Origin of the sequence: Shewanella decolorationis (assembly GCF_004354305.1) — a bacterium.
GTDB classification, from domain to species: Bacteria; Pseudomonadota; Gammaproteobacteria; order Enterobacterales; family Shewanellaceae; genus Shewanella; species Shewanella decolorationis.
In genome coordinates, this window is record NZ_CP037898.1 from 1,848,185 (window position 1) to 1,905,855 (window position 57,671).

The 57,671-nt window shown below is 47.9% G+C and carries 51 protein-coding genes (1 of these 51 cut by a window edge); 26 read left to right on the forward strand and 25 right to left on the reverse strand.

Annotated features, from left to right (window positions below; all coding sequences use genetic code 11):
• From EYR25_RS08495 to EYR25_RS08505, 3 genes are all read left to right on the forward strand, one after another.
• Positions 1-3, forward strand: partial view of an EAL domain-containing protein gene (locus EYR25_RS08495; protein ID WP_133179321.1) — the end only. It extends 4,470 nt beyond the left edge of the window; only the last 3 of its 4,473 coding nucleotides appear in the window; its start codon lies beyond the left edge, outside the window; its stop codon occupies positions 1-3.
• Positions 4-213: 210 nt separating this feature from the next.
• The gene (locus EYR25_RS08500) at positions 214-2,430 is read left to right on the forward strand and encodes a patatin-like phospholipase family protein (RefSeq protein ID WP_165953481.1); all 2,217 of its coding nucleotides are present in this window, start codon (positions 214-216) and stop codon (positions 2,428-2,430) included.
• Positions 2,431-2,641: 211 nt separating this feature from the next.
• The gene (locus EYR25_RS08505; RefSeq protein WP_133179323.1) at positions 2,642-4,684 is read left to right on the forward strand and encodes a M13 family metallopeptidase; all 2,043 of its coding nucleotides are present in this window, start codon (positions 2,642-2,644) and stop codon (positions 4,682-4,684) included.
• 53 nt (positions 4,685-4,737) lie between these two features.
• Here EYR25_RS08505 and EYR25_RS08510 read toward each other — a convergent pair whose 3' ends face one another.
• On the reverse strand, positions 4,738-5,064 hold the full coding sequence (locus EYR25_RS08510) for a DUF2845 domain-containing protein (protein WP_133179326.1): 327 nt from the start codon (positions 5,062-5,064) through the stop codon (positions 4,738-4,740).
• Between the two features lie 52 nt (positions 5,065-5,116).
• Complete coding sequence (gene hxpB / locus EYR25_RS08515; protein ID WP_133179328.1) at positions 5,117-5,770, reverse strand: hexitol phosphatase HxpB; 654 nt, start codon at positions 5,768-5,770, stop codon at positions 5,117-5,119.
• A 435-nt stretch (positions 5,771-6,205) separates the two neighbouring features.
• Between hxpB and acnB the strand changes: the two genes are divergently transcribed.
• Positions 6,206-8,803 carry a bifunctional aconitate hydratase 2/2-methylisocitrate dehydratase gene (acnB, locus tag EYR25_RS08520; RefSeq protein ID WP_037426323.1) on the forward strand — a complete coding sequence of 866 codons (2,598 nt, stop codon included), beginning with the start codon at positions 6,206-6,208 and terminating at the stop codon, positions 8,801-8,803.
• A 192-nt stretch (positions 8,804-8,995) separates the two neighbouring features.
• Here the strand turns inward: acnB and rsd are convergent, their stop codons facing one another.
• Complete coding sequence (gene rsd, locus EYR25_RS08525; protein ID WP_133179330.1) at positions 8,996-9,484, reverse strand: sigma D regulator; 489 nt, start codon at positions 9,482-9,484, stop codon at positions 8,996-8,998.
• Positions 9,485-9,943: 459 nt separating this feature from the next.
• Here rsd and hemE point away from each other — a divergent pair, with 459 nt between their 5' ends.
• From hemE to EYR25_RS08545, 3 genes are all read left to right on the forward strand, one after another.
• Positions 9,944-11,008 (forward strand): uroporphyrinogen decarboxylase, encoded by a 1,065-nt coding sequence (gene hemE, locus EYR25_RS08535; RefSeq protein WP_023268929.1) that lies wholly within the window; start codon positions 9,944-9,946, stop codon positions 11,006-11,008.
• Positions 11,009-11,386: 378 nt separating this feature from the next.
• Positions 11,387-13,957 carry a putative bifunctional diguanylate cyclase/phosphodiesterase gene (locus EYR25_RS08540; RefSeq protein WP_133179332.1) on the forward strand — a complete coding sequence of 857 codons (2,571 nt, stop codon included), beginning with the start codon at positions 11,387-11,389 and terminating at the stop codon, positions 13,955-13,957.
• Positions 13,958-14,032: 75 nt separating this feature from the next.
• Positions 14,033-14,836 (forward strand): SDR family oxidoreductase, encoded by an 804-nt coding sequence (locus tag EYR25_RS08545; RefSeq protein ID WP_126512329.1) that lies wholly within the window; start codon positions 14,033-14,035, stop codon positions 14,834-14,836.
• Positions 14,837-14,839: 3 nt separating this feature from the next.
• On the opposite strand, the gene EYR25_RS08550 is transcribed toward EYR25_RS08545, so the two are convergent.
• From EYR25_RS08550 to purH, 4 genes are all read right to left on the reverse strand, one after another.
• The gene (locus EYR25_RS08550; RefSeq protein WP_039978858.1) at positions 14,840-15,064 is read right to left on the reverse strand and encodes a hypothetical protein; all 225 of its coding nucleotides are present in this window, start codon (positions 15,062-15,064) and stop codon (positions 14,840-14,842) included.
• Positions 15,065-15,231: 167 nt separating this feature from the next.
• Positions 15,232-18,444: an ImpA family metalloprotease gene (locus EYR25_RS08555; protein WP_133179334.1), complete on the reverse strand. Its 3,213-nt coding sequence runs from the start codon at positions 18,442-18,444 to the stop codon at positions 15,232-15,234.
• Between the two features lie 179 nt (positions 18,445-18,623).
• Positions 18,624-19,922: a phosphoribosylamine--glycine ligase gene (purD, locus tag EYR25_RS08560; protein ID WP_133179336.1), complete on the reverse strand. Its 1,299-nt coding sequence runs from the start codon at positions 19,920-19,922 to the stop codon at positions 18,624-18,626.
• 105 nt (positions 19,923-20,027) lie between these two features.
• The gene (gene purH, locus EYR25_RS08565; protein ID WP_133179338.1) at positions 20,028-21,644 is read right to left on the reverse strand and encodes a bifunctional phosphoribosylaminoimidazolecarboxamide formyltransferase/IMP cyclohydrolase; all 1,617 of its coding nucleotides are present in this window, start codon (positions 21,642-21,644) and stop codon (positions 20,028-20,030) included.
• Between the two features lie 336 nt (positions 21,645-21,980).
• On the opposite strand from purH, the gene zntR reads away from it, so the two are divergent.
• Both zntR and EYR25_RS08575 read left to right on the forward strand, forming a co-directional pair.
• Entirely contained in the window at positions 21,981-22,454 is a 474-nt protein-coding gene (zntR, locus tag EYR25_RS08570) for a Zn(2+)-responsive transcriptional regulator (protein WP_133179341.1), read from the forward strand.
• A 2-nt stretch (positions 22,455-22,456) separates the two neighbouring features.
• Positions 22,457-23,935 (forward strand): permease, encoded by a 1,479-nt coding sequence (locus tag EYR25_RS08575; RefSeq protein ID WP_165953483.1) that lies wholly within the window; start codon positions 22,457-22,459, stop codon positions 23,933-23,935.
• 106 nt (positions 23,936-24,041) lie between these two features.
• Here EYR25_RS08575 and EYR25_RS08580 read toward each other — a convergent pair whose 3' ends face one another.
• Positions 24,042-24,929 carry a prohibitin family protein gene (locus tag EYR25_RS08580; RefSeq protein WP_133179345.1) on the reverse strand — a complete coding sequence of 296 codons (888 nt, stop codon included), beginning with the start codon at positions 24,927-24,929 and terminating at the stop codon, positions 24,042-24,044.
• Between the two features lie 328 nt (positions 24,930-25,257).
• Between EYR25_RS08580 and EYR25_RS08585 the strand changes: the two genes are divergently transcribed.
• The 3 genes from EYR25_RS08585 to EYR25_RS08595 are packed head-to-tail and all read left to right on the forward strand — an operon-like array spanning position 25,258 to position 27,432.
• Positions 25,258-25,512: a hypothetical protein gene (locus tag EYR25_RS08585; protein ID WP_133179347.1), complete on the forward strand. Its 255-nt coding sequence runs from the start codon at positions 25,258-25,260 to the stop codon at positions 25,510-25,512.
• A gap of 3 nt (positions 25,513-25,515) precedes the next feature.
• The gene (locus EYR25_RS08590) at positions 25,516-25,806 is read left to right on the forward strand and encodes a hypothetical protein (RefSeq protein WP_133179349.1); all 291 of its coding nucleotides are present in this window, start codon (positions 25,516-25,518) and stop codon (positions 25,804-25,806) included.
• 6 nt (positions 25,807-25,812) lie between these two features.
• Positions 25,813-27,432: a PepSY-associated TM helix domain-containing protein gene (locus tag EYR25_RS08595; protein ID WP_133179351.1), complete on the forward strand. Its 1,620-nt coding sequence runs from the start codon at positions 25,813-25,815 to the stop codon at positions 27,430-27,432.
• A 51-nt stretch (positions 27,433-27,483) separates the two neighbouring features.
• Here EYR25_RS08595 and EYR25_RS08600 read toward each other — a convergent pair whose 3' ends face one another.
• Positions 27,484-28,656, reverse strand: a complete 1,173-nt coding sequence (locus EYR25_RS08600; protein WP_133179353.1) for an MFS transporter — start codon at positions 28,654-28,656, stop codon at positions 27,484-27,486.
• Positions 28,657-29,223: 567 nt separating this feature from the next.
• On the opposite strand from EYR25_RS08600, the gene EYR25_RS08605 reads away from it, so the two are divergent.
• Complete coding sequence (locus EYR25_RS08605) at positions 29,224-30,624, forward strand: DASS family sodium-coupled anion symporter (RefSeq protein ID WP_133179355.1); 1,401 nt, start codon at positions 29,224-29,226, stop codon at positions 30,622-30,624.
• A 63-nt stretch (positions 30,625-30,687) separates the two neighbouring features.
• Here the strand turns inward: EYR25_RS08605 and trxC are convergent, their stop codons facing one another.
• The gene (trxC, locus tag EYR25_RS08610; protein WP_023268914.1) at positions 30,688-31,110 is read right to left on the reverse strand and encodes a thioredoxin TrxC; all 423 of its coding nucleotides are present in this window, start codon (positions 31,108-31,110) and stop codon (positions 30,688-30,690) included.
• 189 nt (positions 31,111-31,299) lie between these two features.
• Between trxC and EYR25_RS08615 the strand changes: the two genes are divergently transcribed.
• Complete coding sequence (locus tag EYR25_RS08615) at positions 31,300-31,635, forward strand: FKBP-type peptidyl-prolyl cis-trans isomerase (protein WP_023268913.1); 336 nt, start codon at positions 31,300-31,302, stop codon at positions 31,633-31,635.
• Here the strand turns inward: EYR25_RS08615 and EYR25_RS08620 are convergent.
• The 5 genes from EYR25_RS08620 to EYR25_RS08640 form a co-directional block, all read right to left on the reverse strand.
• Positions 31,632-32,054 carry a DUF1850 domain-containing protein gene (locus EYR25_RS08620; RefSeq protein WP_023268912.1) on the reverse strand — a complete coding sequence of 141 codons (423 nt, stop codon included), beginning with the start codon at positions 32,052-32,054 and terminating at the stop codon, positions 31,632-31,634. The two genes, EYR25_RS08615 and EYR25_RS08620, sit on opposite strands and share 4 nt — an antisense overlap.
• A gap of 33 nt (positions 32,055-32,087) precedes the next feature.
• A complete protein-coding gene (locus tag EYR25_RS08625; protein WP_133179358.1) occupies positions 32,088-34,121 on the reverse strand; it encodes a TRAP transporter permease in 2,034 nt (677 codons plus the stop codon).
• Positions 34,122-34,228: 107 nt separating this feature from the next.
• A complete protein-coding gene (locus tag EYR25_RS08630; protein ID WP_133179361.1) occupies positions 34,229-35,185 on the reverse strand; it encodes a TAXI family TRAP transporter solute-binding subunit in 957 nt (318 codons plus the stop codon).
• A 500-nt stretch (positions 35,186-35,685) separates the two neighbouring features.
• Entirely contained in the window at positions 35,686-35,808 is a 123-nt protein-coding gene (locus EYR25_RS21490) for a hypothetical protein (RefSeq protein WP_039978852.1), read from the reverse strand.
• Between the two features lie 311 nt (positions 35,809-36,119).
• A complete protein-coding gene (locus EYR25_RS08640; RefSeq protein WP_133179363.1) occupies positions 36,120-37,613 on the reverse strand; it encodes a helicase HerA-like domain-containing protein in 1,494 nt (497 codons plus the stop codon).
• Positions 37,614-37,813: 200 nt separating this feature from the next.
• On the opposite strand from EYR25_RS08640, the gene EYR25_RS08645 reads away from it, so the two are divergent.
• Genes EYR25_RS08645 through EYR25_RS08660 form a run of 4 tightly spaced genes read left to right on the forward strand, consistent with a single transcriptional unit; the run spans position 37,814 to position 39,848 of the window.
• On the forward strand, positions 37,814-38,047 hold the full coding sequence (locus EYR25_RS08645) for a hypothetical protein (RefSeq protein WP_133179365.1): 234 nt from the start codon (positions 37,814-37,816) through the stop codon (positions 38,045-38,047).
• Between the two features lie 11 nt (positions 38,048-38,058).
• Positions 38,059-38,484 (forward strand): NfeD family protein, encoded by a 426-nt coding sequence (locus EYR25_RS08650; RefSeq protein ID WP_011621267.1) that lies wholly within the window; start codon positions 38,059-38,061, stop codon positions 38,482-38,484.
• 47 nt (positions 38,485-38,531) lie between these two features.
• Positions 38,532-39,410 carry a KPN_02809 family neutral zinc metallopeptidase gene (ypfJ, locus tag EYR25_RS08655; protein WP_133179367.1) on the forward strand — a complete coding sequence of 293 codons (879 nt, stop codon included), beginning with the start codon at positions 38,532-38,534 and terminating at the stop codon, positions 39,408-39,410.
• A gap of 30 nt (positions 39,411-39,440) precedes the next feature.
• Positions 39,441-39,848, forward strand: coding sequence for an NUDIX hydrolase (locus EYR25_RS08660; RefSeq protein WP_133179370.1), 408 nt, complete (start codon positions 39,441-39,443; stop codon positions 39,846-39,848).
• A gap of 520 nt (positions 39,849-40,368) precedes the next feature.
• Here EYR25_RS08660 and EYR25_RS08665 read toward each other — a convergent pair.
• Positions 40,369-40,794 (reverse strand): hypothetical protein, encoded by a 426-nt coding sequence (locus EYR25_RS08665; RefSeq protein ID WP_133179372.1) that lies wholly within the window; start codon positions 40,792-40,794, stop codon positions 40,369-40,371.
• Between the two features lie 396 nt (positions 40,795-41,190).
• On the opposite strand from EYR25_RS08665, the gene EYR25_RS08670 reads away from it, so the two are divergent.
• Together EYR25_RS08670 and EYR25_RS08675 are read left to right on the forward strand one after the other, a co-directional pair.
• Positions 41,191-41,676, forward strand: coding sequence for a Panacea domain-containing protein (locus tag EYR25_RS08670; RefSeq protein WP_133179374.1), 486 nt, complete (start codon positions 41,191-41,193; stop codon positions 41,674-41,676).
• Entirely contained in the window at positions 41,667-42,029 is a 363-nt protein-coding gene (locus EYR25_RS08675; protein WP_133179376.1) for a hypothetical protein, read from the forward strand. Before EYR25_RS08670 ends, EYR25_RS08675 begins: the two co-directional genes overlap by 10 nt.
• A gap of 471 nt (positions 42,030-42,500) precedes the next feature.
• Here EYR25_RS08675 and EYR25_RS08680 read toward each other — a convergent pair whose 3' ends face one another.
• Positions 42,501-44,471, reverse strand: coding sequence for a hypothetical protein (locus EYR25_RS08680; RefSeq protein ID WP_133179378.1), 1,971 nt, complete (start codon positions 44,469-44,471; stop codon positions 42,501-42,503).
• 242 nt (positions 44,472-44,713) lie between these two features.
• The gene (locus tag EYR25_RS08685) at positions 44,714-45,634 is read right to left on the reverse strand and encodes a response regulator (protein ID WP_133179380.1); all 921 of its coding nucleotides are present in this window, start codon (positions 45,632-45,634) and stop codon (positions 44,714-44,716) included.
• Between the two features lie 171 nt (positions 45,635-45,805).
• Between EYR25_RS08685 and uvrD the strand changes: the two genes are divergently transcribed.
• Entirely contained in the window at positions 45,806-47,974 is a 2,169-nt protein-coding gene (uvrD, locus tag EYR25_RS08690) for a DNA helicase II (protein ID WP_133179382.1), read from the forward strand.
• 125 nt (positions 47,975-48,099) lie between these two features.
• The gene (gene ubiA / locus EYR25_RS08695; RefSeq protein WP_023268898.1) at positions 48,100-48,960 is read left to right on the forward strand and encodes a 4-hydroxybenzoate octaprenyltransferase; all 861 of its coding nucleotides are present in this window, start codon (positions 48,100-48,102) and stop codon (positions 48,958-48,960) included.
• A gap of 86 nt (positions 48,961-49,046) precedes the next feature.
• Here the strand turns inward: ubiA and EYR25_RS08700 are convergent, their stop codons facing one another.
• Entirely contained in the window at positions 49,047-49,457 is a 411-nt protein-coding gene (locus tag EYR25_RS08700) for a DUF4156 domain-containing protein (RefSeq protein ID WP_133179384.1), read from the reverse strand.
• A 56-nt stretch (positions 49,458-49,513) separates the two neighbouring features.
• On the reverse strand, positions 49,514-49,930 hold the full coding sequence (locus tag EYR25_RS08705) for a DUF2541 family protein (RefSeq protein WP_133179391.1): 417 nt from the start codon (positions 49,928-49,930) through the stop codon (positions 49,514-49,516).
• A gap of 374 nt (positions 49,931-50,304) precedes the next feature.
• On the opposite strand from EYR25_RS08705, the gene EYR25_RS08710 reads away from it, so the two are divergent.
• On the forward strand, positions 50,305-51,354 hold the full coding sequence (locus EYR25_RS08710; protein ID WP_133179395.1) for an NAD(P)H-dependent flavin oxidoreductase: 1,050 nt from the start codon (positions 50,305-50,307) through the stop codon (positions 51,352-51,354).
• Positions 51,355-51,638: 284 nt separating this feature from the next.
• Positions 51,639-52,751 (forward strand): AI-2E family transporter, encoded by a 1,113-nt coding sequence (locus tag EYR25_RS08715; protein ID WP_133179397.1) that lies wholly within the window; start codon positions 51,639-51,641, stop codon positions 52,749-52,751.
• Here EYR25_RS08715 and EYR25_RS08720 read toward each other — a convergent pair.
• The gene (locus EYR25_RS08720; RefSeq protein ID WP_133179399.1) at positions 52,748-53,038 is read right to left on the reverse strand and encodes a helix-hairpin-helix domain-containing protein; all 291 of its coding nucleotides are present in this window, start codon (positions 53,036-53,038) and stop codon (positions 52,748-52,750) included. The two genes, EYR25_RS08715 and EYR25_RS08720, sit on opposite strands and share 4 nt — an antisense overlap.
• 150 nt (positions 53,039-53,188) lie before the next feature.
• Positions 53,189-55,249: a S9 family peptidase gene (locus EYR25_RS08725; protein WP_133179401.1), complete on the reverse strand. Its 2,061-nt coding sequence runs from the start codon at positions 55,247-55,249 to the stop codon at positions 53,189-53,191.
• Between the two features lie 157 nt (positions 55,250-55,406).
• Between EYR25_RS08725 and EYR25_RS08730 the strand changes: the two genes are divergently transcribed.
• Positions 55,407-55,925 (forward strand): DUF2975 domain-containing protein, encoded by a 519-nt coding sequence (locus tag EYR25_RS08730; protein WP_133179404.1) that lies wholly within the window; start codon positions 55,407-55,409, stop codon positions 55,923-55,925.
• A 2-nt stretch (positions 55,926-55,927) separates the two neighbouring features.
• Complete coding sequence (locus EYR25_RS08735; protein WP_133182796.1) at positions 55,928-56,155, forward strand: helix-turn-helix domain-containing protein; 228 nt, start codon at positions 55,928-55,930, stop codon at positions 56,153-56,155.
• A 44-nt stretch (positions 56,156-56,199) separates the two neighbouring features.
• Here the strand turns inward: EYR25_RS08735 and EYR25_RS08740 are convergent, their stop codons facing one another.
• The 3 genes from EYR25_RS08740 to EYR25_RS08745 are packed head-to-tail and all read right to left on the reverse strand — an operon-like array spanning position 56,200 to position 57,624.
• Positions 56,200-56,778 carry a nucleoside triphosphate pyrophosphohydrolase family protein gene (locus tag EYR25_RS08740; protein ID WP_023268889.1) on the reverse strand — a complete coding sequence of 193 codons (579 nt, stop codon included), beginning with the start codon at positions 56,776-56,778 and terminating at the stop codon, positions 56,200-56,202.
• Between the two features lie 29 nt (positions 56,779-56,807).
• Positions 56,808-56,981, reverse strand: a complete 174-nt coding sequence (locus tag EYR25_RS21195) for a hypothetical protein (protein ID WP_165953484.1) — start codon at positions 56,979-56,981, stop codon at positions 56,808-56,810.
• A gap of 58 nt (positions 56,982-57,039) precedes the next feature.
• On the reverse strand, positions 57,040-57,624 hold the full coding sequence (locus EYR25_RS08745) for a TlpA family protein disulfide reductase (protein WP_133179406.1): 585 nt from the start codon (positions 57,622-57,624) through the stop codon (positions 57,040-57,042).
• Positions 57,625-57,671 lie beyond the last annotated feature (47 nt).

Consider the following 57,671-nt stretch of genomic DNA (forward strand, 5'->3'; position numbering starts at 1 on the left):
TGATACTGAATGCTAACACCTCAATAGCGCCATAATTTTGCAAGCAAGTTTGCGCAGCCATTTTTGGTTTGTTGCATTTACCTGATATCGAATTAAGTATTAATGCGTTGTTTAATTCTTAACTCATCGGTTCAGATAAAATATGACTGACGGTTAAATAGATAAATTTGTTAATATTAACTCGAAATTTTGATCCCATAAAAAGTACTCATTATGATGCGCCAAATATTAGCTACTCTAATTTTATGTGTGTTGCTAACTCCCTTGTATGCGGCCGAACGGCCAAAAGTGGGGCTAGTGTTAAGCGGTGGCGGTGCTAAAGGTGCTGCCCATGTGGGTGTGCTTAAAATCTTAGAGGAACATCATATTCCCGTGGACTACATCGCAGGCACCAGCATAGGTGCCTATGTTGCAGGCATGTATTCTTTGGGCTACAGCGCTAGTGAAGTCGAAGCCATTATGATGGGGGTCGATTGGGATAGTGGCTATTCGGATACCATCCCGCGTAATGTATTGAGTTATCGAGATAAGCAGTTACGTGATCGCTACAATATTCCCCTTAATATCGGTTATACCGAGGGTGAGGTTAGGGCGCCGAGCGGTTTGTTACGCGGGCAAACTATGTCGCAGTTATTGCGCCAGTCAACTGATTTAGTTCAACAATTTGGTGATTTTGATACTTTAGCTATACCCTATCGTGCGGTTGCGACGGATTTAGAAACTAGTTTACCCGTTGTGATTAACCATGGCAGTTTAGTCAAAGCCATGCAGGCCTCTGCAACAGTACCCGGCGCACTACAACCCACTCAGATTGATGGCAAGTTGTTAGTCGATGGTGGTATTGCCAACAACATGCCCGTGGATGTGGTTAAGGCTATGGGCGCGGATATCATCATTGCCGTGGATATCGGTTCACCCTTGGTAAAAAAAGATAAGCTCGATAGCACGATAGCGGTGCTTGACCAGTTATCAAATTTTTTGACCAATGCCAGTACCGAAAAGCAAAAACAATTACTAACCGATAAAGACGTACTAATTCGTCCCGCCATTGATGCTTTAAGTACCACAGATTTTACCATCATGCCTTTGGCGCTAACGCTAGGAAAAGAAGCTGCGAATGGGCAGTTAGATAAATTGCAAAACATGAGTGTCAGTGCTGAAGAATATGCCGCCTATGTCGAGGCTAAGAAGGCCAAGGGTAAGCTTTTAATTGCAAATGTGGCCCATCCCATTAAAGAAATCGTATTCGATAACCAGTCTAAGGTTAGCCTTAACCTATTGAAGGAAACCTTGAACCTTGAGGCAGGCCAAGCCGTTACTAAGGATGAGTTAAACGATGCGTTAAAACGGATTTATGCCTTAAACAAATTTGAGCGTGTGGATGCTGAGTTTGTGGAAGGTGAGGAAGGTCGAGTACTTACTGTGACCACCCGTGCTAAATCTTGGGGGCCGAATTATTTCCAACTCGGGTTTAATTGGGAAGATGATTTTAGTTCCGACTCGGCGATTAGTTTTGATATGGCTTACACCATGACTGACCTAACTTTTAACGGTGGAGAGTGGCGTAATGAGGTCAAGCTAGGGTTCGAAAAGCTATTTGCAACCGAGTTTTATCAACCGCTAGATAGAGATCAAGAGTTTTATAGTCGAGCCCGATATCAATTCGATGTTCATAATTGGGATCTCTACGATAACAATAACCGTGTTTTTGTCTTTGACAAGAAAACCCACACTATTGAATTAGGAATTGGTTATAACTATGTTTTACAAGGGTTTATTGAATTTGGCTTAGTGGGGGAGAAGGGCGTTATCGTCAATGATGCCTGGTTGCTGAAGGATTTTGATTTTAACTCCTACGGTGCTTACTTGAGAGTTGGTTATGACAGCTTAGACAGTATCAGTTTCCCTACATCGGGTAACCGCATCACCTTAAATGTGTATGTGCGTAATGAAGATTTTGACGATGTCGTTGATAACAATAAAAACGAATTTAGTGTTCAGGTTGAAGCCGATTGGAAAGGCGCGCTTAGTGTAGGCAATCATGCCTTTGTGGGTAAAGCATCGCTTGCGACAAATAATAATGACGGACTCAATACCTTACACTTGTCCGATTTGGGCGGTTTCTTAAACCTTTCTGGTTATCACAAGGACTCGCTCACAGGGGCGCATAAGCTGTTTGGTGCCTTTGTTTATCAATATGATTTGGGCCGAGATGCCTTAGGTATGAGAGATTACCCGCTCTATTTAGGGCTAAGTTTAGAGGCGGGAAATGTATGGTATGAACGCTCAGAGGTATCCCTCTCAGACCTTATCTATGCTTCTAGCCTTTACATAGGCACAGATACTTCTATGGGACCGGCAGCACTGGGCTTTGGTATTACAGATATGGGTGATAAATCCTTGTATTTATTTGTCGGTAAAGCCTTCTAAATCGATCGAAGGGCATAACTAAGGTTATGCCCTTCGTTTTTCCTGCTGAACACTATTCCCGCATAATCTAAAAATCGCGTTTATACTGGTTTGCGCAAATATCACTAAGTGTCATAACCTTTTACAAAATCTTGCTACAGCCAAACTAGGCAAAATGCTAAGGTTTTGCAGGAAAAAATAACAACACTCTCAACGGAAGCTGGGGAAAACAATGAAGAAGATTAGCACACTGGCGCTGGGGATTGCCCTGAGCCTAGGTTTAGCCGCTTGCAGCAGCGAGCCTAAAACTGAAGTCGCCGCGGTTTCTGGCATTGAATTACAAAACTTTGATGCCTCAGTTCGCCATCAAGACGATTTTTATTACAGCGTGAACGGTAAATGGTTAGCGAATACGCCTATCCCTGCCGACAAGTCTAACTACGGTGCATTCTCTGTGCTGTACGATCAAAGCCAAGATGCGTTGAAAAAAATCATCGATGCCGCCGCAGCGCAAAAAGATGCAGCTCCTGGCTCTAATAATCAAAAAATCGGTGACTTTAACGCCAGCTTTATGAATACCGATTTGCTCGAAACCTTAGGTGTGACGCCGCTCAATCCTTTGATGGCGGATATCGCGGCGGTGAAAACCCACAGCGAATTACCCGCTGTGATGGGTAAATTACTGACCAGCGGCTCAGGCATTCCCTTTGGTTTTTACGTCAATAACGACGCGAAAAACTCTACCCAATATGCGGTGTATATCAGTCAGTCTGGCTTAACCCTGCCAGACCGTGATTACTACCTCAAAGATGACGTTAAGTTTGCAGCAACCCGCGAAGCGATGGCGAAGTATGTGACTGATATTCTTACCGAAGCAGGCTACAAGAATGCCAAACGTGCGGCGAAAAACGTGGCCGACATCGAGATGATGATCGCTAAGAGCCAGTGGAGCCGTGTTGAATCTCGCGATGCTAACAAGTCTTACAACAAGCTGAGCCGTGCTGAGCTGCAAAAGCTGACCGGCAAGTTTGATATCAATGCCTTTGCGGCTAGCGCAGGCCTTGGCGATAAAGTGACTGAAGTCATCGTGCGTCAGCCATCATACTTAGAAAAGTTAGGCGCTAATTTTGATGCCTTCCCCGTTTCAGCTTGGCAGGATTACTTAACGTTCCACTTAGTGGATAGCTATGCTGAGCTGTTAAGCAAAAACTTCGTTGACCTTAACTTTGCCTTTAAAGGCAAAACCTTAATGGGTATTGAAGAGCAACAACCACGCTGGAAAAAGGCGGTAGATGGCGCCGACCAAGTGATTGGTGAGTTAGTTGGTGAGGAGTACGTTAAGCAATACTTCAAACCAGAAGCAAAAGCCCGCATGGAAACTATGATCAAAAACTTGATCAAAGCTTTTGAAGTCAGCATCAACGAACTTGAGTGGATGACGCCTGAAACGAAAGTCGCGGCTCAAGAAAAATTGTCTAAGTTTACCTACAAGATTGGTTATCCAGATAAATGGAAAGACTACTCTGCACTAGAGATCAAGCCTGATGAGTTGGTGGGCAACTATATGCGTTATGCCAACTTCGAATATCAAGACATGATCAACAAGTTAGGTAAGCCAATCGATCGTACCGAGTGGCATATGACACCACAAACGGTGAACGCTTATTACAGCCCTGTTGGCAATGAAATCGTATTCCCAGCGGCGATTCTGCAACCGCCATTCTTCAATATGGAAGCCGATGATGCGGTTAACTACGGTGGTATCGGTGCGGTAATTGGCCACGAAATCAGCCATGGTTTCGACGACCAAGGTGCTAAGTACGATGGTGACGGCAACCTGCGTGATTGGTGGTCGGATAAAGACCGTGAAGAGTTCCAAAAACGCGGTAAGCAACTGTCGGCGCAGTATTCTGGCTATGAAGCGTTGCCCGGTAAGTTTGTGAACGGTGATTTAACCTTAGGTGAGAACATCGGTGACTTAGGCGGGTTAACCGTAGCGGCGCGTGCCTATGCGATGAGCTTAAACGGTAAACCTGCTCCCGTGCTCGATGGCTTAACGGGTGAGCAGCGTTTCTTCGTCGGTTGGTCACAAGTGTGGCGCCGCAACTACCGTGATGAAGAGTTAGGTCGTCGTTTACTGACGGATCCACATTCACCTAGCCACTACCGTGCTATGGGGACACCTCGCAATATCGAAGCCTTCTATAAAGCCTTTGAGCTGAAAGAAAGCGACAAGATGTATTTAAAACCAGAAGAGCGCGTAAAAATCTGGTAATCCATAGGATGAAAATGAAAAAGCCAGACTGATGTCTGGCTTTTTACTTGGGATTAATGCCCATATCCTAAAGTTTCAATTTTTTCGATTTTTTGATCGGTTGCATAAACCCGCCGCATCAATCGTGTCGGGCCAAAATCATAGGTCCACTCAACATACTCTATCGGCAACTTGCTTGGATCAATCACGATATCGCCTGCGGAATTCCTGTAGGTTGCAGGTTGGCTGTATTCTTTGGCTTCATTTGGCGGACCGCACTTTTCTAACACTGCGTCTAAGGGATCGCCTACGTTGATGACGAATTGCTTACAGCGCATAGAATCTGTCGCTAAGGCTGGCAAGCTCGCCGCCCACAGTATTAACAACACATAATACTTCATCGGTTTGTCCTAGCAGTGATTAACCTTTCTCAAATTGATTCGGTGAATTGATTTAGAACACCTTATCAAGCTCCAATAAACTCTCTAATTGATGATGGGCAATGATCCATTTTGCTTCGCCGCGTTGTTCTGGCGCAGGAATCGCAACGGTTTGCATATTGGCAGCGCGGGCTGCGATCAGACCATTAAAAGAGTCTTCAATCGTGAGGCAATAACGCGGGTCGACTTCTAAGGCGGCCGCACAATTTAAGTAAACCTCAGGATGCGGCTTGCCATAGGTGAGTCCTTCAGCGGATTGTACCGCCATAAACTTATCGCTCAGGCCGAGTTTACTAAGTACGGCTTCGATAATGGTGTAAAAAGAGGAGGTCGCTAAGCCTATCTTTAAGCCTTTGGTTTGGCAGTATTCAATGGCCTGCTGAACCCCTTGCATGGCTTCGCCCGTTTTCAGGATCTCCTCTGCGACTCTATCAACAATGGCTTTGCTGACCTTAGCATTGTCGTAATCGGCCCAAGGGGCTTTGTGATACCAATAGTCGACACACTGGTCGATACGTAGCCCCGTGGTTTGTTGAATCGTTTCAATAGTGACTGGCACGCCAAGCGCCGATAACACTTCATATTCAACCCTTTGCCAAAGGGGTTCTGAATCAATTAACACGCCATCCATATCAAAAATAACGGCTTGAATACTGAGGGATGTCATTACTACTCCAAGGGATGGGAAGGATAACTAAGCGTTATGCTCTGGGAGCTTGAGTGTATGTTTAAGGCTCGCCATCTTCAAAGCCTAAATGCACAAAGTTTAAAAATATTTACCCTGAATAGGATTTTGTGAGTAAAAAAATAATCGTTCGATTTTAAATGGATTAACTTATGTTAACTATTTGTCAATTATGGTTTTTTGTCTGTTTTCAAACTATTGTCTAATTTCCCTTGTTTTATTCTTGCCGTAAGTTGAGTTGCACCTCCGGATTTAGCCCTTATTTCGTCTTTCGCCGAGTGTGACCTGATTCATACTTTTGCAAAGCTGTAGTATACTGCTGGCCGGAAATACGGGTCGATCATGTCGGACTGTCAGCTTCAATTGAGAAGACGTGCAGTTTCGTTGTTAGAGCGCCAAACAAAGAGGAATGTTGCCGTGCTAGAAGCATATCGTAAACACGTCGCAGAACGTGCTGCAGAGGGCGTAGTCCCTAAGCCATTAGATGCACATCAAGTGGCTGAACTGGTTAAATTGGTTCAAAATCCCCCCGCTGGTGAAGAAGCGTTTGTTCTTGACCTGCTCGAAAATCGAATTCCCCCCGGTGTTGACGAAGCCGCTTACGTAAAAGCCGCTTTTTTAGATGCGGTCGCTAAAGGCACTGCAACTTCACCCATCCTGTCTGCCGAACGTGCGACTGAGTTATTAGGCACTATGCAAGGTGGCTATAACATCGAGCCGCTGATCGCTCAGCTAGATAACCCAGCTCTTGCTCCAATAGCTGTTAAAGCACTGGCTCATACGCTGCTGATGTTTGATTCTTTCCACGATGTGGTTGAGAAGATGGAAGCGGGCAATGAGTTTGCTAAGCAAGTGGTTGAAGCTTGGGCAAATGCAGACTGGTACTTAAGCCGTCCAAAATTAGCGGACAAAGTCACCCTGACCGTATTTAAAGTCTCTGGTGAAACCAACACCGACGACTTGTCACCAGCACCTGATGCTTGGTCACGTCCCGATATTCCATTGCACGCCTTAGCGATGTTGAAAAACGCGCGTGATGGTATCGAGCCTGATGTACCTGGCAGCGTAGGTCCAATCAAGAAATTAGAAGAACTGAAAACCAAAGGTTTCCCATTAGTTTACGTGGGTGACGTTGTGGGTACAGGTTCATCACGTAAGTCTGCGACTAACTCAGTACTGTGGTTCATGGGCGATGATATCCCATTCGTTCCTAACAAACGTGCTGGTGGTTTCTGCTTAGGTGGCAAAATTGCGCCGATTTTCTTCAACACTATGGAAGATGCCGGCGCACTACCAATCGAACTTGATGTTAGCAAAATGGAAATGGGCGATGTGATCGACATTTACCCATACGCTGGTGTTGTTAAGCGTCATGGCTCAGATGAAGTGATTTCTGAGTTCAGCCTGAAAACCGACGTGTTGTTAGACGAAGTGCGTGCGGGTGGCCGTATTCCATTGATCATCGGCCGTGGTTTAACTGACAAAGCGCGTGCAGTATTAGGTTTACCAGCCTCTGACGTATTCGTACGTCCTCAAGACGTCGCTGATAATGGCAAAGGTTATACTCTTGCACAGAAGATGGTCGGTAAAGCCTGTGGTGTTGCTGGCGTGCGTCCAGGCCAATACTGCGAACCTAAGATGACGTCTGTGGGTTCTCAGGACACTACCGGTCCTATGACCCGTGACGAGCTGAAAGACTTAGCCTGTTTAGGCTTCAGTGCTGACCTGACTATGCAGTCATTCTGCCACACTGCTGCTTATCCAAAACCAGTAGACGTTAATACTCACCACACGCTGCCAGACTTCATTATGAACCGTGGCGGTGTGTCGCTGCGCCCTGGTGACGGTGTTATCCACTCTTGGTTAAACCGTATGTTATTACCAGACACAGTAGGTACTGGTGGTGACTCACATACGCGTTTCCCAATTGGTATTTCATTCCCTGCAGGTTCTGGTCTCGTTGCTTTCGCTGCCGCGACCGGTGTGATGCCTCTGGACATGCCAGAATCTGTATTAGTGCGCTTCAAGGGCAAGATGCAACCTGGCATCACCCTACGTGACCTAGTACATGCAATCCCATTAAAAGCGATTGAAATGGGTCTGCTGACCGTTGAGAAGAAAGGTAAGATCAACATCTTCTCTGGTCGCGTACTGGAAATCGAAGGCTTAGAAACCCTGAAAGTGGAACAGGCATTCGAACTTTCTGACGCTTCTGCAGAACGCTCTGCAGCGGGTTGTACTATCAAGTTAGACAAAGAGCCAATCATCGAGTACCTGAACTCTAACATCACTATGCTGAAGTGGATGATTGCCGAAGGTTACGGTGACCGTCGTACTATCGAGCGTCGTATCAAAGGCATGGAAGAGTGGTTAGCAAATCCTGAGCTGATGAGTGCTGATGCCGATGCTGAGTACGCTGCAGTAATCGAAATCGATCTGAACGAGATCAAAGAGCCAATCCTGTGTGCGCCTAACGATCCAGATGATGCAGTATTACTGTCATCCGTTGCGCAAACTAAGATTGACGAAGTGTTCGTCGGTTCTTGTATGACTAACATCGGTCACTTCCGTGCGACCGGTAAGATGTTAGACAAGTTCGCTAAAACGCTGCCAACACGTTTGTGGATCGCGCCACCGACTAAGATGGACAAAGACCAGCTGACCGAAGAAGGTTACTACGGTATTTTCGGTCGCGTGGGTGCGCGTATCGAGATCCCTGGCTGTTCACTGTGTATGGGTAACCAAGCACGTGTGGCTGAAGGTGCAACTGTAGTATCGACTTCTACCCGTAACTTCCCGAACCGTTTAGGTACAGGCGCTAACGTTTACTTAGCCTCTGCGGAATTAGCGGCAGTAGCAGCCCTGTTAGGTCGTCTACCAACGGTTGAAGAATACCAAGAATACGCTAAAGAGTTAGATGCAACTGCAGCTGACACTTACCGTTATTTGAACTTCGATCAAATCGATTCTTACACTAAGAAAGCATCACAAGTGATCTTTCAATCAGCTGTATAATCGATTGATATAAAAATGAAAAAGCCAGCGAAAGCTGGCTTTTTTGTTTGTGGATGCTATTGCTAAGCTAAGCGCTTGGTTAAGAGGTTGCTACCAATCTTAAAACGCCATTCTACAAGGATTGCGGCTTATCTCCCAGTTTGTCTTCGACTAGCAATGGCGCGAATCGCTGCGGATAACTGTTCGCATGAATTACGCTTGTTGGGCTGCATGCTCAGAATATTTGCTATGTAATACCTCAAGCAGTTTATCTTCTAACTCGAAACGGGTTTCCATGGTGTGGGCCAGTTCGGAGAGATCCTTATCGAGCTGGTATAACACTTGGTCATCCTGCGCTTCGGCGTACTTATCATTAAAGTCTAATGCCGCATGGGTTGTCGGGGTAATTTGAGGTAATACCTGCTGAATTGTCGCTTTACAAGATGCTCCAAATTTTTCACAGGCATTAATCACTTGATCGTAAACTTCAAAATGGCCTTCGGAGACGTAATCGACTAATAGGTCGCAGAAGGATTTTACGTGGTCAAATGAAGGAAGAGATTTTTCAGCATTGGTGTAAGGAGGAAGCCCTGCAATTTGGCAGTAATGCACCAAGAGTTTACGACGATTTTCTAGCCATTGATCTATAAGCTTATTTGAACCGCCCCACTTTTGTTCTGCTTTTTCGAGTTCTCTCAGCATGATGCATTCCATTTTAGTGCTAGGACATGACTCTAATGTAGGGGAGAAATAGCTATTCGATCAACCCTTTTTATCGGGATTTGCGAGAATAGGCAGATGGACAAACCAGCTGTTTTGTATAAAAAAATGCGGAAATAAAAAGCCCAACGATAGAAACCTATCGTTGGGCGAGTAATGTATATAGCAGGCTCGATGCGACGAGCTTCTTGATTGTTCTTGCTAGCGCAAACTTTTTATACCAAAGGCAGGAAACCAGCGCAACTTTTTTCTGTCTTAGTGTGACTTCGAGTTTGATTAGTAAACAGTATGTTATCTGGGTAGCATTTTAAGGATAAGTGCTTAAATGGACAGCAATGATGGGGATTAGCTCACATTAATTAGCTCATATTGGTTACATTATTCGCGTAAATGCTAAACTACCGCCCCAGCGGATCTCAATAAGTCTAGGAATCAAGCCAAATGGCAGAATTAAAGAATGATCGTTATTTACGCGCCCTACTAAAACAGCCTGTTGATATGACTCCGGTATGGATGATGCGTCAAGCTGGCCGTTATCTTCCTGAATACAAAGCGACTCGCGCTCAAGCGGGTGACTTCATGTCTTTATGCAAAAACCATGAATTGGCCTGTGAAGTGACACTACAGCCACTGCGTCGTTACGAGCTGGATGCGGCGATTCTGTTTTCCGATATTCTGACTGTTCCCGATGCCATGGGGTTAGGTCTGTATTTTGAGGCGGGCGAAGGCCCACGTTTTGAACGCCCAACAGACACTATCGATGCCATCAAAAAATTAGCGGTTCCCGATCCAGAAGATGAGCTGGGTTATGTGATGAAAGCGGTTAGCACCATTCGCCGCGAATTAAACGGCCAGGTGCCATTGATTGGTTTCTCTGGCTCGCCTTGGACACTTGCGACTTACATGGTTGAAGGTGGCTCAAGCAAAACCTTCGAAAAAATTAAGAAGATGGCCTACGCAGAGCCAGCAGCACTGCATATGCTACTCGACAAATTAGCGGATTCAGTGACTTTATACCTGAATGCGCAGGTTGCTAACGGCGCTCAATCGCTGATGATCTTCGACTCATGGGGTGGTGCATTATCGCACACGGCTTACCGTGAATTCTCACTGCGTTATATGCAGAAGATTGTTGATGGTTTGACTCGCTTTGCCGATGGTCGCCAAGTGCCTGTGACCTTATTCACCAAGGGTGGTGGCTTATGGTTAGAAGCTATGGCTGAAACGGGTTGTGACGCATTAGGTTTAGACTGGACAGTCGATATTGCCGACGCCCGTCGCCGTGTAGGCCATAAAGTGGCACTACAAGGTAATATGGATCCTTCTATGCTGTATGCGCCAATTCCACGCATTGAAGAAGAAGTGAGCCAAATTTTGGCGGGATACGGTGAAGGCTCTGGCCATGTGTTTAATTTAGGCCATGGTATCCATCAGCACGTTGACCCAGAGCATGCAGGAGCCTTTATCAAGGCGGTTCATGCTCAATCTAAGCAGTACCATAAGTAATCGATATTGAAGCAGAAACGGACCTTAGGGTCCGTTTTTTATTGCAGTGTCTCCTTAGCTGATCGTCATTGATTAAGGTCAAGGTCACACAGCCTTATATCGCAAAGGCTAATCAGCATATGTGGAATAACAAGACATTCACCAGCAGGTTTAAAGCATAGGATATTGATTAACATCTAACTTTTTAAAACTTTTTTATCGAATAGCTGCGCTAAATCAAAGGTGTTTTAAACAAATAAATGCATGCTATTGCTTACTTTAGCAACGGATAAAGCAAAGTGATATTTAATACTATTTGCAAATGAGATATGTTGCATGGCGCTATAAGGGATTACATAAAGCCATTTGATAATTTAATTACGTAAGCCGTGGTATAAGATGCGCATAGGCAACAAAATATTGGTTTTTATTGCGGGGTTTTGTCTGCCCGCGGTTGTGCTTGTCTCCTATTGCCTCGGTGTTTGGTTTGACCATAGGGTCGAATTATTACGTCAAGATAATGTGCAGCGTGAGCTGGCGAATATCCAGCAGCAGTTTCGAATCGATGTTGATCGTCTAGGTTTTCTTACAAATATCTACGCCTCACCATTATCCCATCTCGATAGCGAGCAGTTAAAATCTCTCGAATCCTCGTGGCTTGAAAGTTCAATGTCTGGCAATTTAAGCTGGTTTATTCTGCGAGATGGGCATTTGCAAAATGTTTTTCAAAACGAGCAACCCATTGCAGAAGCTAATCGGCAGGAAATCGCTAAGGCGATAACAACACAGGCTAAGCCAGAGTTTGCAAGCGCCTATTTAATTGGCGATAAAGGATATGTGGTAACGGCTGTCGCATCACATCCAGGCGAGTATGTGTTGTTAGTACGACAACTTACCGAGCGTGATCTGCTCGAATATGCTCAAACCTCCCTCGTGGATCGGGTCAGTATGTCTAATGCTGAAACAACCAATAGTACCTCACACTCAAGTTCGGTTGCGCTGCCGAGTTTGATTGCTCAACCACCGATTTATCTTCAAGTGGATTTTTCTGATGATCCTTTCCGTGATGTAAAACTTAGCCTCGACTGGGTGTCACTTGCGGTGATTTTGTTGGGGATAGTGATTGTTGCCTTAGGCTATGTTTGGTTGCGTGCGTGCCTGTTACAGCCCTTTAAAAGCTTGATGCAGCAGTTGGCACTTGTTGATCCTATGGCAAGTGTCTATCGGCCTGTTACCAGCGAGGGCAATGAGGAGTTATCTGTGCTGGCAAATCGAGTCAATAGTTTGCTCGCACGCATTTATCAGCAAAAAGAGCGCGGCAAAATTACCCTTGAGTCAATTGCTGAGGCGGTGATCCTGACCGATGTCGATGCCAAAGTGATTTATATGAATCCCAAGGCAGAGTCTTTACTAGATGTTGCAAGTAGTGATGCTGTTGGTGAGAGTCTCGCCTCTTTGTTGAAGGCGGGAGAGCAATTAAATCAAGCCGTTTTTCACTGTATTCGCCTTGGTGAAACTACACCTCAAGTCGCTAAAATCAAACTACTAACGGCTACACCGCGGATCATTGAGCGTAGTATCAGCAATGTGTTGAATCATGATAAAGAGATCGTAGGTACTGTCGTGGTACTACGGGATATTACTGAAGAAGAAGTGCTTAAGCGCCAGCTGCAACAACGTGCGAATTTTGATGGCATTACCGGACTGTTAAATCGTCAGGCGTTTGAAGAGCAGTTGCCGCAGTTCGCCAGTCGAGCTAAGACAATCGCTTTGTGTTATCTGGATTTAGAGCAGTTTAAGTTGATCAACGATAGCTGTGGTCATGCAGCGGGCGATCGCATGTTGGCCATGGTTGCAAGGGCGATTCAGTCATGTCTTGGGCCTGAAGAGCTACTAGCGCGCTTAGGTGGCGACGAGTTTGGCTTAGTAATTTGCGATCGCTCCGCATTAGCTGTGGTGCAGCTGTTAAAGCAGATAAGTGCTCTGGTATCGCTGCAAGTGCTACATGATAAAAATTGCCACTATAAAGTGGGGTTGAGCATAGGGGTCGCCTTTGGGCGAGCGCCTTATATCAATGCGCAGGAGCTATTAAAGGATGCGGATATCGCCTGTATTGCCGCTAAGGATAAGGGAACAAACCAAATCCATCTTTACGACGATAGGGATAAAGAGCTGACCTATCAGCGCAACGCGCCCAAATGGGCGGTGCGTATCGCGCAAGCGATTGAGGAAAACGAACTCTTACTTTACTACCAACCGATTCGCGGCTTAGGGGCGAGTTCGAAGCGGCAACGGATGGAAATTTTGCTTAGGATCCAAGAGCCCTGTGGCCGTATTTTAGCGCCAGCGCAGTTTATTGCGGCGGCGGAGCGCTTTAAGTTGATGCCTGAAATCGATAAAGAGGTGATACGTAAAGCCTTTTTATGGTTGTCGTTAAATCCACAGCTGTGGCCGGATCACTGTATTTCAATCAACCTTTCGGGCAATAGTCTCGGCGCCGAAGGCATGGTGGAATATATCGCCCAGCAGCAACATATTTTTGATGTCCCGAGCCAATGTGTTTGCTTTGAAATTACTGAAACGACGGCGATTCAAAACCGTCAACGCGGCATGGAAATGTTAAGGCAATTGCGTAAACTCGGATTTTCCTTTGCTTTGGATGATTTTGGCAGTGGCTTTGCGTCCTACGGTTATCTGCGTGAACTGCCGGTGGATTATGTCAAAATTGATGGCTGCTTCGTGAAGAATCTCGCGGTCAACGCCAAGGATTATGCCATCGTTAAATCTATTCAAGACGTTTGCCGAGTGATGGGGATTGAAACGGTTGCCGAATTTGTCGAAAACCAAGAGATTATCGATAGATTACAAGTGATTGGTATTAACTATGCCCAAGGTTATGCGATAGGACGACCGCAACCTTTAGCCAGTTATTGCCAGCAGTTTGATATGCAAGTGGCACAACGCGCCTAGGGGATTGCGCTTTTAAGATGATTATGCCAATTTACCTTGGAGCATAATTAACACATTGGTAACAAGGGAATCGTTATGGATGGACTGACGGGGAAAGTAGTCATTATTACGGGCGCTTCAGAAGGTATTGGCCGCGCCCTAGCCATTGCTATGGCGCGGGTCGGCTGCCAACTGGTGCTCAGCGCTCGAAATGAAACACGTTTAGCGTCCCTTGCCCTCGAAATTGCAAACTATGGCCCGACTCCCTTTGTGTTTGCCGCCGATGTCAGTAGCGCCTCCCAATGCGAAGCCTTAATTCAGGCGACGATTGAGCACTATGGTCGCCTCGATATTCTCGTAAATAACGCAGGCATGACCATGTGGTCGCGTTTTGATGAGCTCAATCAGTTGTCTGTGCTCGAAGATATCATGCGAGTCAACTATTTAGGCCCAGCGTATTTAACTCACGCCGCCTTACCCTATTTAAAGTCCAGCCAAGGTCAGGTAGTGGTAGTCGCTTCGGTTGCAGGGTTAACGGGGGTGCCGACTCGTAGTGGCTATGCCGCCTCTAAACATGCTGTTATTGGCTTTTTTGATTCACTGCGGATTGAGCTGGCGGATGATAATGTCGCCGTGACTGTGATTTGTCCTGACTTTGTTGTCTCGCAAATCCATAAGCGTGCCCTCGATGGCGAAGGCAAGCCCCTCGGTAAATCCCCAATGCAGGAAGCTAAAATTATCACCGCCGAGCAATGCGCCAACATGATGCTTCCGGTGATAGCGACCCGAGGACGGCTGCTTATTACTTCGCTACGTGGCCGACTCGGGCGCTGGCTAAAGCTAATTGCGCCGGGTTTAATCGATAAAATCGCCCGCAAGGCGATAGCTTCAGGACATTGAGCGTTATTTTCCGCTGTTAAGATGTTTCACAATGGCTTGTTCAGCTTCAGTTTGAGTTGCTTTATCACCATCAGCTTGGATGTGAGCCGTTGCCTTATGGCCAGTCAGATCCTCGGCAATGTGTAACCAATCTGGATGCCAGTAAAAATCCTGTCCCGATAGGGTTTGCCAATTGTGCACGCCAGACTTTTCGCCTTGATAAATAATATCTTTGATTGAATAACCCATAGAAACCCCTGATTTATTATTGAGGTTAAATAGTGCGCTATCCACTTGGTAACTTTTGTGATTCAGGTCACGATTTAAGGTGAAAATAAACCTCGCATGGGCGAGGTTTATTTTTATTATACTTAATTTTCAGTCTCTTAAAGATTAATGCCTTAGCCTCTATAGTATTAAGGTTTAGCACATTGGCTAGGTGAGCCCGTGCCTTTCCAAAGTGTGCTGCTATCGCTCAGTGACAGTGGGATAAAGGCTAAGCCTTGGCTCATGTTGGCTGGTGGTAAATCGGTTTCGAGCTCATACATGCCCATAGGCACCATACCTTGGCTGGCGTTTGCCGTCACCTGCGCCGCGGCGAGGCTAGAGTAACGCAGGCCCAAGATATCAAAATGGCTGCGCCAATCTTTACCTGTGAGTTTACTCAGTGATACCAGCATAAAGTCATTGCCTGGAATATCTCTCACCGTTTTGCCACCGTAAATGCTATGGCCCTCGTATGGGAATAGTTCAAAGCCCAGTTTGCTACGGTTAGCCTCCCAGTCGCTGGCGTTATTAGCGTATTTACCGAAAATACGGCTGTGCTGATACAGCAAGGTGAAAAGATTAAAACCATTAGCCAAGGTGGTGCCGTCACTCAAGGTCATGCCATGGGCCTTGAGTGCCATTTGGATGTAAAACGCCATGCGATAGCCGTTGTGTACCGCGTAGGCATTGCTGGCCCAAGGGGCTGTGTATCTGTCTTCACCTGCATCGAGCACTTTGCAGTTGGCGCCGAAGACCACGCGTTTGCCACTGGTATCCGTGGTGCCCACAGCATCGGACATAAACACATAGAAGAGATCTTTGTGATTCATATGGCCATCATTGATGGTGTTGGTATTACCATCACGCAAATAATAGGTCTTCCATAGCACCACATAGGGGAAGATATTGTTGGAGTTTTCCCCCGCGCGGCTGCCATAGCCAGTCCAATTGTCGCTATTGGCGGCAGTGGCATATTGCACGTTTAGACGGTTAGTTTGCAGATTGTGGCCGAGCTCGTGGTTATCTCCCCAACCCGTGGGTGAAATATTCCAAGCCGCATCCCATGGATTACCGCTACAACCTGAGCCGCAGTGGGCATTTTGATCATAGTTAGCGTGTTGGATGATGCTGCGGGTATGCAAACTGGCATCGGTGCAATCGGCGCCAAACAGTGCTTGACAGCTCGCAAGCACATCCGCAGGTAAAGACTCACTTAAGCTCTTACCTTGGATTTTCAGCCCAGCGAGGGTATACACACTGTTGATATGATCTTCGACAATGCTCTTGAGCAACGCATTGACATCCGGGACCTTACCGCCAATCGCATTCATAAAACGGTCGCGGCGCAAATGCTGCTCGGCGCCATCGGTACGAAGATCCACATGGGGCAACTCGGTATTTTGGATCTTATCGTTAAAGGCCGTGATTTCAGCAGGATTGGAAAAATCCATAATACTGGGGTGCTTAGCCACATTTTTTGCTTGTACATCAACACTGAGCGCACCTTCACCACCACTGATATAGAGGTAAATGGGGCCACCATAGGGGGTTGAAAACTCAATGCTTTGCCCTTTGGCGAGCTTGAGGCGTTGCTGAGCGAGCTCTAGTGGTGCGCGATAAACCTTTTGCTCATAGGCGCGGTTAGTATTACGTCTATGATAATTCAGCTTAATTTCGACATTCGCATTCGTGTTATCTAAGCGGCTGAGGGTGATGGTTTGCCCGGGTAAGGCGTACCAGCCGGTGGTTGTCCACTGGCCAGAGTAAGGCACTGTGATGCTCTTACGTTCCGTCACTGTGGCAGGATAAGCGTAATGGGCATTGCTGCCCTTGCTTAGATTGGCCCTGTCGGTGACATACTCGCCTAAGTCTGGTTGGGCGAGGTTGTGGGCGCGGGCGTAGCTGACAGTCCAATCGGCAAATAGGGCTTGCTGCCACTGGGCGGATTCGGTGTAGGCGATGGGGTAATCGATTTCACTGCGATACTTGTCAGCGAGCAGTAACCCCGCTTTCATCAAGCTGAAATTAGGGCTATTAAAAGCATTTATACCATTATTATCTAAGGTTTCGGCATTGCCACGATACCAATCTGCACCCGCCTTAAAGGCCTCGACAAAGGCGCTACTGTTACAGCTTAAATAGTTGCCGCCGCAGTCATTGAGTACTTGCGTATCGAAGCGTTGTTCCCGCAGGTTGGCAAGTAGTTTTTCTACATCTGTTAGTGCTTTATCTTTCGCCAGAATAGTGCTCACACTAAGATTATCGGCATTGAGTTTGGACCAATAGTTACCCGCGGTAGAGAGCCCCATCTCAAGATAGAGTGGCGCTAGCATAGGGCTTTGATTACGCCAGTAGTTTGAGACCAGCAGCGGAATTCCCGCGGCCTTGGCTTTAGCGATGGCCGCTTGAATGCCCGCATACCCTAGGCCATCTCGGTCAATATCACTGATAACAATTAAATCGGGCTTTAAGGTATCGATACAGCTGGCGAGGGCGCTGTAATCACAGCTATTGGCGGCATTGATGCTGTGAGTATTGGGATAGTACTTGCTTAGCCAAGTGCGGATCCCTTCGTTATGGGGGAAATACCAGCTGTCGGCACGGCTCGGCATTTGTGCCGTGACTATGCTAAGGCCATCCTGTTGATCGCCGCCTTTGGTTAGCCATCCGATAAGGTTTTTAAGCAGCTTATCACTCTCATCTGAATTATTAACCGCAAACAAGTTGCCACCCATGGCGGCATAACGCTGGCCTTGTTGTTCGCCCGCCATCACTAAACCACGTACGGCACTAGCGCCGCTGCCATCCACATTCGATGGCAGTAAGGTAAAAGTGTTTTCCGGCATAAAGCTCGAAAAAGTGATGGAATCGTGGGTCGGATGCCAACTGATGCTGTTACCCACACCTTGATAGAGTTCGGTGATTTGCGTCTTACGTGCAGCGTCCACCTTCGCAAGTTCGGCAGTGCTGAAATCAATCAGCTCATTGGCGCTGGCAAGGGTATGGTCTTGATGGCGAATGGCATTTTCAGCATTGCTGATAAAGCTTGGGGTGATAGTGCAATCGGCACTTATCGCCGCCGTAGTGTAAGTCAGTTCTGTTAGCGTGCCGCCACAGCCGCTAATACTATCCAGTACAAAGCCATTATCGGCTTGAACAATAAAACTGGCGCTTTTACCCGAATCGACCTTTTGGCTAGTGGGACTGAGCTTTCCGCCAATGACCGAGCTTGTGCTGGCGGTATATTGACTGACCGAGGGAGGTTGGACTGGTGGAGGCGTTGTACCGCCAGCATCCTCTGAGCCCCCGCCGCAACCTGTGAGTATCAAAGCGATGGCGGCAGAAATGAGTCTAATCTCCATAGCGAGTCCTTAGCATTATTGATAATTAACATTTATGTAGCATTGTATAGGAATAATGCGGACTACAGTAGAAGTTTTTAAATAAAAACTTTAAAAATCATAAATTTAAAATTGACGATCGTCAATTTTAAGGCATAAAAAAACCGGCAGGTAGCCGGTTCTTTTGAATGATTTAACCTTTAGCCCTGTTGTTCACGGGCGATGGCGCGGTAGCCAATATCGGTACGGAAGTACACATCATCCCAGTGGATTTCATCAACCAGTTGATACGCGGCTTTTTGTGCTGCGGTGACTGTGTTACCTAATGCTGTGGCGCATAACACGCGGCCACCGTTGGTGACCACATGGCCGTCTTTCATCTCAGTACCCGCGTGGAAGACTTTGGCATCGTGATTACCTAGGCTAAGGCCGTCAATCACATCGCCTTTGCGATACTCATCTGGATAACCGCCTGCGGCCAGCACTACGCCAACTGCGGCGCGCTCGTCGTACTCGGCGGTAAATTTATCCAGCTCGCCACGGGTGGCGGCTAAACACAGCTCAACCAGATCTGACTTGAGGCGCATCATAATAGGTTGGGTTTCTGGATCGCCAAAGCGGCAGTTGTATTCCAGTACTTTGGCGCTGCCGTCTGGTGCGATCATCAGGCCTGCATACAGAAAGCCAGTGTACACATTGCCTTCAGCCGCCATGCCATCCACCGTTGGGCGAATAACATTAGCGATTGTCCAATCATGAACGCTTTGAGTGACCACAGGAGCAGGAGAGTAAGCACCCATTCCGCCAGTGTTTGGACCGTGGTCGGCGTTATCACGGGCTTTATGGTCTTGGCTGGTCGCCATCGCGAGGATATTTTTACCATCGACCATAACGATAAAGCTGGCTTCTTCGCCTTTTAAGAATTCCTCGATAACCACGCGAGAACCGGCATCACCAAACTTATTGCCCGCGAGCATGTCATCAATTGCGGCATCCGCTTCGGCTTGATCTTGGGCGATGATCACGCCTTTACCTGCGGCTAAACCGTCGGCCTTGATCACCACTGGGTAACCCGTCTTGCCCGTCAGTTCACGCACGAAGGCTTTAGCGTCTTGGATTTCGGTACAGTTTTTATAACCCGCGGTAGGAATATTGTGGCGCGCTAAAAAGTCCTTAGTGAAGGCCTTAGAACCTTCTAACTGTGCAGCCGCTTTTGTTGGGCCAAAAATGGGTAGACCCGCAGAGTTAAAGGCATCGACCACACCTAATACCAGCGGCGCTTCCGGGCCAACGATGGTGAGTTCGATCTGATTGGTTTTAGCAAAATCGAGCAGGGCAGGAATGTCAGTTGCACTGATATTTAAGTTTTCAAGCTTTGGTTCGAGAGCCGTGCCCGCGTTACCCGGTGCAACATAAACCAGTTCGACCTGAGGTGATTGTGCCGCTTTCCAAGCTAGGGCATGTTCGCGGCCGCCGCCACCAATAACTAATACTTTCATGTTAAGTCATCCCTTTGAGTTTTAAATTCTTGTGGTTAGATACTTATGTTCACTGAGTGCGATAAACGAAACAGCCAGCACATGGCGTGCTGGCTGTAGGCGGCATTAGTGACGGAAGTGGCGCATGCCAGTCATCACCATGGCCATGCCGTGCTCATCGGCAGCAGCGATGATTTCAGCATCGCGCATTGAGCCACCTGGCTGGATGATGCAGCTGATGCCCGCCGCCGCTGCGGCATCGATACCGTCGCGGAATGGGAAGAAGGCATCGGACGCCATCACAGAGTTAACCACTTCTAGGCCTTCATCGGCGGCCTTGATACCCGCTATCTTCGCGCTGTAGACACGGCTCATTTGGCCTGCGCCAACACCGATTGTCATGCCGTCTTTAGCGTAAACAATCGCGTTAGATTTAACGAACTTAGCCACTTTCCAGCAGAACATTAAGTCCTTCAGCTCGCTCTCGGTCGGTTGACGTTTAGTCACAACTTTAATGTCATCTAAGCCAACCATGCCTTGGTCGCGGTCTTGCACCAGCAGGCCACCGTTCACGCGTTTATAGTCTAAGGTCTTAGTCTTAGTATCCCATTGACCACACTCTAACAGACGCACGTTGGTTTTCTTGGCCACTACATCGCGGGCGCCTTGGCTGACGACAGGTGCAATAATCACTTCAACGAATTGGCGCTCAACGATAGCGCTAGCGGTTGCTGCATCTAACTCGCCGTTGAAGGCGATAATGCCGCCGAAGGCTGAAGTTGGGTCAGTTTGGTAGGCGCGGTTATAGGCATCGAGTAAGTCTTTACCCAGTGCAACACCACATGGGTTAGCGTGTTTAACGATAACGCAGGCTGGCTCGCTGAACTCTTTTACGCACTCAAGGGCGGCATCGGTATCGGCGATGTTGTTGTAAGACAGTGCCTTACCTTGCAGTTGAACGGCAGTTGCGACTGAGGCTTCATCGATTTTAGTGTCGACATAGAAGGCCGCAGTTTGGTGGCTGTTTTCACCGTAACGCAGATCTTGTTTCTTCACTAATTGGGTGTTGAAGGTGCGTGGGAATTTTGATCCTTCAACGGATAGGGAATCTTCGAAGCACTCATCAGTGCTGTGTGCAGGCACCATAGTGCCGAAGTAGTTGGCGATCATGCCATCGTAACCGGCAGTGTGTTCGAAGGCGGCAATCGCTAAATCGAAACGGGTCGCGTGAGTCGTGCTGCCATTGTTGGCGGCCATTTCGGCTAATACGCGGTTATAGTCGGCCGCATTTACCACGATAGTCACGTCTTTATGGTTTTTCGCCGCAGCGCGCACCATAGTCGGGCCACCGATGTCGATGTTTTCAATCGCATCTTCTAGGGTGCAACCTGCTTTAGCAACGGTATCGGCAAAGGGGTAGAGGTTAACCGCAACCAGATCGATTGCATTGATGTTGTTGGCAGCCATGACATTTTCATCAAGACCGCGACGCGCCAAAATGCCACCATGCACTTTAGGGTGCAGGGTCTTAACGCGACCATCCATGATCTCAGGGTGTCCTGTATAGTCAGATACTTCGATAACAGGCACGCCGTTATCCGCTAACAAGCGAGCGGTGCCGCCCGTTGACAGCAGTTCAACGCCTTGGGCGTGTAATGCTTTGGCGAATTCGAGAATTCCGGTTTTATCTGAAACGCTTAACAGCGCGCGACGAATGGGTCTGGCATTATTTGCAACAGTCATTTGGGTACAGGGTCCAGTTATTTTAGTTTCAAGGATCTTTCGGAAAACAGAACAACTTCTATCGGATTCTGCTTTCCAAAAGCCCCTTGGTCCTACTTATATTTTTTGTCCCAGCGTCAGGCGCGCGTATTCTACCGTAAAACTGGATTTACGGGTGTTTTTTCTGCGCGATTTCACAATATTGATATCAGAACAAAGTGGAATGATTTTTGGGCGAGGTGTAAATTTCAAAATAGCCCTTGACCTTGGAGTAGGCTCTAAGGTTTATACTCGCTTCATCATATTGATTGCCAGTGTTGCTTGAGATGATTCGAGTAAAACTGCAAAGGATTAACTATGTACCGAATTGGTGAGTTAGCCGATTTATGCGAGGTTAAGGCCGACACCCTCAGATTCTATGAGAAACACGGCCTGCTTGCGCCTTCGAGCCGTACCGACTCTGGCTATCGGGTCTATACCGATGCCGACGCGGCGCGGCTGCGTTTTATTCTGCGGGCGAAGGCGGTGGGTTTTACCTTGAGTGAAATCAGTGAGTTGTTGTCTATCGACCTCGACAAATCCAACTGGGCCTGTGCCGATGTTAAGGGCATGGTCGATCTCAAGCTGGCGCAGGTGCAAGCTAAAATTGCCGAGTTATTGCATTTTCAAACCAGCTTACAGAGTCTGTCGGATGCCTGCTGCGGTGGGCCGCGTAGCGCCGAACATTGCTCGATTTTAGAGGCGTTGGAGTCGAGTACCGAAAGAGTACGCGTTGAGCATGACCATGGCGCCACAGATTGCACCACAACCCTAGATAAGTCAGGGAATTAATTATGTTATTGAAGAATTTTATCGATCTGTTTTTAGATTCCGCCCCTTGGCTATTGCTCGGCTTGATTCTGGCGGGCTTACTTAAAGTGTTTGTGCCTATGGCGTGGATGCAAAAACAGCTCGGCGGACATGGCTTTAAAACCGTGGTTAAAGCGGCATTATTAGGCGCGCCTTTACCGCTGTGTTCCTGCGGCGTGATCCCTGCCGCCGTTGGGCTACGCCGCTCAGGCGCATCGAAAGCGGCAACCACCTCTTTTTTGGTTTCAACTCCTGAGACTGGGGTCGACTCTGTGACCGTTTCCTATGTCTTACTCGGCCCGTTTATGGCGATAGTGCGGCCGATTGCGGCGATCACTAGCGCCATTGTCGCGGGCCTTTTAGTGGGACGTGATGATGACGATGGCAAACCTATGGGTAAGGCTGAAACTCTATCTCAATCAGATAAGGCGTTAGATAGCAGTGCTCCTGTTGCTTCATGCTGCGCTTCTAAATCTTCGGCGCAACCTGCGATGGTAAAAGCCGAAGCGGTGCAAAGCTGCTGCTCATCTACCAAGGCGCCCATGATGACGCCGGTTAAGTCTTCCTGTTGTAGTGATAACGCGAAAGCGCCATCAACTGAGTCGAAAATCAAAATGACGCCGATGGCTAAGCCGAGCTTAATGGCGGCTTCTTCTAGTGTGATGGCTGGTCAAACGTTTGGGGCTGTGGCAAAGGTGAATCCTGTTAAGAGTGAAAGCGCGGGTTCATGTTGCGGTACTCAAACCGCCGCGCCCGAAAAAATCGTGGTGGTGAAGAAAGGCGCCTGTTGTGGCAGCTCTAGTTCGAAGGCGACTGACAGCCATCAAGCCGAAGGTGACAGCTGCTGCGCGTCTACGCAGGATATGGCGACCGAGCTTAAGTCAGAATCTGTGATTGCGCGGGTCGGACTTGGGCTTAAATATGCGGCGACGGATCTTGTGCGCGATACGACCCTCTGGCTGCTGGTGGGCTTATTCTTCGCAGCATTAGTACAAACATATGTTCCTGCTGACTTTTTAGCTAAGTGGGGCGATGGATTGCTGGCCATGCTGGTGATGGTGCTTGTGTCTGTGCCTATGTATATCTGCGCCACGGCTTCGACACCGATTGCGGCGGGCTTGTTACTCGCTGGCGTGTCTCCCGGCGCTGTGTTGGTGTTTATGATGGCTGGCCCTGCGACTAATATCGCCACCTTAGGCGTAGTGACTAAGGAACTGGGTAAGCGTGCGCTCTATGGTTATCTTGGCGGTGTGCTAGGTGTTGCCTTAGTTGCAGGCGCTTTGGTGAATTATCTGGTCGCCTCCTTTGGTTTTGAGGTCATGCCGCAGATTGGCGAGCAGCACCAAATGTTACCCGAGTGGTTAGTCGCCACCTCTGGCATTGTACTGGCGTTGTTGATGGCGAAAGTGGTGTTTGAGAAGATCCCAAGAAGCTGGTTACGCCGCAGCGATTGCTGCTCATAGCAATAGCGATAAATAAAAATCCCCAGAATGACTGGGGATTTTTTATGGTAAAGCCTAATGCGTATCGCTAGTGGCAAATCGCTTACTTGCGATGCTTAGTCGTTTGTTAGTTCGACTTTTTTGCATCGATAAAGGGCAGGGTGCCTGTTGGTAAGACGGTAGTTGGCAGCTTGCCGTCCCATTTCTCTGCCTTAGTCAGTTCGACAAGGTTTTGATTTTGTGCCAGCGCCTCGGCGCGGCTCTTAATGGCTGAGGCTTCAGCATCCCCTTTGATACGGATACTTTCAGCTTCAGCCTTAGCGCGCGCAAGCTGCGAGTCGGCTTCCGCCTGCGCTTGAGTCACGGCGATTTGGGCGCTGACTCTTTCTTTCTCGAGGTTTTGCAGTTGAGTCTGTACTTCAACCTCGGCGCGCATTCTGTCTTCAACAGACTTTTCATAGGCGTTAGAGAAGTCGATGTTTTCAATTTGTACAGAGGTGATCTCGATTGGCCCTTTCACAGATTGGGTGATGGCATTTGTCACATCGATACCGAATTTGATCCGCTCCTGCACAACCGAAATTGCAGTGTATTTACCAAAAATGTTCTCAACTTGCGTTGGTACTTGGCGGTCGAGTAGGCGAGCCACCATGGCATCGATACTCTTAAAGTTGGCATAGACCTCTTCGACACGATCCGGCGGTACGTTAAAGGTTACCGAGGCATTGAGTGTTGCAGGTTGCTGATCGCGGCTATAGGCCTGCAATGAGCTGTAGCTGGTGGTGTGGGTTTGGGTTGAGATTTTTACGACTGTATCAAACAGAGGCATTTTAAAACCTAACCCTGGCTCGGCGGTGCCAATGATTTTACCGTTACGCAGAATAACCCCGCGTTCACCTTGGTCAACCGTGTACCAACTGCCAAAGAGTGAGATAAATAGGATGAGTAAAATCACTAAAGGAATGATTTTAGACAGGCCAAAGGAACTTGGCAGGTTGAGTTCATTTTTAATCATGTAGCTTCCTTTGCTGGTGACATTGTGATGGGCTTGGAGTAAGCGCGGATCGTGTTGATGACTATTTATATCGAGACGAAACGGTTGCTGCAAAATGTATCTTAATGGTTAACGGCAGGCAACAAGTAGGTGTCTGAGTTGTAGAACTGTGACTGAACTGCCATAACCTATGCTTACAGTGTAAATCTTATTGCGAATTATTCTCACCATGGATAGAGTCCCACAAATTTACTGAGTTTTTCTATGGCTTTCATTGGGTTATTGAGTCGTTGTGATAGATGCCCAAGAATATGACAGTTAACACTTTGTGGTGAGAGGATACAATCCCGTGTTGAAACTCGTCTTTTTGTTGTCGACGCTTGTAGCCTGCTTGTTATTTTATTTGACCAACAAGCAGCAAAAACTATTGGCAAGCTCCCTTCCTAAGCAGCCTTGGCGTTTACTCGCCTACGGCATGACTGTCGCTAGCCTTATCGGCTGGCTCAGCCTATTTACCCTAGGCGCGGCAATTTTTATCTGGATAGCTCTTTTGATGCTGCTCTCGGGTTTAGTGCCTTTTATCTCACTTATCGGGCGGAAATAAGCCATGGCGCGTTTAGCGGAAAACGACAAATTACAGCCAGACTGGTGGACTAAGTCACTGGCGGGATTGATTTTAGGCTTCACCTTAGCCTTGGGCCTAGTGGGATTATTTGCTTGGTTTGGCCCGGGTGGAATCAATGCCGACACTAAGGTGCAATTCAACATGTGGATGATTACACCCATTTGGTTGCTGATATTAAGTTTTAGCTTTCTGTTTAAAACCGGACTCAGGGCAATCGGCTATTTGGGCCTGTTTAATATTTTGACTTATATAGTTTTATATACCTTTAGGTGATAAGGGATGAAAGTTCGCAGTGATGTGTTACGGGTGTATCAGTCTATCCATATTTGGACTGGGATCATCGCCGGAATCGTATTGTTTATCGGCTTTTATGCTGGTTCGCTCACTATGTTTAAGGGGGCGATTGACGCTTGGTCAATGCCGCCCTCCGTGGCCTTGCCGCAAGTCTCAACCGATAGGCTCGATGAGTTAGTGTCGCAGGCGTTAGCGCAGGACGATAAGGCGAAAAACGGCTTTAGTTTGCATTTGAATGATGAGCATCAGTCGCCGATGACTTGGTATCAGCAGGGCTCTGAGCGTGAACTCAGCATGAGTAATCAGCTTTGGCATGCTAGCCTCGACGAGCAGGGGCAATTAGTCACCCAACTCAGTACGCCAAGCGAGTTGGCTGAGCTGATTGACCAATTACACCGTACTGCGGGGATTGCCGGTGAGGTCGGCCACGATCAAGCGGGTGTCTATGTGCTGGGTGTTGCAGCCTTTCTATACTTCTTAGCTCTCGTTTCTGGGGTGATTTTTTTATTGCCCACTTTAACCAAAAGCTTTTTTGCCCTGCGTAAAGATAAGGGCGAGAGCCGTTTCTGGCTCGATGCCCACAACTTAGTCGGCATTACTAGTTTGCCATTTCATATAGTGATCAGCCTGACCGTGATTGTGTTCGCCTTCCATGACCAGCTTTATGATGGGCTTAAACATGTGGTTTATGGTGAAAAGCCATTGTTTGCCCAGCCAGCGCCCGACAGAACGCCTTATACACTCGCCGATTTACCTCAGATCACAACGGTACTGGCTAAAGTGCAGGAGTTGGCGCCCGAGTATCAAGTGCATGAAATGACCTTTATGAACTTGGATAATCCCCGTGCGACCTTGCGCCTAGGCTTATATAACCCCAATGGTTTTATGCGCGGGCCTGTCACTGATTACTTATATCTGCATCCCTACAGCCTTAAGGTATCCAATAGCACTATTGACCAAAGTGACAAGGGGATTTGGGGCAGAACGGTCGCGGTATTCTTTGGGTTGCACTTTGGCAGTTACGGGGGCGATCTTGGGCGCTGGGTGTATTTCTTCTTAGGTTTGAGCGGCGCCTTTTTATTTTATAGTGGTAATTTGCTGTGGCTGGAAAAGCGCCGTAAAAAACAAGCGACTGAACAAACCCGTGCCTGCCGTTTAATGGCGAGCGCCACAGTAGGGATTTGCTTAGGTTCGGTTGCCGCCCTGGCGGTGAGTATGCTGCTGGGCAAGTGGTTATACGCCCATGTGAGTAATATTAATCACATTTACCTGTGGCTGTATTATCTGGTGTTTACCGTTTTAGTGGCCTACGCCTTCTGGCGCGGCGCAGCTCGGGCTGCACTGCTGATTTTACCCCTGTGCGCCTTGGTTACTTTTGCCATGCCTATTACTTCTGTGATTGGGCTGTTAGTGCCGAGTCTAGGCTTATGGGCGCCCCATTCTGCGGCAACGCTTGGAGTCGACTTGGTGGCACTCGGCTTTAGCTGTGTGTTCTATTATGGATATCGACTCACGCGTCAGCGCGTGTTCAACGGCCCGCAGGACAGTGTCTGGGCTATCCCCAGTGCAGCGCCTGTAGCAGCGTTAACGCAACAAACTTCCTAATAAAATGGGCGCTCTTATCGGCGCCCATTTTTTTCACTCGGTCAACCAGCACTATGCTTTTGCTGTCGGTAAGCGTGGTTTGCTCCGTAGCAGTAAGTGTGCACCAAGATAACCAAAAGTCAGCACAAAGCTTGCGGCTAAGTAGAGTAGCAAGCCATGTTCGATATGATTAAAGCGACTGGCGGCGACAGGGCCGATAACCGAACCCACGGAATAACTGAGCAACATAATCTGGGTTGCAGAGACTATTTGGCTGCTGGGCAGATGATCGCAGGCCAGACTGATGGCGATGGGGTAGAGGGCAAAAGCGCAGGCGCCCAGCAACACAAAACCTAACCAGAGTCCAACAAGGGACTTTTGCGTCAGTAAAAAGAGTGCTGCCGCGCCAATTAAGCAGAAGGCGGCCATTAAGGCACTCTTTTGAAAGCGAGGAGATAAATAGCTCACCAAGGGCTGAACTATCATGCCGCCCATAATGATTAACGCCATAAATTGCCCCGTCTGCTCGGCAAATCCCATGTCCTGCGACACATACACAGGCAATAGGCCATAAATAGGGCCAAGTAATAATCCCGAGACTAAACAACCGACCACGGCGGGTTTACTCAGGTTTTTAAGATCCGACAGGGCAATCGAGTGTTGCTCGTTCGACTGCGGCTGACCCCGTTTGACTAATAACGCGGGCAAACTGGCGGCGGCCAGTAAACCTATCACCACTAAATAGGGGAGGTTGCCCGTGGTACCTAAATAATCGACCGCGAGTTGTCCTATCGCCGTGCCGCCGTAGAGGGCGGTCATATAAAGTCCTAAGCGTTTGGCCCGCTGTTTTTGGGTATCGGCCATTAGCAACCAAGATTCGACAACCACAAAAATCCCCGCCACGGCGAGGCCTGCGACCAAACGGGCGGCTAACCAAACGCTGCTCTGTGGCAGCAAAACCATCACCACAACGCTGCACAGTAAGATATTCAGAAACAGAATAAAGGCTTTACTGTGGCCGATGCGAGTCACGATTGGTGCGATACAAGGTGCGCCCAGTAATAAGCCGAGGTAGAAAATACTCGCGAGCCATGGCGCGAGATCGAGGCTGAGCTCAAAATAACTGAGGGAGAGCGGGATCAAACTCATCAAATAGCCCGAGGCGAGGGCAAATAGGCTTAAGCCTGCAACAGGCACAAACAGCCCTGGCTTTTGAGTCGATGGCGTTAACGCGATATTTTCCACTGGCGGTACCAAAACAGGTAAAAAATAAACAGAAGGCGAGATGACGGGCGCGACTTTAGGCCGGATCCTGTGCAGGGTAAAGTGAGTTAGATTGACTGAGATGGTGAATAATATTTGTGTTTATTATTCATAGAGATAATGAGGTGTAAATGTTGCTGGTTTGAAGCTGATTGGTACGAATGACCATTTTTAGCGATAGAAAAACAAACTAGAGTGGAATTAACTTCAATATACCGCATTTATTAGCATGATATTTCTATGGTTTTTAAGTTTAAATTAAGCTGTTGTCACTTGTCTAAAATGTCGAGTTTGATCTGTGTCACAGTTTTAAACATTTATTAAGTTACAGCCTTATCAAGCTTTTGCGATAAATTTATCCGTTTGAAAGTTTTGTTCATCGGTTTAGATCAAAAATAGGTGATTTTTATCGCTAAAAGGATGTTTTTGTGCTTTTTGTCGACAGAATTTGTGGTTGCCTAGTAGAAAAATAACAAAATAAACTGCTTTGACTCGTGTGATCTATGCCCTAAATTTGCCTAAAAAAATAATGGTATGAAGGTCGTCACCATGTCTTTAGTACAATCAAGCTCGGTTCCACCCAATAATGCACCTGCAAATGCAGGGCTTGAAAAGAAAAAAATGCTGATCTTAGTCGCGGATATTCTGCTGCTATTCGCGCTGTATTTAGGTTTGCCCTTCGACCAAGGGGTCAATACGGGTCTGGCTATTTTAGTGTTCGCCGCTATTTTGTGGTTAACCGAAGCGATTCACATCAGTATCACAGCGATTTTAGTGCCTATTTTGGCGGTATTCTTTGGGGTATTTGAAACCAAAGAAGCCATGAGTAACTTTGCCAATCCGATTATCTATTTGTTTTTCGGTGGCTTTGTTCTTGCCGCGGCGCTGCACCATCAAAAGATCGATACTTTGATCGCGCAAAAACTCCTGCTGGCCTCTAAAGGTAAACTCAGCATTGCTTGTTTAATGCTGTTTGGAGTAACGGCGCTGTTGTCTATGTGGATCAGTAACACTGCCACCACGGCGATGATGTTGCCGCTCGCGCTGGGGATTTTGCAACAGCTCGATCGCAAGCTGTACCACAGCACTTATGTATTCTTACTGCTTGGAATCGCTTATTCCGCGAACATCGGCGGCATTGGTACTTTAGTTGGCAGTCCGCCAAATGCGATTGCCGCGGCACAGGTGGGGCTGAGTTTTAGCGATTGGCTAAAGTTCGGTATTCCTACTGTCATTTTGTTATTACCTATGATGCTTTTGGCGCTCTACTGGTACTTTAAGCCGGATTTATCGGCCAAGTGCGAGTTGGCGGTTGAAGATCAAAAGCTGACCTTCCAAGGCAAACTAACCTTAGTTATCTTCCTTGCGACCGTTTGTTGTTGGATTTTCAGTGTGCCACTGGCAAAAGCGCTCGGCGGAATTACACAATTTGATACCGTTGTTGCACTCGGTGCGGTCGTGCTGTTGGCGGGTTTAGGACTTGTGGGTTGGAAGAAGATTGAATCGACCACAGATTGGGGCGTATTGATCCTCTTCGGTGGCGGTTTAACCTTGAGTGCCGTGCTCAAAAGCACTGGTACCAGCGTGTTCCTCGCGCATTGGATGACGGATATTTTTGGTAGCACTCATATGTCGCTGTTTGTATTTGCAGTGATCGCCTTTGTGGTGATGCTGACCGAGTTTGCCAGTAACACCGCGAGCGCGGCGCTGTTAGTGCCTGTATTTGCGGCGATTGCCGAAGCATTAGGGGTATCACCAGTGATGCTCTCCGTGCTGATTGGTATTGCGGCTTCCTGCGCCTTTATGTTGCCAGTGGCGACGCCGCCTAATGCGATTGTTTATGGCTCTGGCCATATCAAGCAGTCGGAAATGGTGCGAGTGGGCATGATAATTAACTTCCTCAGCATGATAGTGCTGGGCATTATTGCCCACACATTCTGGGAAGTGTAATCGCCTCTGAACCATTCAAATAAAATACCCAGCAAAGCTGGGTATTTTTATGGGCGAAAGACTTTAACAATAACTTTGCAGCCATTGGTCGAGTGCCGACTTGGGTAAGGCGCCCGCTTGCTGGGCGATAACATGCCCCTGTTTGAAAATCATCAGCGTAGGGATAGAGCGGATCCCAAATTGCGCCGCCAGTGCCTGTTGTTCCTCGGTATTAATCTTGCCGAAACGAAATTGTGGTTCCCACGCTTTTGCTGCCGCCGAAAAGGTAGGCGCAAAGCTTTTACAGGGGCCGCACCAGCTGGCCCAAAAATCGACCACCAAGGGTAACTCTGACTTGTGGGCATGATTAATAAAATTGGCGCTCGTGAGCTCAATGGGCGCCGCCGCAAACAGATTCTGTTTACATTTGCCGCAGGTCGGCTGCTCAGTTAACCGCTCTTGGGGCACGCGGTTCAAGGTGTCACAGTGGGGGCAGGCGATAATCATGGAATGGCTCCTTAGCTTAATGCATGTTGTAGATATGGGGGTGCTGCGGCAAATTTAAAGGGAGGTAAAGGCGTATCTAAACCTGCGCCACAAAATGGATGAGCTGCACCGACAAGCTCGGCCGGCGATGTTAGAATAGGCGCTTTGATAAATCACTTGAATGTAAGTGACGGCGAAGAGATTAATTAAATGACTGAATTAGAAGTTGTCGATCTGGTTATCGGCGAAGGAAAAGAGGCCGTAAAAGGCGCGTTGATCACCACTCAATACCGTGGTTTTTTGCAGGATGGTACTCAGTTCGATTCCTCCTATGACCGTGGTCAGGCATTTCAATGCGTGATAGGTACTGGCCGTGTGATTAAAGGCTGGGATCAAGGATTGATGGGTATGAAGGTTGGCGGTAAACGTAAGTTATTCGTCCCCGCGCATTTAGCCTACGGCGAGCGCCAAGTCGGTGCCCATATCAAGCCGAATTCGGACCTTACCTTTGAGATTGAATTGCTAGAAGTGCTAACGCGCGACTAATCCGGATTTTGGGGAATGCCTGTCAGCTCGCATCCCCAAACTTCTACTTTTGCCTGCCGTTTTTCAGGTTTGCCAATCCAGTGCGCCAGTGGATAACAGCTTGCTTCACCTTTATTGTTGGCAAAACATAAGTCATAGTCGCCCGCCTCGGGCGTTCGGCCCAAGGTTAGCTTGGGCAGTGTTGGCAGCTTAGGTTGATAATGCCAACTGCCATTGCTAAACACTGCGTCATCGGGGATTTCCATTCCCGCGCCCGTGCCTTTGACTCTGGCTTCTGTGAGGCGTAATCCTTGAGTAGTGACTCGATAGTCTTCTTCCCAGCGGATTTTTTCGATGCTGTGGTTCCATGCTAGGGTGAACTGCTCTGTGGGCACTTGTGCCCACAGTGTGCCGGCTAGGCCTAAACATAGACCTAGCATTTTATTGCCTTACCTTTGCAAACGCTCAAAACCTTACCCCCGCTCGGCAAGACGTTTCAGTTTGCGCGCTCTAAGGCTGTGCTGCACGATAAAGATTAGCGCCAGTCCAAAGCCAATTTCATCACTAAGCGGTGTCGCAAGGATTAAACTGGCTCCGGCGAGGAATCCGATAACGCGCTCCCACCAATAGAGTTTTTGCAGTAAGAAACCCGTAAAAATTACGCCCCAGATACCAATGCCCACAGTCGCTTTTAACATCACAAAACCCGTTGCCAACCAGCTATCGCTTTGCAGCATGAGTGCTGGATCGTAAACCGCCATAAAGGGGATCACAAAGCCAGCGATAGCGATGCGAATCGCCCACAGACTGATCTTAAGCCCCGATTCCTTTGCGATTGGCGCGGCCGCAAAACAGGCTAAGGCAACGGGAGGTGTTAAGTCGGCCATAATCCCGAAGTAAAACACAAACATATGGGAGACGATCAGCGGTACACCTAAGTCCAGCAGGGCGGGTGCGGCAATCGAGCTGGTAATAATGTAGTTAGGGATGGTGGGTATTCCCATACCTAATACCAGACAGGTGAGCATGGTTAATACTAGGGATAAGAACAGGTTATCCTGCCCCACAGCGAGAATATAGCTGGCAAAAGTAGAGGCAATCCCCGTGAGCGAGACAATACCGATGATCACTCCCACTAAGGCGCAAGCAATCCCAACAGGTACGGCATGGCGCGCACCTTCAACCAATGCATGTAAGCAAATGGTCAGAGTATCTTTACCACCTTTGATAAACCAACAAATGGCAACAAGTATGGCAATGACCCCAAATACCACGCCAATCCCCATCTGGAAGAAGCCCGCGCACAGTACCCCAAGGGCAATCCAAAAGGCAAAACGTAAGGCATTAGAAGGCAGGCGCAGTACAATGGCTGAACCTAATATCACAATCGAAGTCAGGGCTAAACCTACCATGCCAGAGAACAGCGGTGTTCTACCGGAAAACAGCAAGTAAACCAAAATAAACAATGGAATAAGCAGATACCAGCGCTCTTTAACCGCTGCCCAAGGATCGGGACATTGATCTTTAGGTAAGCCACAAAGATTGGCGCGTTTAGCTTCTAAATGCACCATCCAAAAAACGGAGCAAAAATACAGTAACGCTGGTAGCAAGGCTGCTTTGGCGATTTCAATAAACGGCACGTTAATGGTTTCGGCCATGATAAATGCCACAGCGCCCATAATGGGCGGCATGATTTGGCTGCCCATACTGGAGGTGGCCTCCACACCGCCGGCAAAGGCGGAGCGATAGCCAAAGCGTTTCATCAAGGGGATGGTAAATTGCCCTGTGGTCACCACGTTGGCGACACCAGAACCTGTGATTGTGCCCATCATCGCCGAGGAGACCACGGCCACTTTCGCAGGGCCGCCGAGCTTATGGCCGAATAAGCCCATCGCAAAATCGGTAAACAAACGGATCATGCCTGCTTGTTCTAAAAAGGCACCAAACAAGATAAACAGGAAGATATAGGTGGCCGACACATAGGTTGGTGTGCCATAAAGCCCCTCGGTACCAAAGGATAACTGGTTGATAATTTGGTCAACGCCATATCCGCGGTGCATTAAGTCACCGGGGAGATATTGGCCGAATAAGCCATAGGCCAAGAAAATACAGCAGATAATTGGCAGTGCCCAGCCCATCACCCGCCGCGCAGCTTCAAACACTAAGACAATCAGCACTACGCCAATCACCATATCGGCATCGGTAAGCTCACCGGAACGTTGGATCAGGTCGGCCTCAAAAATCCATTGATAGGCGGCCGTTGCCATGCCCGCAAGGCCAAGCAGCCAAGCTAAGGGTTGCCAAGGGCGAGACTTACCCACCGCTGGATAACTTAAAAAAACGACTAAAAGTAAAAAGCCAACGTGGGTTGCCCGCAGCACTTGGGTCGATACGGGGTGAAATGCGGCGGTAATAATTTGGAAAATCGAGAAAATAAGTGCCGTATAAAACAGCGCCTTGGGCCAGTCACTGGTGCTTGCACCAAGGCCTTGTTCGGAATCGCTCATATTTATGCCTCACAGCATTAGACTACAGAGGGCGACGCAGCACTTGAGTGACGCTATCACTCAAGTGCTTAGGTGAAAAATGGGTCGCACAGATTGAGGTTACACCCTTAGAGTGCGCCAACTTCTTTGAAATAACGCTCAGCACCTGGGTGCAGCGGCGCAGGCAGGTTTTTGGTTGCCTTGTCTAATTGAATGGCTTTCGCCGCTGAGTGCGCATTACCGAGACGATCTAAGTGCTCAAACATTAATTTAGTCATTTGATAGGCTAAATCGTCTGACACTCCCGCGTGAGTGACAAAGAGGTTTTGAATCGCAACCGTAGAAACATCGGCGGTTTGGCCTTCGTAGGTGGCTGCTGGGATCACTCCATGTTGATAGGCGGGGTTATTGATTTTGATAATGACATCTTCTGGGACTTCAACAAAGTTGATTGGCATCGTCGCCGCTAAATCGCGGATTGCCGCCATCCCTAAGCCAGAGGATTGTAATGTCGCGTCTAACTGACGGTTTTTAATCAGCTCGACCGATTCGGCATAGGGTAAAAACTCCACTTTGCCCATGTCTTCGTAGCTTAAACCTGCGGCTTTAAAAATTGCGCGGGCGTTGAGTTCAGTACCTGACTTAGGCGCACCGACAGAAATACGTTTGCCTTTCAAATCGGCTAAGGTTTTGATGCCAGATTCCTTATTGGCCACAATTTGAATGTAGTTAGGGTAAGCGGCAGCGAGCACGCGCACCTTATCTAATGGCTTTTTAAAGCCCGCATCAGCATCGCCTTGATAGGCTGCTGCCACCGAATCACCTAAGGCTAAGGCCAATTCTCCACGGCCCGCTTGTAGCAAGTTGAGGTTTTCAACCGAGGCTTTAGTGGCTTGCACTGAGGTTTTAGCGCCTTCAATGCCTGAGCCATAGAGCTGAGACAGTGCCACACCAATGGGGTAATACACGCCACTGGTGCCGCCAGTTAAGATGTTGATAAAGGCAGGCGCAGCCGCCATTGAGGCTGCGCTGAGTGAGAGCGTTAATGCTGCGCCAACGGCGATAAAACGTTTGTTGATTTTCATGCTTAAATATCCTTATTTTTTATTGTGTTATATAGGGAAATAAAAATCGGAACTATTGCTTGCTTAGTTTTAGTATCACTACTTATATACCCAAATCTGTTCAAAATACAGGCTTTGACGCGAGTTTTTATGCAGTCTAAATCGTTATTTATTTGGCTATGTACAATATTCCTGTAGGGCTATCGAGCGTCGGGTGCTGTGATGGCTAAAATGGAATAAGCTTATAAATCGGTAACTTAGCTGCGATTATGGTTCTGGTCGATCTAGGTAACTAAAACCTTAACAAAAGGCTCAAGCAATAGGGATATTGCTTTAGTCTAGGTGACTTTTCTAGTTAAGGGTTTTTTCTACGTAACAGTTTGATTTTAAATGCTATCACTGATTTTTTATTTGCTGTTTTAATCACCAATAGCTCTGACTAAGAAATCAGCCAATAAAAAGGGCTAACCGCAGTTAACCCTTAATCTAGATATTGGAGCGCACCCTAAAGTGCCACAATATTATTTAACGTTATCGAGCAGACCTTTAGACGCGTTTTTGGCGTGTTTTGCGGCACGTTTTTCCTTCATCGTCATTAACGGCTTTTTCTTGGCCTCTTTGCGATTTTTTTGCTCTTTACTCATAGTTAACTCCATGTACTTTCAGTGGTTGTTCATCAGGCTAGTCATGTAAGCCATTTGCGTAAAACCTGTTCCATGATGTCCTGATTAAAGCGAAACGATTAAACTCGAATTACACCATTTTTAAATCACAACTATTTAAAACTATTGGTAAATTACTTGAATTTATTTGCCTCTCTGAGCTGTACTCGCAAAATAATCTTATCACCTAAATCCTAACTAAGATCCACTCACTACTTAGAATAATTCACGCTAATGGTAGTGCCAATGTGTATATAAAATATGCGGTTTGGCGCACGGTTTTAGCTGCACCGTTACCTGCGGGTCGACTTGCCGAGTATGCCGCCGAGTAATCCGCGCAATATTTGTTTGCCGAGTTGATTACCCACGGTTCGAGCCGCTTGTTTGGAGAGTGTTTCGGCCAATCCTTGACGGCGTTTATTGCCAAAGATCAGTTCGCTAAACCAGCCTTGCTCCGCCTCTTGGGTGGCGGGCGTATTCGCCGTTTTGGTGCTACTGGTGCCATTGGCCGCTTCGGCGTGCCGCTGATTGAGTCGCTCGTAGGCGGACTCTCGGTTGATTAAGGTATCGTACTTGCCACCAATGGGACTCTTGGCCCTAATGGCGCTTAACTCCTCTGGGCTTGCGGGCCCCATGCGACAGCGGGGCGGCGCAATCAGGGCGCGTTCCACCATAGTAGGCACGCCTTTCTCGGCAAGTGTCGAGACTAAAGCTTCGCCCACGGCGAGTTGTGAGATCACCTCACTGACCACCAATTTAGGGTTGGGCACAAAGGTTTCGGCCGCGGTTTTAACGGCTTTTTGATCCCTTGGGGTATATGCCCTGAGGGCATGCTGAATGCGATTACCGAGCTGACCTAAGATCTCATTGGGAATATCGTCGGGGAATTGCGAGCAAAAATATACCCCGACGCCCTTGGAGCGGATAAGCCGCATAATCTGCTCTATGCGTTTGAGTAAACTTGCAGGGCAGCCTTCAAACAATAAGTGTGCCTCATCGATAAAGAAGACCAACTTGGGTTTATCGAGATCGCCAACTTCGGGCAGATTTTCAAACAGTTCTGACAATAACCAAAGTAGAAAGCTGGAATAGAGGTTTGGGGTCAAGATGAGTTTATTGGCGGCTAACAGGTTGATAATGCCGCGGCCTTGCAAGTTAGTGCGCATTAAGTCTTCGAGTTGTAATGCTGGCTCGCCGAAAAAGTCTTTGCCGCCATCGCGTTCTAAGCCGAGGACTGAGCGTTGAATCGCAGCAAGGGACTGGGCGCTGATAAGCCCGTATTTGGCGGAGATGTCTTTACGCTCATCGGCGACTAAGTTGAGCATGGCGCGAAGATCGTCGAGATCGAGTAACAATAAACCTTGGTCGTCAGCCAGTTGAAAGACAATGTCTAAAATACTGCTTTGGGTGTCATTGAGTTCGAGAATGCGCCCGAGCAGGGTCGGCCCCATCTCACTCACGGTTGTACGTAATGGGTGACCTTGCTCCCCTGCGAGATCCCAGCAAACAACGGGATTTGCCTCGGTTTGATAATCTTCAATCCCGATTTCGGCCGCCCGCTGCAATAGTTTGTCGTTTGGCGTGCCCGCTACACCGAGTCCTGAAATATCGCCTTTAATATCAGTAATAAAGACTGGTACACCTTGGCGGGAAAAGCCTTCGGCTAGGGTCATCAGCGAAACGGTTTTGCCTGTGCCTGTGGCGCCTGCGATCAGTCCGTGGCGGTTGGCATATTTAAGATTTAAGTGAACCTGTTGCTCACCTTTACCTAAGAGTAGAGTATTCAAGCGCAGTCCTTGTCTTAATTAACACTGTGATTAACGCACAGTGCATCGAGCCTGGTGGATAAAAAAACATCATCCAGTGTTTGCCTTTAGCCAATTTCTGTCAATATTGTTGAGCACATAATCGATACAGCTCTGGTAAAGCTTGCCAATGCTAGCTTGCCAAGTGTAGCTATTTTGTTGCATTTATTGAGGAGCCGAAGATGAAAACCCCTTTGATTATGTTAGTCTTGTCCGCATCACTGTTGATCTCTGCCTGCGCCGAATTAGCCTGTTCCGCAAGGACGGATGTCGACCCCTACGAGCCCATGTTAGATAAACAGCGCTGCGTGGCCGAGGCGGATAAACAGTTGGCCGCCCACGAGAAAGCCAAAAAGGCTGCAGAGGACCAACAGCTTAAACAAGCTGTCGATAAAGCGATTCAACAACGTCAATAGAAAGGATTGGTATGAAGGGAGCGGGAGGAACACAGGGCGGTATTGGCCAATTTTTTATTGGTCTTGCTATGATGTGTGCAGGATTTTACCTGTTATTCAATGCGATACAGGTCAGTTCTAGTTTTGGCTTGGGCTATGGCCTCTACCGCATGAATGCCTTTGGGCAGGGATTTTCTATCACCACAGGTATGGTGATGCTGCCGTTTATCCTCGGGATAGTGATGGTGTTTTTTGATGCCAAGACTAAGCTCGGTTGGCTGCTTACCTTAGGCTCATTAGTCGCCTTAATTGTCGGGGTGATAAGCTCAATTCAGTTTCACTTTCGGGCCATGTCGGCCTTCGATTTGATTGTGATTTTAGTGTTAGCCTTTGGTGGGCTCGGGCTGTTTTTACGCTCGTTAAAAGCGGCACCCACAGAGCAGAATGATCCCAAATAACGGCTACACTGAAATCTAGCTCCCATACCCATAGCCTAGGAAATCCAATGCGTTGGCGTGACAGTGACCGTAGCTCCAATATCGAAGACAGACGTGACCAACAGATGGCGTCCGCGGGTGTGCCCAGTGCGCTCCTGCTACGCTTGCTGCCTTTTTTACTTCGTACCAAAATCGGCCGAGTGATATTGCTGTTGGGCGGGCTATATTTTGCGTTTCAATATTTTACTGGCGGATTATCCATAGACCCGAGCAATCAAGCGGGGTTTAGCCAGTCACAATCGGCCAGCAATACCGCCGCTCAAGATGAAAATGCCCAGTTTGTGGCGGCGATCCTCGGCACCACCGAAACCGTATGGAATCAATTGCTGCAAGGGCGATATGTCGAGCCCAAACTGGTGCTTTATCGCAATATGACCTCAACCGGATGCGGTATGGGACAGGCGCAATCTGGGCCTTTTTATTGTCCCGCTGATAGCAAAGTCTATATCGACTTGAGTTTTCTCGAGGAGCTGAAAAAACTCGGAGCGCCGGGGGATTTCGCCTTTGCCTATGTGATTGCCCACGAGGTGGGTCACCATGTGCAGAACCTACTCGGCACCAGCACTAAAGTGCGTCAGGCCCAGCAAGCCGCTGGCAAGGTGCAGGCCAATCAACTGAGTGTTGCACTCGAATTGCAAGCCGACTGTTATGCTGGCGTGTGGGGGCATTATGTCGACAGGCAGCTCAATCTGCTCGAAGCTGGAGATGTAGAAGAAGGCATTGCCGCAGCAAGTGCCGTGGGGGATGACCGCCTGCAAAAACTTGCCGGGCGCGCCGTGCAACCCGAAGCCTTTACCCATGGCAGCTCTGCGGACAGGGTAAAATGGTTTAAGACGGGTTTTGCCTCAGGCAAGCTTGCCAGCTGTAATACCTTTAATCGCAACTAGTGATACACAGCCTTAGCGTGGGATTGAGACATGGCATTTGAAGATAGGTTTCGGCTCAGTAGCCATGCAGTAATCATTAACGATGTCGGCCAAGTGTTACTCCTTAAGGCAAATTACGGCAATTGCGCCTGGGGCTTACCCGGTGGCGCCTTAGAGCCCGGCGAAACGATTCACGAAGCGCTGCTGCGCGAATGCCAAGAGGAGTTGGGATTGGCGGTGAACGTCCACTACCTGAGCGGTGTGTATTATCACAGCGCCTATCAATCCCAAGCCTTTATCTTTCGTTGTGGGTTTGCATCTGCCGATGCGGTGATTCGCTTAAGCCATGAACACTCAGAGTTTGCCTTCCATGATATCGACACCCTTAGCGCGGTTCAGCAGCAAAGAATCAAGGATTGCCTTAATTTCAACGGTGTTGTCGTGAGTGCAAAGTTTTAAGGCTTTGCTAGTAAGATTGAGCTGCTAATAGGCTTAAGTTTGCGCGATTGGTTTTTAAACCAATGTGCCTTTGGAGCCTAGATTTTTATCCTTGTAAAACCATTCAGTTAGGCAGTATCTGTCTCTTACTTACCAGCAAGAAATCAAATGCTTACCCTGCACAATTTAACAACGGATGTTTTAATAAACTCACTGCTTTTAAAAGCAAAGTCAAAGTCGTGGGGCTTCACCCCACACCCGACCAAGGAGGACTGCTCATCCTATCCTCCTTGGATGCTCCAAGACGCCCCTAGCGAAGTTACATGCATTGGTTAGTGGCTTCGTGCTTATTCGAAAATCACTAACGCTTCCGATGGTACATCCTCTTTCCGTAAAATGAGGAGTCCGAAAGCTAGCGAAGCATCCATGCCTCGCTCACGCGCAATCCTTTAAATTAAGCGTCTTCAACGCCCGAGCAACTTCGCAGGGGAAGGTGAACTTCTATAGTTTTAGTGTTGTTTGTTAATATTTAAAAAGATCACTAACACTGCTCATAGGTAAGAGTGACGTTTGTAGAAACCATCTCATTTACTGCTTCATAAATAGTTGAGTTGAGTATCTTATTGTAAAATTCGTCAACGCTAAGAGGAGTGCCACACCATTCATTGCCGTCTTCAATGTTTAAAAATCTGCTCGAATTATCAAAATATAAGCATAATGACAGTTGAAAGGGCTCGCACTCATCATCCAAGATAAATTGCCTGGTTAGTTCAAATCGATATTGAGATTTACGCCCATTACCCCATTGCCAAAGCAGCATATCACCATCATTTTCTATATCGCACCCCTCAACTCTTTGGAGCTTATAGAAGTTAATCATGGCATTTGTAGCATTTTCTACTGTGAGATTAGCAATGTCATAACCCAATTCTTTTAAAAATAGTTCTCTACTCGTTTCAGGTCTCATAATTCCTTCTTAAACTGCTAACGTCTTAGTATTTAGACGCTGCACTGTTTGCAAGAAATAAATCGCTTATTGGACTTGTCCCTTGCCATATCTCCAAAAGAGTACGCATTAACTGGTTCTTAATTAAAGATCAATTTAACACTGATTTAAATTTAACAATGGGTGTCTAGATAAACCGTTCTGCGGCAACTCCGAGGGGATGGCGTATTCCTGTGATTGTTGAGTTGTCTTTTGGGCACTTAAAGCATCAAAGAGTTGTGGATGTTCTGTTTCACCCACAAAATTTAACAGTGGGTATCTCCTTAAGCTGGCCTATCTTGATTTGTTATGTTTATCTGTACACTTTTACAGTAGACTGATATAAAGAGCAAAATTTTTTACCACAGGAGTTTAGTTATGTATAAAGCGGTCGATATCGCCGTTGCATTACTTAAAGCTGCTCATGAACGTGGTTTACAGTTAACGCAGATGCAACTGCAAAAACTTGTCTATGTTACCCATGGTTTGTCCCTTGCGACTAGGGGGCTGCCGATGATCAATGAAAATGTTAACGCTTGGCAATATGGGCCTGTAATACCCGAGGTTTATCATCGTTTCAAAATTTATGGTAACCAAAATATAGACTTTTATTCATTACCTGAAGCTAAGTTCCCTCAGATGATTGATGCTGAGTCGATGAACCTTATTTCTATCACTTTAGATAACTTCGGTTCACTAAATGGTGGACAGCTATCAGAAATGGCACATCGCTCAGGTAGCCCCTGGCACAGCGTATGGTTCGATGGCTGTGGTAATGAAGTTAGAGGAGCAATCATCTCAAATGATTTGATTCGCCAACACTACCAACAAGTTGTAAATTCTGGGGTTGTTCAGTGTCTTTAAGGCTAAGAGTTGATGCTCCAAACCCATCCATACAAGAGCCAGAACCAACGGCAAGCGATATTGCTGATGTTCAGACACGTGAAAAATCAGAGCTCGCTGCTCTCAACGCCAAAACGGAAGACCAGCGAGCATTAACTAGGCTAAAAGAGTCCCTTGCTCACAATGTGTTATTCTTTATGTGGATGTGGTGTGGGTTTGTGTTTCTAGGTCTACTCACCTACTTTTCATCTCAACTTTCTCTTGGAAAAGAGATACCAAAAGAAGTAATTCTAGGTCTGTTAACATCAACAACAGTTGTTGTCGGTTTAGTTGGCTTTATCCTCAAGGGGCTGTTTGGTGGAAAGGAAACATAACTTCTTAGTATTTATGCGCTGGGCTGTTTGGAGGGCATAAATCGCTTGTTGGACTTGGCCGTTGCCACATCCATGTCAATGAAATTAAACGAGCCGCCCATTGTTAAATTTGTAGAGTGCATGCTTGTAAGAAAGGGGTCAGATTACTGTTGGGGTAGGCAAGATTTAGCACTGGCATGTAAGTGACCGTTGACGGCATGGTCGCTCTTTCACATCCATGTGATCGCGACATTCGTAAATCCTTTTACATCAGATGCCGTCGTCGAGCCTATAGGGACATATTCACGGCGTGTCACTGGAATGAAAGTGCTTAATCCTTATTAAACATGCTTTGAAATAAATCGGGTTATATATGGCTCGATTTCAAGCGGTTCGATAGGCATTGCGGTTTTCGCTAGACTTCATGGTTTTTAGAATAAAAAATGCCGGACTACGGAAGAACATAGCCCGGCAAAGGGAAGATAGCGTTAGCTATAGGACGGCTGGGGTTAGCTCGACTAACCAAAGCGATTGGTTACTGCTGGTATCGGTTAAGCTCACTAAAGCGCGTTGATTACCTTGGCAAGATTTGCCTAACAAGGGGCTGATGGTCATCGTCTGACTGCCACTAAAGGCAAAGTGCAGTGTGCCAGCGGTCGTCATATAAAAATCGCTGTTTACTTGGGCATTGCTAGTGACTTCGTTCAGGCTGATTTCGCCAATCACATCCCCCATATCATTCTCGGATACATTCTGCACCAGCATGTTGTAACGCGCGCCGCATTGGCCATTGGCGAACTCTGTGGTGCAGCGGTTTTGCGTGTCCGTGGCAAAGGTTAAGTCAAATTGCAGCAGGCGATTGACTGTGGCGTCGTAGTTAAAGCCTTCGATATCCCGCACCGAGGTGATGCGTCCAAGGCTGGTACCTGCGGCGGAAGAAGGCTTATCGACTAACTCAGTCACAAAACTGCCGACCTTATCTAAGGTGAAAGTACCGCCATCTGGGCCATTTTCAGTCGCCATCATCTCGCCCCATTGGCTGGTGCTGATGGATGAAAACTGATGGGCGTCGGCTGACTGTGCATCATAGAGACCATTAGGGCCGTCGGACTCGACACTGGCGGTAAACTTATAGCCACTGGCATCTTTAACGTAATGACCAAACTCCCCCGATTGCGCTTGGGGTGATTGTCCCTCATAGCTGTCGGAATTGGCGGTATGCACAATGGCATAGGCTTGATTGGGCAGGAAAGTCACAAAGCTGTCGTTATCGGTTTCGGGATCGTACACATGCCAAGTGCCGATTAACGCATCGCTAGCATCTTCAATACGCGTGAGCGTGATATTGCTCGAACCATTGTCCGTGAGGGTCAGCTTGAGAGTGTTTAAACTAATCTCTGCCTTATTGGCGACACTGCTGCCATCGTACAGGCCACCGGAACCATCGGATTGAGCGATGAGACTCACACTGAAACTACCTGTCACACTGTCCCAAGTGTAATTTCCATATTCGACCGAGGCTGCGCCCTGATCGCCATCACCCGCATGCTCGTGGATCAATATATAACGGCTATGGTCGATAAAGGTCAGTATGTTGCTTTGACCTTCTCCCTCCGACAGCAGCCAGCTACCCAGCAGCAGATTACGATTGGAAGTATCGAAATGATTAAGGGCCTGGGCTTCGCTGATCAGACTCAAACCCGAGCCGAGGTTGGCAAAGGCGGTGTTGAGTTGAGTATCAAAATCGGCACTGCTGATATCTAACACAGTATTGGCGAGCAGATCATGGTGTGAGATCTTGATTTGAATGCCATTTTCAACATCACAATCCTGATCTAAGGTTTGCAGCAATTGCAGGATATTTACCTTTGTGACCTCATTGCCCGCTGCAACTTCGGTGGGTGTGACGAGTGGCGCGGCAACTGTACTGGGAAATTGAATCGCGCCGACCGAAAAGGTGACTTGTTCCCCCTGTAAGTATTGAAACTCGCCGATATCGCTGGTGGTGCCATCGGTTTGGCTGTCGGTTTGATAATGGATCCCAGCGACTGGGCTGTCCCTAAAGATCCCAGTTAATTCGGCATTGGCATTGGTTTCACAGGTGACGAGGGCGGTTTCGGCATTGCTCTGGCTTAAGGTGCCGCTGCCATTGGCGACGGTACAGGTTTGTGCCGTTGGCTGCGTATTAACGGTAATGGCAAAGCTAACGCCTTCATTCTGCATATTTGAAAATGCAAAGGCCTTATCTGTGCCATCACTTTGAACAGAAAGGGTTTCTACTGTTTGGCCATTGGTTTGTAGGGTGAGTTTTAGGGTGTTGGTCAGCCCTTTTACGGTTCCCTTAATGGCAAACTGCTGGGGTTCGATGGGGCTAGGGGCCTCATCGTCATCATCACTGCCGCCACAGGCGCCGAGCGTGAGACCTAAGAGAATGGGAACAGTGAGTCGATAGATTGGCTTCATTATGTAAATTCCTTTTAGGCTACTGAGTAAATATCAGCAACGATTCGCTATCCCATGGCGGGATGGTCGTCAGTTATCGTTTGGGGCATGAGCGCAAGCAATATGCAGAAGGGATCAGTGGCTGAACCCTGAACAAGATATAAATCCTCGGGAGGGATTTTGTCTTTGAAACTTATTGAATGTTTTTGAAAGTGAATAATATCAATAGATTGAAGTGAAATTTGCTGGTATCGAGCGCGGCATTATTGCGCGCCTTCGTCGGCATTATGGATAAGTGGCATCAAGTGTTGATATAAGTCTTCGGCTTCGACGGCAATATCCTGCGCGCCATGTTCCTGGGCTTTTTGCCGCAGCGCCTCGGAGGGCATGATGGTATAGAGGTAAATGGGCGTGTTGATGCCGCGTTCGCGGATAGCCTGCATCAGTTTAAGGCCCGCGAGGGGATCTGAGCCTCGGCCCATGTCGGTAATAATGGCATCGTAGCGATATAAACTGAGCAGTGTGAGTGCATCGCTGCTGGTTTTGGTGGTGTAAACCCCAATCTTTTTTTGCTCTAAAAATTGGCGCTCGGCCTGATTATTTTCTGGGTGATCATCGACCCACAATATGCGTGCTTTTACGTTATGCGGCTCGGCCAGCACTAATGGGCCGCTGCGTTCGATTTGGTTATAAAAGAGTAGGGCAAGCACTGCGCTCGACAAGATAGCAATCAAGACTAATCCCGGCAGGGTGAAATAGGTTTTTTTTTGCGCGGGTTGAAGTGTATTCGAGTTGGCTGCGCTGGTGGCACTATCTGTTATTGCGAGCGAGTGGTCTTGAGCGGCAAAACTGTTGGCGATGGCATCGGAGCGAATAATGGCGGCGATATCGGGGGAGAGCCGATACCCTCGGCCATGCAAGGTTTGAATGATGGGCACCTTAAGGCCCGCTGACTCGAATAGTTTACGGGTATCCGAGATTAATCTTGCGACCGACCAACTGCTCACCACGGTATTGGGCCAAATGTGTTCGAGCAAGCAGGCCTGATCGCAATGGGCGGGATAGGCGTCGATCAATTGTGCGAGTAACAAGATAACGCGCTCGTCGCAGTGAAGCCTTTGGTTGTTGCAGAACAAGGTTCGGTTCTGGGTATCCAACACAAAAGCGTTAAAACAATAATGCATTCAGGTCCCTTGGCATCGAGTCATACTTTAGTTGTTAATGAATTGTATCAATCAATTCAAGCCAAACTTGCGCTTTGAGTCAAATGAATTGTCTGTGATTGAGCTCAAACTCGTGGCATGCCTTAGGCGCTTCTTCTGTTATACTGCCCCCTCGATTTTTTGGAGGCGAGAATGGACGTATCTTCTTTACTAGACGGCCTGAATGATAAACAGCGCGAGGCTGTCGCGGCACCGCAATCCAGCATGTTAGTGCTTGCGGGCGCAGGCAGTGGTAAAACGCGAGTATTAACTCACCGTATCGCGTGGTTAATGCAGGTCGAACAGCAGAGCCCTTACTCAATTTTAGCCGTGACGTTTACCAATAAAGCCGCGGCCGAGATGCGTGAGCGGGTAGAAAAAGTCGCGGGTACCAATATGGGGCGGATGTGGATTGGTACCTTCCACGGGCTGGCGCATCGTTTATTACGCACTCACTTCCAAGATGCGGGATTACCGCAGAGCTTCCAAATTCTCGATTCGGACGATCAGGTGCGCTTGCTGAAACGCATCCTGAAAAGTTTGAATCTGGATGAAAAACAATATCCTCCCCGTCAGGCACAGGCCTATATCAATGGCAAGAAAGACCAAGGTTTGCGGCCCAAGCATATCGATGCGGGCGGTTTCCCGATTGAGCAAAACCTGCTGAAGATTTATCAGGTTTATCAAGAATCTTGCGACCGCGCAGGTTTAGTCGACTTTGCCGAAATCCTACTGCGCGCCCATGAGTTATGGCTCAATAAACCGCATCTGCTGGCGCACTATCAGGAGCGTTTTAAGCATATTCTGGTGGACGAATTCCAAGATACTAACGCCATTCAATATGCGTGGATTAGAGTGCTGGCCGGCCAAACGGCTAACGTGATGATCGTGGGGGACGACGACCAATCCATTTACGGTTGGCGCGGCGCTCAGGTTGAAAACCTACACCGCTTCCTGCGGGATTTCCCGACGGCGACCACGATTCGCCTCGAGCAAAACTACCGCTCCAAGGGCAATATTTTGAAGGCGTCGAACGCCCTGATCGCCAATAACCCCGAGCGTTTAGGCAAAGAGCTGTGGACCGACGAAGCCGATGGTGAGCCGATTTCCCTCTACTGTGCCTTTAACGAAATGGACGAGGCGCGCTTTATTGTCGGCCGTATCAATGATTGGTACGAAAAAGGCGGCAATTTAAGTGACTGCGCGATTTTATATCGCTCAAACGCCCAATCACGGGTGCTCGAAGAAGCCTTATTACACAAAGGTTTAGCCTATCGTATTTACGGTGGCCTGCGCTTCTTCGAACGCCAAGAGATTAAAGACGCTATGGGTTATATGCGTCTTATCAGCAATAAAAATGACGATGCCGCCTTCGAGCGCGTGGTTAATACACCGCCGCGCGGCATTGGCGACAGAACCTTAGATATTTTACGTACTACCGCGCGTCAGCAAGAGCTTACGTTATGGCAAGCCTGTTTACGTTTGCTGGATGAAAAAGTGCTGGCCGGCCGCGCCGCCTCTGCGGTACGTGGCTTTATGGATCTTATCGTCACCCTGCAGGAAGAAACTCAGGATATGGCGCTGTACCGGATGACGGACACAGTGATCCAAGCTTCGGGCCTTAAGGCCATGTATGAGGCGGAAAAAGGCGAGAAGGCCCACGCCCGTATCGAAAACTTAGAGGAACTCGTCACCGCGGCGCGCACCTTCGAAATGCCAGAGGAGCTTGAGGATATGGGCGAGCTTAACGCCTTCTTATCCCACGCGGCCTTAGAGGCGGGTGAAGGTCAGGCCGACGCCTTTACCGATGCAGTGCAACTGATGACACTGCACTCGGCCAAGGGGCTGGAGTTTACTATGGTGTTTATGGCGGGTGTCGAGGAGGGGATTTTCCCGAGTAAGATGGCACTCGAAGAGGGCGATAGACTCGATGAGGAACGCCGCCTCTGTTACGTGGGCATGACCCGCGCGATGGAAAAACTCTATATCACCTATGCCGAATCCCGCCGTATTTATGGCCGCGAAGATTATGCCCGTCCATCGCGCTTTATTAAGGAAATTCCGCCGCAATATGTAGACGAAATTCGCTTAAAGGCGCAGGTGTCGACGCCGATGGCGAATAATCGCTTCAGTGCGCAAAAGTCGGCGGTCGCCAACGATACCGGCTTTAGCGTTGGCCAAAGAGTACATCATCCCAAGTTTGGTGACGGTAAAGTGACTAACTTTGAAGGCAGTGGCGCACAGGCGCGGGTACAGGTGAATTTTAGCGATTTTGGCAGTAAATGGCTGGTGGTCGCTTACGCCCGCTTAGAGGCGTGTTGATTGGCATCAATGTCATGATTTTGTGACAGCTTCAGCCTGCGCAAATTCGCTTAAAAGGGGGCTAGGGTATATGATGCTTACCCTAGCAACCGAGATAAAAAATTAGGTTAGGGAGTAGCTAGTTAATGAATCTAAAGCAGAAGTGGGACGTTTATTCCCGCCTGACTCGACTCGACCGTCCTATCGGCACCTTGTTATTGCTCTGGCCCTGTTTAATGGCGCTGGTACTCGCAGCGGGTGGAATGCCTGATATTAAAGTGTTGATTATCTTTATTATCGGTGTAGTGATCATGCGTGCCTGTGGCTGCATTATTAACGACTATGCCGACCGCGACCTCGACTCCCACGTTGAACGCACTAAATCCCGTCCCCTCGCCAGTGGCGAAATCAGCACTAAAGAAGCGCTATTGCTGTTTGTGATCTTAGGCTTAGCTGCTTTTGGTTTGGTCTTACTGCTCAATGGTTTAGTGGTTAAGCTATCTGTTGTCGGCATTATCCTCACCATTATCTACCCCTTTACTAAGCGGGTAACGAACATGCCGCAGATGTTTTTGGGTGTGGTGTGGAGTTGGTCGATCCCCATGGCCTATGCGGCGCAAACCGGTGAAGTGCCCATCGAAGCCTGGTGGTTATTTGCCGCCAATTGGTTCTGGACTGTGGCCTACGACACCATGTACGCCATGGTCGATAGGGATGATGATTTAAAAATTGGTATCAAATCGACCGCCATTCTTTTTGGCAAATACGACCGCCAAATCATAGGATTATTCCAACTTGCCGCGCTGCTGTGTTTTATCGCCGCGGGTTGGAGCGCCGACCGTGGCTTGGTTTATGGTTTGGGATTACTCACCTTCGTAGGCTTTAGCACTTACCAGCAAATGCTGATTTTTGGCCGCGAAAGAGCACCTTGCTTTAAAGCCTTCCTCAACAATAACTGGGCGGGATTAGCCTTGTTTGTTAGCTTAGGCGCCGATTACCTGTTCTAAGTTTTCCTCTCCGTTTGTATGAGAGCTATCAGGTGTATCGCCTGATAGCCGCTCAAAACTCATTAAAAATCTGCTCAACACTCAACTCATTGACTCGAAACGCTATTCATCTGCGAAGGCAAACTTGTCGAATCTAGAGTTTCAGAGGCTTTATCCTCAGAAGCTTGAGTCTCTGCACATTGGTAAGCATTACCCATCATGGTCACTGAGCCTAAAAACTTAAGCGGTTGATAGAGATAAACCGTATCGGCACCGAGCGCATGGCCTTTGATGCGTAACTCGTTGAGTGTGCCCCATACCATATCCCTATCACTGTGCAGCCAATAATCATAAAAATGCCCCTGCGAGCCAATAACTGTGCCTTTATAGGTACAGTTTTCAATAGCGACAGAGTTTTCCCATAATATTTTAACCTGTGCCGACTCCTCGGTTGGAAAAGTCACACATGCGGTCAAATTAATACCGAGTAATAACACTAATATTGCACGAAAATTCATTGATATATGCCCAATTCCACAATTGAATAAAGATGGAATAATTAAATAGCTAAGTCTTACTTACGACCTAATACTTTAATGCCTGCTTTACTGCGGTCAGAATTACCATACACTTCAATTTTTTTTACGCAGCGACGGGCACCGAGTGATTTCCATTCGCTGTGCTCATCCTTTCCTAGCTCAGTATCAAAGCGGACGGTGCGAGTTTTATCATCCCCATAGGTGATGACGACACGATCGATACTCACATCTCTTTCTGCTTTGATTCTAATGTGTTTGGCTTGGCGGCAGATGATAAGCGGGATGATTGCTGGGTGGTCGCCAATTCCGAGTAATAGGGTGCGGCCTAAGGTGATCTCATCGTCCTTATCATCGTTTTTTGCATAGGCAACTGACGTGGTAAACATCAGTAGTAAACAGATAATAAGTTGGTTGATTATTTTTTTCGAAAACAGACTGGTTTTTAATAGCATATAGCCTCCAAAAAATGGGGCCGAATCATAAGTGATTTAAATATTCCTAAATAGTTTTTTAATTGGTGAATGCGGCGAGTATCACGGGAATTTTTATAAATTATCAGTAAGTGTTTTTTATCCTGATACAAATGTAATTTCAATTTTGACGATATTATTTTTGTTTTTAATTAGGCTGAAATATCCATTAAATGATGACAATTTATCATCTGCTTAACACTGCCAAGTTCTGCTGCTTGGCTAAATGCTGTAATTGGGATGTATTTTTCTGGTAGATTGTAACATCTCGCACTTGGCTCGGTCGCTTATCGCCGCATTAGCTGTAAGCAAAGCAAGCACGAGTCGCTACAGGATTTATTCAATGGAGGTGAAGTATGCCGTGCCGACTAACACAATTGTTTGGGATCCAATTTCCAATTATTCAAGCGCCGATGGCGGGCGTGCAGGGCAGTGCACTGGCGATTGAAGTATCGCAGGCAGGCGGATTGGGTTCCTTGCCCTGCGCTATGTTATCCCTCGAAGCGCTCGAGGCCGAGTTAACCGAAATCCGCAGCAATACCACTAAACCTATCAATGTGAATTTCTTTTGCCATAGCGAGCCTTTACCGCAGGCGGCCAAGCAAGCGGCTTGGCTCGAACAGTTAGCCCCCTATTTTGCGGAATTTAATCTCGACCCAAATGCGCAGCCTGCTGGCGCGCAGCGTACACCCTACAGCAAGGCGCAGGCTGAGGTGTTAGCCAAATTTAAGCCCGAGGTGGTGAGTTTTCATTTTGGTCTGCCTGACGAAGAATTGCTGCTGGAAATCAAGTCCTGGGGCTCAAAAGTTATCTCCACGGCGACCACAGTCGAGGAGGCGCTCTGGCTCGAAGCCCGCGGCGCCGATGCGATTATTGCCCAAGGTTTAGAGGCTGGAGGGCACAGAGGACACTTTTTATCCGAGGATTTAACCGAGCAGCTCGGCACTTTTAGTCTATTACCGCAGGTGATTGCGGCGGTGGATATTCCTGTAATCGCCGCTGGCGGGATTGTCGATGTAGCCACAGTGCGCGCCGCCATGACGATGGGCGCTTCGGCGGTGCAAGTGGGGACGGCCTATTTACTCTGCCCTGAGTGCAACACCAGCAGCATTCATCGTGAGGCGCTGCAAAGCGACGCCGCGCAGCATACGGCGCTGACGAACTTATTTTCTGGTCGACCCGCCCGCGGCATAGTGAACCGCTTTATGGCCGAGATGGGGCCGATAAATGAGTCTGTGCCAGACTTCCCCTTGGCATCCTCGGCGGTTGCAGGCTTAAGAGCGGCGGCAGAGCGACAAGGATTTGGAGATTTTAGCCCGCTATGGTGCGGTCAAAATGCCAGTGGTTGCCAAAACATTCCCGCAGCCGAGCTAACGCGGCAATTGGCTTTAGGCTTAATGGGTTAATGTTTGAAGTTACAGGTGCAAAGTTAGCATTTACTGTTTACCTCAAAGACTCAAGGCCGCGCCATAGGTATTTTCAGCCATTTGGCCTTTGAGATATTCGAAGGCCTTTGGGGATGCCAGCAGCACTGATACACTACTCACGCTTTAGTTAAATGTCGTTGCCCATGGAAAGCACTGCGCAATAAACTGGCTCACAGAATGGGGAAGGCCCAAAGGCTGGTTGTTGCTTGGCACTCTGCCAAGTTTTCCGCCTTGTTGTTGGATTCTATTGTGGGAGTATGTGGATGGCACAGATTATCAGTAATGCTGCGGTGGGTCGCACCCTATTGATTTTATTGCTGTGTGCTGGTGTTTTCTTTTTTATCGACTTTCTAGTCCCCGCCTTGGCCGCTCTGATCGTCTGTTTCTCCAGTTGGCCGCTGTACCAAAAATTAATGGTTAAATGCGGTGGTCGCTCGGCGCTGTCTGCCACCATCGCGTTAGTCTTGATTATTGTTGGGCTTATAACGCCGCTGATTTTTGTATTTTCCTATGCTTTACAAGAAATTAGAGCCTGGGTGGAGTGGCTAGTGTATGCCAACCAGCATGGCGCTCCCGTGCCGCTGTGGATTAAGGATTTACCTTGGATTGGCGAGTGGCTCACCCTGCAATGGCAGCAGTTTATCGGTGAACCCCATGAGCTAGGTAAGATAGTCAGTGCGATTAGCGGTCAGAATCTGAGTGGTATTTCCCGCTGGGTACTGCAACTGGGTTGGAATACCTTAGGTTTGTTGTTGACCCTGCTGTTTATGCTGATCACCTTGTTTTTCTTATATAAAGATGGCGAGTCGGTCGCCAAACAGCTGGATATTGTCGGCGAGCGCATTCTTCCTGCCCGCTGGCATCGATTCTCCCGCGTGGTGCCTGCGACTGTGAGTTCAACCGTTATCGGCATGACGCTTATCGCCATCGGCGAGGGCATAGTGTTGGGGATTGCTTACTGGATTGCTGGCGTACCTTCGGCCGTGGCCTTTGGGGTGTTGACCGCGTTTATGGCCTTAGTTCCCGGCGGCGCGCCAACCATGTTCACTTTGATCTCATTCTATTTAGTCGGCACTGGCGATATGACGGCGGGGATCGGCTTATTCCTATGGGGCAGTATCGAGCTGTTTATTGTCGATAAAACCCTAAGGCCCAATCTGGTGGGAGGGCCAATCAAATTGCCTTTCTTGCCGACCTTCTTCGGGTTGATTGGCGGGGTGAAAACCATGGGGTTCGTTGGCCTGTTTGTCGGCCCAGTATTGATGGCGTTGCTGATTGCTATCTGGCGCGAGTGGTTAAGGGATGAGCCCAGAACTGAATCGGATTCGCCAGAGGCTTTGAGAGCAGTATCCCAAGAGACAAAGCGCGTAGATTAAAGCTGGCCGTATGTCTGTTTGCGCTCTTCGGTATAAAACCACCAAGGTTTAGGGTCATCACCCGCCATAAAGCGGGTGATAGACAGAAACACATCCAGTACGCAGGGGTCGTGTCTTTGGCCGGTTTTGTCACACAGAGTGCGATACATTTGGTAGGGATTTTGCCCTAGCAATTGTACTGGCGTCTCTATGCCGAGCAGACGTAAATCCGCCGCGCTTGCTTTACCAATATTAGGTAAATCCGTTAATTGTTTGACCTTGGCTCGCACCACTTTTGCTGGATTCATTATTTATCCCTAACTAAATGAAATATATGAATTATTGCGGTTTTCTGCTCGTTATCCTGCACTCTCTATCTTGAGAGTTGAAGGTGAACTTATGTATAAAATCTAGGCTAGTTTGCCGCCTTTCCCTTCCTTGGTAAAGGCGGCAAAAGTTTAGAGCTTACTGATATCGACGTTCAGGCTGTCTAAGTGTTTTAGAATGTCGGGGTTCACATTCGTATCGACACGCCCGCCTAAGTGCTCAGCAAAAAACTGTTCGGTGGCGACAATCGAGGCCAGCTTGTTGGCTCGCTTACTAAAGCCATGTCCTTCATCTTTTGCCAGTATGTACTTAACGGGCAAAGACTTTTGATACATCTTCTTGGCGATATTATCCGATTCTATTTGGGTGACGCGTGGATCGTTCGCCCCTTGGATCAGCATCAATGGCGCCTTGATATTATCGACATAGTTAATTGGCGAGCGTTTTTCCATATCTTGCTTCTGCTCGGCAATTTGCGGATCGCCAACCGACTCAAACCATTGGCCTAAATAGGGGCGCCAGTAGTCGGGGAAGGAATTCATCAGTGTCACTAGGCTCGATGGCCCCACATAGGCGATCACCGCATGGTACAAGTCAGGTGTAAAGGTCGCGCCAGACAGTGCCGCATAGCCACCGTAGGAGGCACCGAAGATCCCTAAACGTTGTTTATCGGCAATACCTTGTTCGACTAAGTAATTGGCACCGTCGGTGAGATCGTGCTGCATGCTGCCAATGCCCCAGTTACGGTTACCTAGGTTTAAGAACTTCTTACCGAAACCCGTCGAGGCGCGGAAGTTAGGTTGCAACACGGCATAACCACGGTTGGCATAGAACTGGGCAATCGCGTGGAAATAACCCGAGTCGAGTGTCCAAAAATCCCGTGCCCAAGGGCCGCCATGGGGCAGGATAATGGTCGGTAGCTGAGTCTGTTTACCTTTAGGTAGTGTTAAATAGGCTTGGATTTTCACCCCATCCCGCGCGGTATACACGATAGATTGACGTGGCGAGAGTTGATCCGCCGGAATACTGGCCGGAATGTCTACTAACAGATGGATATCCCCTGTGGCGGCATTGTATTGATAGTCCGCGCCTGCGGCTCTGTCGCTGGCGACATGAATTTGCCACAGATGGGTTTTCTCGTTCATCTCGCCAATTGTGATTTCAACATCTTGATTAAAATGACGATTAATCACATCCCAATGGCGAGCAAACTCGGCATCTAAGGGATAAACCCGTAAACGTCCACCATAGTAACCAACCGCTAAGGGCTCGCCCGCATCGCTAAACTGTACCGCAAATACGTCTGCCTCGTTGTCGGGATCCCTGTGAATGGTTTCATATTTACCCGTCATCAGATCGACTTTCAGCAATTCCTGCTTATCGCGATCACCGATATTGGCGCTGATATAGGCGAGCTTCTTATCATCGTTCACTTTAAGAATATCGATGCTCTCGCCCTTGGCACTTTGAATGATCTTGCGCCAATTGCCGTCGATAAGCACATATAAGGCATTGGTGTTATCGAGATTACTGCTACTGGCAATCACAGGTTGACCCTGCTTATTAAACTTCACCTGAGTAAAGCTCAGCTCGTTCTTCAGGATTGGGATTAACTTGCCGTCGTTGATATTGAGCAGATAAATATCCATGCGGCTCGAATCGTCGTGGTTGGCTTGAATAACCAGCAAATCAGGATTGTCTTTTACCTGCTCGAGCACGCTGTATTGCACGTCGTCCTTATGGGTTAAGCGCTGCTCTTTAGCGGTGATCTTGCCCGCGTGTTCTTCAAAGCTCAGCTTGTAAATCTGGGTGTTCTCATTACCGCCTTTGTCCTTCATAAAGAATAAGTCATTGCCCTTGGCGGACCATTCAAAGGCGCGGATGGGTTCTACCGATGTGGTCAGTGGCGTGGCGCTGGCGAGGTCGCTCTTATCCGCCATCAGATAGATATTACTGGCCCCTTGGTATTCCTTTACAAAGGCGAGCCATTTGCCATCGTCGGACATTTTTAAATGGCGAATGCTTTGCTCGTTAAAGAAGTTTTCGATGGGAATAAGCGGTGCCTCTTTTTGCTGCGTTGCGGCAACTTGAGGTTGCACATTTGGGGTATCAGCAGTGCTGCAACCCGTCAGTAGCAGTGCGGCGGCAATGGCAGCACTGCATAACTGACTCGTAAATGGAAATTTTTGCATTGTCGTAACCTTAGTTTATGAAAGTTGACATTATGCTAATACGAAAATTAATTATCGTAAAACAATAAAATTATATTTCTTTGTAATATTTTTTGTCGAAGGATTATACTGGTGCTCGTTCGCTATGAACGGCTTGGGATGATGTTTGGGTGAGTGGATGAATCAAAATTTTGAAAAATTAATAAAAATCAGCGGTTTTTGTCGCTGGCTGGTGCTGTTATCTGCGGTGGCAATTATCGCCCATCTGCTTTATAGCTATTGGGCCTATGATGAGATCCGCTTCAATACCAGTAATTCCCAGTTCCTCGAACTGTGGAACTTGCCGAACGCTAGCCGAAACCTGTTACTCGCTATGCTAACCCCTTTATTTATCTCACTTTTAGTTGGTGTTTATTGGCTGCAACGGCTGTTATCCTGCTATCAGCGGGGGTTGTTTTTCAGTGATGAGAGCATGAAATGTTACTTGTGGCTCGTATGGCTGAAAGCCGCGGCCTTAGTGTTTGAAATGCTACAAAACTTAGGCGTAGGCTACTATCATCAGTCATTTTTTGAGGATGGTCGCATCGAATTAGTGCTCGATTTTGGCAATATCACCACGATTTTATTGATGTTGCTTATCGTGTATTTGCTTAAAGCCGCCCGCGATTATGAGGCGGAAAACAAAGAGTTTGTTTGATCTTGAATATTATCGTTAATTTAGACGTCATGATGGCGATGCGAAAGGTGAGTTCTAAGGAGCTGGCCAAAGCGGTGGGCATTACCGAGGCTAACTTGTCCTTGCTTAAGCGGGGCAAAGTCAAAGGGGTGCGTTTTGATACCTTAGCGAGTATCTGTGAATACTTAGCCTGTCAGCCGGGGGATATTTTGGAATACCGCAAGGATGTCGAGCAAGACACGTCGGACTAAGGAAGAGGCCTAGGCTGTATGCTGTGCAGCCTAGGCTTGTTATTTTACGCTTTTACTAGCTGAGTTAAATCCGCCGGGCGATAGTACACCGACTTTAATACCTTGCCTTGGCGCACGACTTTACCCGCCATTTCCACATCCTTAGCGCATTTAGCGATAATAAACTCGCCCTTTTTGCTGCCAACGATTTCAACGCCTTGCTCGGCATAGAAGGCGATAGTCTCTGCCAGTTCCTGCTCATTGCGGCACACTTTGCTCATGTTGCTCGAATGCACTTCATCCCAGCAGGCGATAAAGTCGATTTCACGGTTTTTAGCCACACACAGCAGTAAGTCGATAAGGTAGCTGATTTCTAGGCGGTCACTCATTTTGGCCGCGCCTAAATGCACTAGGCGCCCCATTAATACATACACTGAATCGACAATAGCATCGGCCTGCTCGATACGGCTATCGGCTTCGGCAAGTTCGGTTAATTCCTCAATAATCAGCGAAGTATGAAGCGTATCTGCCTTTTCATCCAAGGAGCTAGCATCGTTGACGGCGAGGTCGAAGGTGCTGCGAAACTCACTGATATCACGGTACAAGTGGTCATAAATAGGTTGAGTTAAACAAGTGAGTTTCATCGGGAAGCCTTAGATTTTATCAATGGGTTTTACGAATCGATTTGCAAAATCGATTCATGGATAACAGCGGCAATTCTAAAGAAAGGTGGCGCAGAATACAAAGCGCGCTGGCGATAAGCTAAAAATACCCGCTGCCAAATCGGGGAGCAGCGGGCTTCGGCAAAGAGTAGGGTGGGTACCGAACGGAGATTTGATTCATGCATTAGCTAAGCTAAAACCAACTTAGCCCTTTAGTGCAGCGCTAATGAGTGCCCAGCGAAATCACTGGGCGTATTTAGCGATAAGTTTATCTAAATAGGGGGCGACATCTTTGTCTGTCCAATCAAGATAGCCACGGACAAAGCCGACAAGATTACCTTTTGCATCAAAAGCATAAGTAGCGGGGACAACGTTAGCAGGGATAATCTGCTCGATGTTTTTGCCAGGGTCGAGCCAAGTGCTGTAGTTGCTAAAGCCATGCTGATTAAGAAAAGGTCGCACCTCTTTTACTTCTTCATCAATCGAGATGGGCACTATGGCGATATTCTTATCGGCAAAATGTTGTTGAAGTTTTTGCAGCTCTGGGATTTCCCGTAAGCAGGGTGTGCACCAAGTTGCCCAAAGGTTTACTAAGGTCAATTTACCTTGGTATTGCTTTAGGGTGTGTGTTTGCCCGGCTTCATCTACAAACGGGACTTCAGGCACGCCGCGGGCATGCTGCATCTCGATAAAGCCTGTCATAACTCTGGGTTTAGGAATGGCTTCTCCTGTCTCGTACAACTTATTTTGAAGAGAATGGGCCTGAACGGTGCAGCTCAGCAGCCATGCGGTGCAAAGGAGAGTGAGCTTGGTGGTGTAAGATTTCATGGGGTTATCCTTCTATTCAAACTGAGTAATCGGGACTATGTTCTAAA

Bases quoted from the DNA above. Each gene is read 5' to 3' on its own strand.
- EYR25_RS08500 (WP_165953481.1), top strand. From the start codon at position 214: ATGATGCGCCAAATATTAGCTACTCTAATTTTATGTGTGTTGCTAACT.
- EYR25_RS08505 (WP_133179323.1), top strand. From the start codon at position 2,642: ATGAAGAAGATTAGCACACTGGCGCTGGGGATTGCCCTGAGCCTAGGT.
- EYR25_RS08510 (WP_133179326.1), bottom strand. From the start codon at position 5,064: ATGAAGTATTATGTGTTGTTAATACTGTGGGCGGCGAGCTTGCCAGCC.
- hxpB (WP_133179328.1), bottom strand. From the start codon at position 5,770: ATGACATCCCTCAGTATTCAAGCCGTTATTTTTGATATGGATGGCGTG.
- rsd (WP_133179330.1), bottom strand. From the start codon at position 9,484: ATGCTGAGAGAACTCGAAAAAGCAGAACAAAAGTGGGGCGGTTCAAAT.
- hemE (WP_023268929.1), top strand. From the start codon at position 9,944: ATGGCAGAATTAAAGAATGATCGTTATTTACGCGCCCTACTAAAACAG.
- EYR25_RS08540 (WP_133179332.1), top strand. From the start codon at position 11,387: ATGCGCATAGGCAACAAAATATTGGTTTTTATTGCGGGGTTTTGTCTG.
- EYR25_RS08545 (WP_126512329.1), top strand. From the start codon at position 14,033: ATGGATGGACTGACGGGGAAAGTAGTCATTATTACGGGCGCTTCAGAA.
- EYR25_RS08550 (WP_039978858.1), bottom strand. From the start codon at position 15,064: ATGGGTTATTCAATCAAAGATATTATTTATCAAGGCGAAAAGTCTGGC.
- EYR25_RS08555 (WP_133179334.1), bottom strand. From the start codon at position 18,444: ATGGAGATTAGACTCATTTCTGCCGCCATCGCTTTGATACTCACAGGT.
- purD (WP_133179336.1), bottom strand. From the start codon at position 19,922: ATGAAAGTATTAGTTATTGGTGGCGGCGGCCGCGAACATGCCCTAGCT.
- purH (WP_133179338.1), bottom strand. From the start codon at position 21,644: ATGACTGTTGCAAATAATGCCAGACCCATTCGTCGCGCGCTGTTAAGC.
- zntR (WP_133179341.1), top strand. From the start codon at position 21,981: ATGTACCGAATTGGTGAGTTAGCCGATTTATGCGAGGTTAAGGCCGAC.
- EYR25_RS08575 (WP_165953483.1), top strand. From the start codon at position 22,457: ATGTTATTGAAGAATTTTATCGATCTGTTTTTAGATTCCGCCCCTTGG.
- EYR25_RS08580 (WP_133179345.1), bottom strand. From the start codon at position 24,929: ATGATTAAAAATGAACTCAACCTGCCAAGTTCCTTTGGCCTGTCTAAA.
- EYR25_RS08590 (WP_133179349.1), top strand. From the start codon at position 25,516: ATGGCGCGTTTAGCGGAAAACGACAAATTACAGCCAGACTGGTGGACT.
- EYR25_RS08595 (WP_133179351.1), top strand. From the start codon at position 25,813: ATGAAAGTTCGCAGTGATGTGTTACGGGTGTATCAGTCTATCCATATT.
- EYR25_RS08605 (WP_133179355.1), top strand. From the start codon at position 29,224: ATGTCTTTAGTACAATCAAGCTCGGTTCCACCCAATAATGCACCTGCA.
- trxC (WP_023268914.1), bottom strand. From the start codon at position 31,110: ATGATTATCGCCTGCCCCCACTGTGACACCTTGAACCGCGTGCCCCAA.
- EYR25_RS08615 (WP_023268913.1), top strand. From the start codon at position 31,300: ATGACTGAATTAGAAGTTGTCGATCTGGTTATCGGCGAAGGAAAAGAG.
- EYR25_RS08620 (WP_023268912.1), bottom strand. From the start codon at position 32,054: ATGCTAGGTCTATGTTTAGGCCTAGCCGGCACACTGTGGGCACAAGTG.
- EYR25_RS08625 (WP_133179358.1), bottom strand. From the start codon at position 34,121: ATGAGCGATTCCGAACAAGGCCTTGGTGCAAGCACCAGTGACTGGCCC.
- EYR25_RS08630 (WP_133179361.1), bottom strand. From the start codon at position 35,185: ATGAAAATCAACAAACGTTTTATCGCCGTTGGCGCAGCATTAACGCTC.
- EYR25_RS21490 (WP_039978852.1), bottom strand. From the start codon at position 35,808: ATGAGTAAAGAGCAAAAAAATCGCAAAGAGGCCAAGAAAAAGCCGTTA.
- EYR25_RS08645 (WP_133179365.1), top strand. From the start codon at position 37,814: ATGAAAACCCCTTTGATTATGTTAGTCTTGTCCGCATCACTGTTGATC.
- EYR25_RS08650 (WP_011621267.1), top strand. From the start codon at position 38,059: ATGAAGGGAGCGGGAGGAACACAGGGCGGTATTGGCCAATTTTTTATT.
- ypfJ (WP_133179367.1), top strand. From the start codon at position 38,532: ATGCGTTGGCGTGACAGTGACCGTAGCTCCAATATCGAAGACAGACGT.
- EYR25_RS08660 (WP_133179370.1), top strand. From the start codon at position 39,441: ATGGCATTTGAAGATAGGTTTCGGCTCAGTAGCCATGCAGTAATCATT.
- EYR25_RS08665 (WP_133179372.1), bottom strand. From the start codon at position 40,794: ATGAGACCTGAAACGAGTAGAGAACTATTTTTAAAAGAATTGGGTTAT.
- EYR25_RS08670 (WP_133179374.1), top strand. From the start codon at position 41,191: ATGTATAAAGCGGTCGATATCGCCGTTGCATTACTTAAAGCTGCTCAT.
- EYR25_RS08680 (WP_133179378.1), bottom strand. From the start codon at position 44,471: ATGAAGCCAATCTATCGACTCACTGTTCCCATTCTCTTAGGTCTCACG.
- EYR25_RS08685 (WP_133179380.1), bottom strand. From the start codon at position 45,634: ATGCATTATTGTTTTAACGCTTTTGTGTTGGATACCCAGAACCGAACC.
- uvrD (WP_133179382.1), top strand. From the start codon at position 45,806: ATGGACGTATCTTCTTTACTAGACGGCCTGAATGATAAACAGCGCGAG.
- ubiA (WP_023268898.1), top strand. From the start codon at position 48,100: ATGAATCTAAAGCAGAAGTGGGACGTTTATTCCCGCCTGACTCGACTC.
- EYR25_RS08700 (WP_133179384.1), bottom strand. From the start codon at position 49,457: ATGAATTTTCGTGCAATATTAGTGTTATTACTCGGTATTAATTTGACC.
- EYR25_RS08705 (WP_133179391.1), bottom strand. From the start codon at position 49,930: ATGCTATTAAAAACCAGTCTGTTTTCGAAAAAAATAATCAACCAACTT.
- EYR25_RS08710 (WP_133179395.1), top strand. From the start codon at position 50,305: ATGCCGTGCCGACTAACACAATTGTTTGGGATCCAATTTCCAATTATT.
- EYR25_RS08715 (WP_133179397.1), top strand. From the start codon at position 51,639: ATGGCACAGATTATCAGTAATGCTGCGGTGGGTCGCACCCTATTGATT.
- EYR25_RS08720 (WP_133179399.1), bottom strand. From the start codon at position 53,038: ATGAATCCAGCAAAAGTGGTGCGAGCCAAGGTCAAACAATTAACGGAT.
- EYR25_RS08725 (WP_133179401.1), bottom strand. From the start codon at position 55,249: ATGCAAAAATTTCCATTTACGAGTCAGTTATGCAGTGCTGCCATTGCC.
- EYR25_RS08730 (WP_133179404.1), top strand. From the start codon at position 55,407: ATGAATCAAAATTTTGAAAAATTAATAAAAATCAGCGGTTTTTGTCGC.
- EYR25_RS08740 (WP_023268889.1), bottom strand. From the start codon at position 56,778: ATGAAACTCACTTGTTTAACTCAACCTATTTATGACCACTTGTACCGT.
- EYR25_RS21195 (WP_165953484.1), bottom strand. From the start codon at position 56,981: ATGCATGAATCAAATCTCCGTTCGGTACCCACCCTACTCTTTGCCGAA.
- EYR25_RS08745 (WP_133179406.1), bottom strand. From the start codon at position 57,624: ATGAAATCTTACACCACCAAGCTCACTCTCCTTTGCACCGCATGGCTG.